Genomic DNA, 55,859 nt, shown 5'->3' on the forward strand with positions numbered 1-55,859 from the left:
CGGCGTTGACGTTCAGCACGTCACCGGGCGTGTCGGCACTGCTCGCCAGCACGCCGAACACGGTCATCCCGGTGAGCGCCACGAACAGCACCAGGCCGTAGATCTTCGCCCCGGCCGGTTTGGCCGCCGCGGCCAGGCCCAGCAGCCCGATCACGATGTGCAGCACGTTCTGGACCGCGCTCACGCTGAAGATCCAGACCATGTTGACGCCATCGGGGCCGACCTGCCCGGGTTGCTCGGCGATGGTGAAGCCGAGCACCCCGAGCAGGAGGTAGACCAGGCCGACCACCAGGGCCAGCACCCTTGCCACGTTCATCGCCTCACACCACCGGGTTCAGGCCGCGGCCGACCGCGGAGGCCAGGAAGCACCAGCCCCGCGAGACCGACAGGCAGGGCAGGTGCCGCTCCCGCAGGCGCTTGAGCGCCCGGGTCGACGCGCTCATCGCGGTCTGGTCGACCACCGCGCAGGCGGCTTCGTCGTCGGAACTCTCCACGGCCTGCACACCGTGGCGATCACCCCATTCGGACAGTTCCCGCAGAGCCGCGGAATCGCCGAGGTAAACCACTTTGAGTGTCTGCATTTTCCTCACTCCCCGAAAAGCTTGTGCTCTCCAAGGGGTAACCGCTGCGCCTGCGTCGAAACCCCGGTCGCGCCCCGGGTCACACCTGGTCGCGGGGGATGACCCGGTGCCAGTTCTCGGAGAACACGCGGTGGCCGTTCTCGTAGCCGTCCAGTTCGGCGTGCACGATGAACTCGGTCGGCGTGCAGGTCAGCACGGTGTGGGTCTCCGTGCGCGCCTCCCAGTCCCCGCGGGCGAAGGTCATCGTCCACGCCGTTTCCCCGCGTGCGGAGGAGAAGTCGTCGGCGCGCGAGCTGTAGCGCTCGTAGGCGCGCCTGCCGACCCGCAGGTCGATGTCCTCGAAGTAGTCGACCCCGCTGTCCTTGACGATCTCCAGCGCCGATTCGTAGTCGACCAGGTCACGGCTGACCGTCCACCGCTGCTCGCCGGGCTGCAGCTGGGTCACGGTCATCGGCGCGGTGCCTTCCGGCTCGTCGAACGGGCGCAGCGTCACCTCGTCCGGCTCGCCCAGCGGGCGGATCGGCAGCCGGACCGTGCTTTCCCCGGTGTAGATCTTGAGCCGGGTGCGGGACGGCGGCGGCCAGGCCAGCGGCCAGTACGAAGTGGACAGCGACAACCGGATGCGGTGCCCCGGCGGGAACGCCTGCGCCACCCCGTTCAGCTCGATCGACACGCGGTACCGGCGGCCCGGCTCCAGCGGTTCGGGGTGCTCGTGCCCGTCCCGGTGGGTCAGGTTGAGCAGGCCGTAGGTGACCCGGGTGGCGCGCCCGTCCGGGTAGACGTCCGACAGCCGGACGGCGATCATCGCCACCGGCTCGCTCGACTCGACCTCCAGTTCGACCGTCGGCGCGCCGAGGATCTCGCAGCGCTCGGTCAGCGGGTCGGTCTCGAACACCAGCGAGCCGCCGTCCTCCTCGCGCTGGTCGTACGGCAGGTCCGGCGGCGCGTTGTAGGAGGCCCACTTGCCGGAGAACTGGCCGACCGACAGCGGTGATTCGATCTCCAGCGCCTGCTCGGGGACCACTTCGCCGGGGCGGGCGATCCGGTGCGCGTCGAGCGAGTGCACCGACGGCGTGACGTGCGGCGAGGGCCAGCTGGGTTCGCCGACCCACCGGCCGGGCCTGCTCTCGTAGGCGGTGGACGGGGGCACGCTGTCCTGCATCCACACGCGGAGCATCGGCTCGTCCATCACGTCGTTGTCCTTGCCCGCCAGCCAGTGGTCCCACCAGCGGACCACCTCCTGCAGGTAGCCGATGGCCGGCCCGGGCTGCCCGAGGTGCGGGTACTTGTGCGACCAGGGGCCGATCAGGCCCTTGCGCGGCACATCCAGGTTGCGCATCAGCCGCAAGACGCCGTTGGAGTACCCGTCGGCCCAGCCGCTCGAGGCCAGCACCGGGACCTGGATGTCGCTGTAGTTCTCGCAGACCGACGCGTGGCGCCAGTATTCGTCGCGCCGCTGGTGGGAGAGCCACTTCTCGATCCACAGGCCACTGCCGGACAGCCGCTCCAGCCACATGTCGCGCCACCGGTCGCCGACCAGCGCGGGGTCGGGCGGCAGCGTGGAGTAGGCGAACATGGTGGAGGCCTCGCCCAGGTTGTCCGAGAGCAGGCAGCCGCCCATGTAGTGCATGTCGTCGCCGTAGCGGTCATCGGTGAACGAGGAGATGACGATCGCCTTGAGGCTCGGCGGTTTGCGCGCCGCCACCTGCAACGCGGCGAAGCCGCCCCAGGAGATGCCCATCATGCCGGTGTCGCCGGTGCACCACGGCTGCTCGGCGATCCAGGCCAGCGCGTCCTCGGCGTCCCGTTGTTCCTGTTCGAGGTATTCGTCTTCCAGCACCCCGTCGGACTCGCCGGAGCCGCGGATGTCCACCCGCACGCACGCGTAGCCGTGCCCGGCCAGGTACGGGTGGTGGATGGCGTCGCGTCCGGCGGTCAGGTCCCGTTTGCGGTACGGGATGTACTCCATGATCCCGGGCACCGGCCGCTGGCCGGAATCGGCCGGGCGCCAGATGCGGGCGGCCAGGCGGGTTCCGTCCGGCAGCGGGATCCAGACGTTCTCCTCTTCGATGATCTGCTGCGGTAGTTGTGTCACCGTGCGCATTGCTCGACGGTAACGCCGGGCCCGCCCCGGCGCAGTGGACGGGTTTGATCCGGCCCGCCGGGGTAATCAGGGGCCATGGAGAAATCCCTGCTGCCGACCCCATTATCGCTCTGGATGGACTCGACCGCCGGGCCGGACCGCGGGGGCGGCGCGCTGCCCGGTGAGGTCGACGTGGTGGTGGTCGGTGCCGGGATCGCCGGGCTGACCACCGCCTACGCCCTCGCGCGCGACGGGCGGACGGTGCTGGTGCTGGAGGCGGGGCCGGTCGGTGGCGGGGTGTCCGGGCACACCACGGCGAAGCTCACCGCGCAGCACGCGGAGAAGTACGCCTCCCTGCGTGAGCGCAAGGGGCCGGAAGCGGCCGCGCAGTACGGCCAGGACCAGAGCGCCGCGGTCGACTGGATCGCCAGGACCTCGGAGGAACTGGGGATCGACTGCGCGTTCGTGCGCACCGACAGCTACGTCTACACCACCGGCGAAGAGCGCTTGAGCGACCTGCGTGCCGAAGCGGCCGCGGCCGCCGACGCGGGATTGCCCGCGGAATTCGTCGACGGGGTCGACCTGGACGTGCCGGCGGTGGGCGCGGTGCGCTTCGCCCGCCAGGCGCGTTTCCACCCGAGGCGGTGGCTGCTCGGCCTCGCTTCGGCCATCGAGAAGCTCGGCGGGCAGGTCGCGGAGAACGCCAGGGTGATGCGGGTCGACGAACGCCCGGTGCCGGTCGTCCACACCGAACGCGGCAAGGTCCGGGCCGGGGAAGTGGTGATCGCCACCCACTACCCCCTGCTGGACCGCGGTGTCTACTTCGCCAAGCTCGATCCGGTGCGCGACCTCGTGGTGGCCGGGCCGGTGGCCGAGAGCCACGACGGCATGTTCCTCGACGGTGACACGCACCACTCCGTGCGGTACCACGACAACGGCGGTGAACTGCTGGCCATCGTCGGCGGTGAGCACTACCGCACCGGCGAGGAGGTCGACGTCGAGGCGCGGTACGCCCGGCTGGCGGAATGGGCCGCCCGGCACGTCGGGGTGACCAGGGTGACGCACCGCTGGTCCGCCCACGATCTGTCCACTCTGGACTCGGTGCCCTACGTCGGCCGGTACCACCCCCTGTCCCGGCACCTGTGGGTGGCGACCGGCTTCGGGCAGTGGGGGATGAGCGGCGGTACGGCCGCCGGGCTCCTGCTGGCCGATCTGATCGGCGGCCGGGAGAACCCCGGCGCCTGGCTCTACGACCCGGAGCGCTTCGACCTGCGTTCCGGGATTTCCCTGGCACGCAACAACTTCACCGTGGCCAAACACTACGTCGGCGACCACGTGCGCGCGGTGGGCGCGGACGCCGAGTTCGCCACACTCGGCCTCGGTGAAGCCCGGGTGGCCACTTCCGGCGCGTCCGTGATCGCCGCCTACCGCGACGAGCAGGGCGTGCTTCACCGCCGCCGCGCGCACTGCACGCACCTCGGCTGCGTGGTCGCGTTCAACAACGCGGAGAAGACCTGGGACTGCCCGTGTCACGCTTCGCGGTTCGGCATCGACGGCACGGTCATCCAGGGTCCGGCGACCCGGCCGCTGCCGGAAGCGTGAGCCGCGGGTAGAACTGCTACTGGGGCTGGCCGGACTGCTCGCGCTGAGCGCGGCCCTGCTGCCCAAGCTGGTGACGAACCGGCCGCTGTCCATGCCGTTGGTGCTGCTGGTGCTCGGGGTGGTGATCGGGCTGCTCCCGCTGCCCTCGCCCTACGGGCAGGTGTGGGGCGATCCCACGCCGCACCTGGGCGCTGCAGGTGATCACCGAGCTCGGGGATGGTCATCGCGCTGGTCGGGACCGGGCTGAACACCGATCGCAAGCTCGGCTGGCACGCGTGGAACTCCACCTGGCGGCTGCTGCTGTTCGCGATGCCGCTGTTCATCGGGGTGGTCTTCCTGCTCGGCCACTGGCTGCTGGCGCTGCCCGCCGCGGCCGCACTGGTGCTCGCCGCCGCGCTCGCGCCGACGGATCCGGTGCTGGCCTCCGACGTGAGCGTGCCCGAACCGCACGCGGACAAGGAACTCACCTCGGGCAACGAGGTGCGGTTCACCCTGACCACCGAGGCGGGCCTGAACGACGGCCTGGCCATGCCGTTCATCATGCTCGGGTGGCTGCTCGGCAGGCTGATCTTCGACACCCGATCCGACGAGGTCCGGTTGTCGGAGTACTCGGACGGCCTGGTGGTGCTGGTGCTGGCCTTCCTGCCGTTCGTGGCGGCGGAACTGGTGCAGGGCAACGGATTTCTGGCTGTCTTCGCGGCCGCGGTGACCCTCCGGGCACGTGAGCGCTCGCACGGCTACCACGCCGTGCTGCACGGCTTCGGCGACCAGCTGGAACGGCTGTTCGTCGCGGTCGCGCTGCTCGCACTCGGCGTGGCGATCGGGGACGGGCTGCTGGCGGGCCTGCGGCCGGTCGAAGTGCTGCTGGCCGTGGTGGCGGTCTTCGTGGTGCGCCCGCTGACCAGCCTGGTCTCGCTGATCGGCGCGCCACCGGGCAAACGCGGTTCGCTGGCCATCTCGTTCTTCGGCGTGCGGGGGATCGGCACCCTGTTCTACGTCGTCTACGCCCTCGCCCACGGTGATTTCCCGGTGCCCGACGTGATCTGGCGGGTGGCCGCGGTGGCCGTGGCGGTGTCCGTGCTGGTGCACGGCATCACCGCGGAACCGGCGATGCGCCGGCTGGAACGCCTTGGCGCACAAGGCAGGCGCCGCCGGATCGCCTGAGGAGGGCCAGTATGCTCGGCGACCATGCCGGTAGCGATCGTCACGGGGAGCTCTCGGGGGATCGGCCGCGCCATCGCCGAACGGCTGGCCGCGGACGGCGCCAGGGTGGTGGTCAACTACCGCACCGGCGCTGACGCCGCGGCCGAGGTGGTCCGGACCATCGAGGAGCGCGGCGGGCGGGCCACGGCGGTCCAGGCGGACGTCACGGATCTGGTGCAGCTGCGCCGGTTGTTCGACGCCGCCGGCGAAGTGGACATCTTCGTCAGCAACGTGGGCGTCGCCCGGTTCGGGCCGCTGGCCGAGGTGACCGACGAGCAGTACGACTTCCTCTTCGACATCAACACGCGCTCGACCTTTTACGCGCTGCGGGAAGCGGCCCGCCGGGTGCGGGACCACGGGCGGATCGTGGTGATCTCCAGCGCGGTGGTGGTGACCAACCGGCCGGGCACCGCGCTCTACGCGGCCACGAAAGCGGCGGGGGACCAGCTGGTGAAGGTCGTCGCGAAGGAACTCGGCGGGCGCGGAGTCACCGTGAACAGCGTGCTGCCGGGCGCGGTCCGCACCGACGCGCTCGCCGCGGACGGGCCGCCCGGGGTGATCGAGAGGTCCATCGCGCAGACGCCGCTGAACCGCATCGCGGAACCGTCCGACATCGCCGACATCGTCGGTTTCCTCGCCTCGCACGACGGACGGTGGGTCACCGGCCAGACCCTGCACGCGGGCGGCGGTCAGTTCTAGGCCGCGCAACCACTCCGGTCGGCGCGGATCACCAGCACCTCTTCGAAGTCCTGGCCCGGCTCGATCAGCCCGGTCCGCTCCAGGTAGCGCTTCTGTTCCTGGAGGACGGGGTTGAACGGCACCAGCCGGCGCGCCACCACACCCGCCCGCAGCCGCTGCCGCCGGAGTTCGGTCAGCGTGGCCTCCGGGTCGCACAGCGAAGAGTGCAGCATGAGCAGCGTTCCCTGCCGGGCCAGCAGATCGCGGGCCCTGGCGCACAACGGATCCAGGTACCGGCGGCCGTCCGGGCCAGGAACGTACGGCGGATTCGCCAGCACCACGTCGAACCGGCCCAGCCGACCACGGCCGGCGGGATCACCGCGGAACGCCCGCACCGGCAGCCTGCGCAGGGAACCGTTGAGCCGCGCGCTGAGCACGGCCCGGCGGCAGCGTTCGATGGCGACCACCTCGGCGGCGCCCTCGCGGGCCGCGACCGCCGGGCCCGAGCCGGTGCCCAGGTCGAGGACCCGGGCACCGGGCCGGACGCGGGCGTCCGCCAGTGCCTTGGTGAGCAGGGTGGTATCGGTACGGGCACCGGGGAATCGCAGAGTGGGCACGGCTCCCTGTACCACCGGAGCCGGAGATCGAAACCCTTATGGGCTCAGGGATCGGCGAGCAACTTGCCGCGAAGTCTTTCCAGCGTCTGGGAAAGCAGCCGCGACACGTGCATCTGCGAGATGCCCAGCCGGTCGGCGATCTGGGTCTGCGTCATGTTCCCGAAGAACCGCAGCTTCAGGATCGTGCGCTCGCGCTCGGGCAGTTCCGCCAGCAGCGGCCGCAGGGCCGCGTGGTTCTCCACCGCTTCCAGATCGGTGTCCTCCTCGCCGAGCGTCTCGGCCAGTGGCAGCCGCTCGCTGTCCGAGCTGACCGGCTTGTCCACCGACACCGCCTGGTAGGCGTTGCCCGCCACCAGTCCTTCGCGGACCTCGTCGGCGTTCATGCCGAGCTTTTCGGCGATCTCCGACGGCGTCGGCGCCCGGCCCAGCGTCTGCGCCAGTTCCCCGGTGGCGTGGCTGATCGCCAGGTGCAGTTCCTTGAGCCGGCGCGGCACGCGGACCGACCAGCTGGAGTCGCGGAAGTACCGCCGGACCTCGCCCATGACCGTGGGCACCGCGAAGGAGAGGAACTCGGAGCCGCGCCCGACCTCGAAGCGGTCCACCGCGTTGATCAGGCCGAGGCGGGCGACCTGGAGCAGGTCGTCGAAATTCTCGCCGCGCCCCGAGAAGCGGCGGGCGATGTGCTCGGCCACCGGCAGGTATTCGGTGACCAGGCGGTCCCGTAGTTCGTCGCGGCGGCGATCGCCCGGCGGCAGCCCGGCGAGTTCGGCGAACAGCGGGGCGCAGTGGGCGTACTGCTCGCCCCTGGCTTTCGGAGCCGACTCCTGGCTCACTGGCCCCCCGTCCTCGTGGCCATCACCAGGTCGATGGTCACCACGCGGCCTCCCTGCTCGGTCACCTGGTACGAGGCGGAGTCGGTCACCGTCTTCACCACGTGCCAGCCGAAGCCGTCGGTCTCGGGCACGGCCTGGTCCGCGGTCGGCGCGGACACCGATACCGCCAGCTCGGCGGCGGAGAGCCGGTAACGGCAGCTGACGCTGGAGCCGACCTCGGCGTGGTGGACCAGCCAGGAGGCGACCTCGTCCACGGCGATCTTGAAATCGGCGATGGCGTCGAGGTCGAAATCCTCCTTCGTGGCCACCGCCTCGGCGAGCATCCGCAGCAGGGGGAGGTGCTCCAACCGGGCGGGAACGCTGAGTTCGACGTGCTCGGTGAGCAGGGCGTCGATCTGCCCGCTCAGTTCAGTATCGGCCATCGGCGTGCTCCCGGGGGTGAACTGGTGTTGCCATGACCGGGGGAGTACCCGCCCGCAGGCCCGGCACACACCGATTTCCCGGCTCGTGTAACGGGCTCGCGAGCGGGTATCCCACCCGGATGAAACTGGGTGTCCTGGACATCGGCTCCAACTGCGCCCAACTGCAGATCGTCGACGGCGCGCCGGGCGCGCCGCCGCTCCCGGCGATGGCGATCAAGGAGCCGACGCGGCTGGCGGAGGAGATCGAAGACAACGGCGAGCTCAGCGAACGCGGGGTCGCCAGAGTCATCCGCGCGGTCGGCCAGGCGCTGGTCGCGGCGCGGCAGAACCACGTGGAGGAGCTGTTCGTCTACGCCACTTCGGCCATCCGGGACGCGGGCAACCGGGACGAGGTGCTCGACTCGGTCGAGGCGGAGACCGGGATCCGGCCGCAGTTCCTCACCGGCGAAGACGAGGCGCAGCTGACCTATGCCGCCGCCCACCGCTGGTACGGCTGGTCGGCCGGGCGGATCCTGCTGCTCGACATCGGCGGTGGCTCGCTGGAGATCGCGCTGGGCCGAGACGCCAAGCCCGACCTCGCGCTGTCGCTCCCGCTCGGGGCCGGCCGCCTGACCAGGGACTTCCTGCCCGACGACCCGCCGAGCGGCCGGCAGCTGCGCGACCTGCGGCGCCACATCCACGCCACGCTCCGCGAAATCTCCGACCGCCTGCGCTGGGAAGGGCCCGCGGCCAGGGCCGTGGTCACCTCGAAGACGTTCAAGCAGCTGGCACGGGTGTGCGGGGCGGCACCGCAGCGCAAGGGGCCGTTCGTGCACCGCGAGCTGAGCGCCGCCGACCTCCGGGCCCTGGTACCCGAGCTGGCCGCGCTGCCTGCGGCGAAACGAGCCAAGCTGCGCGGGATCTCGGCGTCGAGGGCGGGGCAGATCGTGGCCGGGGCGGTGGTGGCCGAACAGGTGATGAAGGCCTTCGACCTGACCTCGGTGGAGCTGTGCCCGTGGGCCCTGCGTGAGGGCATCATCCTGCGGTACCTGGCCGGGCTGCCCGACCAGGTGCCCGACCTGCACCTGCAGCCCATCAGCGGCACCATCCGCCCGGACGACGCGGTGCCGCTGCGCCCGGTGGCGGACTGCGACCTGCCGATCGGCTGACGCCGCCCTGCGGGTTCGCCGCGCTCGCCCTACGGTCACCCGGAGAGGGCGAGCGGAAGGAGGCAGCCGTGTTCACCGATCGCCGGGACGCGGGACGGCAACTCGCCGGGCAGCTGGCCGGACGGTGGCACGCACCGCTGGTGCTGGGCCTGGCCCGCGGCGGGATGCCGGTGGCGGCCGTGATCGCCGCCGAGCTCGAGGCCTCGCTGGACGTGGCCGTGGCCCGCAAGATCGGGGCGCCAGGCCAACCCGAATGGGGGATCGGCGCGGTGACCGCCGCCGGACCGCCGATCTTCGACCGGGTGAGCGTGTCCCGGCTGGGGCTGTCCGAGGACCAGCTGGCGTCCCTGTGCGAGGAGGAACGCGCCGAAGCGGCCCGCCGCGTCGAGCTCTACGCGGACGGCCGCGCGCCCGAACCCCGTGCCGGTCGCGAGGTCATCGTGGTGGACGACGGCCTGGCCACCGGTGTGACGGCCATCGCCGCCCTGCGTGCCCTCCGTGCCGAGTCACCGCGCTCGCTGACCTTCGCCGCGCCGGTGGGGGCTCCCGAAGCGGTCGAACGGGTGCGCCGCGAGGCCGACGACCTGGTCTGCCTCGTCGTGCCGTCGCGCTTCACCGCCGTCGGCCGCTGGTACGGCGATTTCGCCCAGACGAGCGACACCGAGGTCATCGGGCTGCTGGGCAACGCGCGCCAGTTCAGTTGAGCGTGACGATCGCGGTGTTCAGCGCCGTGGCGAACCTGCAGCCAGGCGGCGACCGGGGAGCGGCGGCGGAACAGCAGGATCCACGGCGACCGCGACGACGAAAACTGGTCACCGACATCGGTGTGCCCGCGCGGTTCAGCCCGGAGTTGCGGCGCGTGCGCTGGCTCGGCGGGGCGACCGGACCGGCGATCGACGCGGAGTTCGAAGGGCACAACGAGAACCCGGTGCTGGGCACTTGGCGCACGATCGCCACCGTCGTCGAGTTCGACGAACCGCGAGTCTTCGCCTGGGCGGTCGCCGATCCGGACGGCCGGTTCGGCGAGGTCACCGGCCGTCCGATGGCCACCTGGCGCTTCGGCGTCGAGCCGGGGCCCGCCGGACCTGCGCGCCGGGATGGAGCAGACCCTGCGCGGCCTCAAGTCGCTCGCCGAGGACCCGGCGAGCTGAGCCCCGGCAGCAGCTTGTCCAGGGTCACCGGCAGCTCCCGCACCCGCACCCCGGTCGCCCGGTGGACCGCGTTGACCACGGCCGCCGCCGTGCCGACGATGCCGATCTCGCCGATGCCCTTGGCGCCCATGGCGTTGACGTGCGGGTCGTGCTCGTCGAGCCATTCCGCGGTGATCTCGCCGACGTCGGCGTTGGCGGTGATGTGGTACTCGGCGAGGTCGTGGTTGACCACGTGGCCGAAGCGCGGGTCGAGCACGCTCTGCTCGTGCAGCGCCATCGACAGGCCCATGGTCATCCCGCCGACCAGCTGCGACCGGGCGGTCCGCGGGTTGATCACCCGGCCCACCGCGAACACCCCGTGCAGGCGCGGCACGCGCACCTCGCCGGTGTCGGCGTGCACCCTGGCTTCGGCGAACTGCGCGCCGAACGCGGACATCGCGAACCGTTCCTCGTCGGGGTTCTTGCTCACCGACCCCTCGGCTTCGTCGCCGTCGGCGGGCTCGGTGCCGAACTTCTCGCGGAAGGCCAGCGCGGCGTCGACCACGGCCGAACCCCAGGTGATCATGCCCGAGGATCCGCCCGCCACCGAGGCGTTCGGGTAGTCGGTGTCGCCGAGGCGCACCTCGACCTCGCCGACCGGCACGCCGAGCGCGTCGGCGGCGATCTGCGGCAGCGTGGTCCACGTGCCGGTGCCGAGGTCCGCCGCGCCGATGTCGACGGTGTAGCGCCCGCCGTGGAAGCGGATCGCGGCGGTCGACTCCGGCATCCGGTTCACCGGGTACACCGAGGCGGCGACGCCGTAGCCGACCAGCCAGTCGCCCTCACGCCGCGGGCCGCGCTCCGCCCAGCCGAACCGCTCGGCGCCGGTGCGCAGGCACTCGGCCAGGTTGCGGCTGGAGAACGGCTTTCCGGACTCGGGATCGGTGTCCGGGTCGTTGCGCAGGCGCAGCTCGATCGGGTCCATGCCGAGCGCGTCGGCCAGTTCGTCCATCGCGACCTCGGGCCCGAACATGCCGGGGCACTCACCGGGGGCACGCATCCACGAGGGCACCGGAACGTCCAATGCGGACAGCCGGTGCGCCACCCGCCGGTTCGGCGCCGCGTACATCGTCCGCGACGGCTTCCCGCTCTCCTCGGCGTACTCCTTGATCCTCGAGGTCTGCTCGGCGACGTCGAAGGCGATGGCCGAGAGCCGCCCGTCGCGATCGGCCGCCAGCCGGGCGCGCTGGATGGTCGGCGTGCGGTACCCGGTCAGCGAGAACATCTGCTGCCGCGTCAGCGCGAGCTTCACCGGACGGCCGGGCAGTGCCCTGGCGGCCATCGTGGCCAGGATGACGTTGGCGTGCGGCATGCCCTTCGAGCCGAACCCGCCGCCGACGAACGGGCAGACCACCCGGATCTGCCCGGTGTCCAGCCCGAAGACCTCGGCCACCTTGGCACGGGTCGGGTGCACGCCCTGCGTGGACTCCCACAGCGTCAGCGTGCCGTCCTCCTGCCAGAGCGCGGTCGTGGCGTGCGGCTCCATCGGGTTGTTGTGGTACATCGCGGTCCGGTAGGTCTGGTCGACCACGACGTCGGCTTCGGCGAAGGCGGTCTCGACGTCACCGGTGGTCTCGGCGTCGTAGTCGCCGTCGGCGGTGAGTTCGGTTTCGTGCTCCTGCTCGACGTAGGTGACTTCGACGAGGTCCGCGGCCTGGCGGGCGATTTCGGCGGTTTCGGCCAGCACCGCGCCGATCAGCTGCCCGCGGAAGGCGACCTCGGCCGACTGCAGCACGGCGAGTTCGGCGTCCTCTGTGGACGCGAGGCGCTCGGCGTTCGCTTCGGTGAGCACCGCGAGCACCCCGGGCAGCTTCTCCGCTTCGGCGGTGTCCAGCCACGTCACCCGGCCTCGCGCGATGTCGGCCTGCACCGGGTGGCAGTAGGCGGGCTGGTCGACCTCGGCCTCGTAGGCGTAGGTGGCCGTGCCGGTCACCTTGGCCCGGCCGTCGCGGCGGGGGAGGGACTGGCCGATCGCGCGGGCGGTCACCGGGGCTCCCCGGCGAGGTCGCGCAGGGTGGCCACCAGGGTGCGGGTCAGCAGCGGGATCTTGAACCCGTTGCCGCCGTCGATCCCGTCGACCGCGACGGCGTCGGCCAGTTCGGCTTCGGCTGCTTCCCGGTAGGTGTCCTCGTTCGCGGGCGCGTCGCGCAACACCGCTTCGGCCCGGTGCGCCCGCCACGGTTTGTGCGCCACCCCGCCGAACGCGATCCGCGAATCCCGGACGACCCCGTCCTCGACCCGGAGGGCGGCGGCGACCGAGACCAGCGCGAACGCGTACGACGCGCGATCGCGGACCTTGCGGTAGGTGGAATTCGCCGCGATTGGCGCCTCGGGCAGGTCGATCGCGGTGATCAGCTCACCGTGGCCGAGCACGGTGTCGAGCTCGGGGTGCTCGCCAGGGAGGCGGTGCAGTTCGCCGAACGGGATGCCGCGCTCCCCGGCCGTGCCGAGCACCTGGACCTCGGCGTCGAGCGCGGTCAGCGCGACCGCGAGGTCGGACGGGTGCGTGGCGATGCAGTGCGGTGAGGCACCGAGCACGGCGTGGTGGCGGGTGTAGCCGCCGAACGCCGAACAGCCGCTGCCCGGCCGGCGCTTGTTGCACGGCGTGGTGAGGTCCTGGAAGTACACGCACCTGGTGCGCTGCAACGGGTTCCCGCCGGTGGTGGCCATGTTGCGCAGCTGCCCGGAAGCCCCGGCGAGCACGGCCTCGGCGAGCACCGGGTACCGCTCGCGGACGCGGTGGTCGGCGGACAGGTCGCTGTTGCGCACCGCGGCGCCGATCCGCAGGCCGCCGTGCCGCCCGGTGATCTCCGCCGGGGTCAGCGCCGTCACGTCGACCACCAGCCCCGGCGTGGTGATGCCGAGCTTCAGGTGGTCGACCAGGTTCGTGCCACCACCGAGGAAGACCGCCGACGGATCGGCGGCCACGGTCCGCACGGCGGTGGCGGCGTCGGCGGGTGCGCGGTAGTCGAACGGTTTCATCCCCGGCCCGCCTGTTCGATCGCGGCGACGATGCCGGGGTAGGCCCCGCAGCGGCACAGGTTCCCGCTCATCCGCTCGGCGATCTCGTCGTGGTCGAGTCCGGGCCGCTCGGTGACGTCGGTGATGTTCTCGGTCGCGTGGCTCGGCCACCCCCGCGCCACCTCGTCGAGGACCCCGACCGCCGAGCAGATCTGCCCGGGCGTGCAGTACCCGCACTGGAACGCGTCGTTCTCGATGAACGCGCGCTGCATCGGGTGCAGTTCACCGTCCTCGGCCAGCCCGTCCGCCGTGGTGATCTCGTCCTCGCCGGTGGCGACGGCCAGCGTCAGGCAGCTCAGCACCCGCCTGCCGCCGACGAGCACCGTGCAGGCCCCGCACTGGCCGTGGTCGCACCCTTTCTTGGGGCTCGGGTTGCTGAGCCGGTCGCGCAGGGCGTCGAGCAGCGTGGTCCGGGTGTCGACGGGCAGCCGGTGTTCCTGCCCGTCGACCCGGAGCGTGACCTCCGCCTCCATCAGGCGGTGGCGCCCTCGTCGTGCACCTTGTGCTTGCCCTCGGCGAACTCCTCGACGATCTTCGCGCAGAAGGCGGGCAGGTCGTCGGGGTTGCGGCTGGAGACCAGGCCGTTGTCGTTGACCACTTCCTGGTCCACCACGTTCGCCCCGGCGTTGCGCAGGTCCGTGCGGATGCTCGGGTACGAGGTCAGCGTGCGGCCCTTGGCCACGCCCGCTTCGATCAGCGTGATCGGCCCGTGGCAGATGACGCCGACCGGTTTGCCCGCGGCGAAGAAGTCGCGCACGAAGCCGACCGCGGATTCGTCCATCCGCAGCTTGTCCGGGTTGATCGTGCCACCGGGCAGGATCAGCGCGTCGAACTCGGCGGCCGAGGTCTCCGACACCACGCGGTCGACGGGGAACTTGTCGGCCGGGTCGAGGTCGGAGTTCATCGCCTGGATCTCGCCGGGGGACAGGGAAACCAGGGTCACCGTGGCGCCTTCGGCTTCGACCGCCTTGCGCGGTTCGACCAGTTCGACCTGCTCGACCCCGTCGGCGGCGAGCATGGCGACAGCGCGTCCGGTCAGTGTGGAGCCCATGTTCGGCAGTCCTTTCGCGTGGGGATCTTCCGGCGGATACCACGGTGCCGGTTCGGCAAACGTGCCCGGCGACCGCGAAGCCCGTCGCCGCATTTGTCGGAAAATCCGGTTTCGCCTCGTGGGCGAACGGGTACCTACCGGCAACTCTCCCGTGAGGATCGAGACCATGGACACGACGCGCGGCGACAACCTGGGTGGCGGGCTGGTGTCCCTGGCCGCCCGCGCCGAAGAACTCACCCGCTGCCTCTACTACCGGACGGTGGACCCGCACGGCGCGCCCGTGGCAGGCGATCCCGGCGAGCTGAGCCTGCTCCTGGGCCACCTGCGGTCGCTGACCGACAACGTCGCCCGCACCCTGCCCGGCCTCGGCGGCTGGCTGGAAGACCGGGCGCTCACCGGCGAACTCGGCCCGCCGCAGGGGTTCGAGGCACTCACCCAGGCGCTGGTGGAGGTCAGCTCCGCGCTGTCGTGCGCCAGGGAGTCGGCCGCGCGGCTGGGACGGCAACTCGACATCGCCGAGAACGTCTGCCGCACGCTCGACACCGCCTGAACCCGGGCTCGACCCCGCTCAGGATGGTCGCCGGTGCCGCGCCAGCGGCCCCCATTCGGGTGAGTTCTGCTCGCTGACCAGTTGTTCGGCCTCTCGCAGCACTTCTTCGCCGATCCAGGCCACCGGCCGGTCGCAGACCACCAGCGGCTCGTTGTCCGGGCCGCGGGCCTGCTCCTGCCCGCTCAGCACCCACGGCACCACGCCGGGGCCACGCAGTTCACGCAGGTGCTCGTAGTCGTGGAGGCGGCGGGCCAGCCACAACCGCAGCGGCCGGTCACCCCACCAGGGCTCCACGCGCAGCGGGTTGGCCGACAACCCGGGCAGCTTCACCCCGGTCAGGCCGTCCCGGCTGGACTGCGCGGCACGGTCGCCCAGGTCGGTGTCCGGGCCGTGCGACCACCGGACGAACAATTCGCCCTCGGCGCGGTTGAACACCTCCGCCAATTCGTCCAAGGAGGAAACGGTCGGCATGTCTTTCACGGGGAGCGGATTACCCAGGAAGGATGGTCTCAACCACGTTTCGCGGGGTCCGGGAACCGGACACGACCGGGCGACGACCAGAATGGCGGAACCACATCGTCTCGGAAGGTGTCAGCTTGATGTCGCGCAGTAACCGCACCAGCAATCCCGTCACGGCCAAACGCGGCCTCTCGCCGAACGTCCTGGTCACCCTGGTGATCGTGGTGGTCGCGGTACTCGTGGTCGGCGGGGTGCTCCTGTTCAGCGGCGGGGACGACAACGCCGACGGTGGCACCGACCAGCCGCGTGTGGCGGCCGAGGTGCTGCGCAAGCCGGACAGCCACACGCTGACCGAGGCGCCCGACGGCAAGGTCACCCTGGTCGAGTTCCTCGACTACCAGTGCCCGGCCTGCGCGTCGTACTACAAGAACATCACCAGCAAGATCGAGCAGGACTACGCCGGGCGGATCACCTTCGTCACCCGGAACTTCCCGCTGGAGATGCACCCGCTGGCGCTGCCCGCCGCCCAGGCCGCCGAGGCCGCCTCGCTGCAGGGCAAGTACCGCGAGATGTACCACGCGCTGTACGACAACTTCCAGCAGTGGGCGATCACCGCGGACGGCCAGAACGTCAACTCCGACGAGGCCGCCGCGAAGACCGTCTTCCAGGGTTACGCCACCCAGTTCGGCCTGGACGTGGCGAAGTACCAGGCCGACCTGACCAGCCCGCAGGTGCAGGCCCGCATCGACCAGGGCCGCGCCGACGGGCAGCAGGCCGGGGTCACCAGCACGCCGACGCTGTTCGTCAACGGCCTCAAGTTCACCCCGAAGGGCGAGACCTTCGGCGCGGTCGACCAGGAACTGCGCGAGCTGATCGACAAGGAACTCGGCTGATGGAGACGCGGCGCGGGCTCGCCTGGCTCTACACCGTCGGCGGCGGCATCGGGCTGATCGCGGCCGCCGCGCTGATGCTGGAGAAGCTGGCCAAGCTCAAGAACCCGGACTATGTGCCGACGTGCTCGCTCAACCCGGTGGTCTCGTGCGGTTCGGTGATGGACAGCACGCAGGCCGCCGCGTTCGGCTTCCCGAACCCGTTGCTGGGCATCGCCGCCTTCGCCGTGGTCACCACGGCCGGGGTGGTCATGCTGGCCGGGTTCGTCCCGCCGCGCTGGTTCCGCATCGGCATGCAGGTCGGCGCGACCTTCGGCGTGCTCTTCGTGCACTGGCTCGTTTTCGCCAGCCTGTACCAGATCCACGCGCTGTGCCCGTACTGCATGGTGGTGTGGGCGGTGGTGATCCCGATCTTCTGGTACACCACGCTCGACAACCTGCGCAGCCCGAAGCTGTCGCGCTGGCACAGCGCGGTCCTCGCGGCGTGGTACGTGCTGATCGCCGCGCTCATCCTCCAGGCGTTCTGGGACTACTGGACCTCCTGAGCCGCGAGCACGGTGAGCATGCGGTCGAACAGGCCGCCGAGCAGCTCGACCTCCTCGCCGGACAACGGATCGAAGAAGAACCGCCGCACCGTGGCCACGTGCTCCGGTGCGGCGGCTTCGATGGCCTCGCGGCCGGTGGCGGTCAGCCGGATCATCGAGCCGCGGGCGTCGTCGGGGCAGTCTTCGCGGACGACCAGCCCGCGTTTTTCCATCCGGCTCACCTGGTGCGAGAGCCGGCTGCGTTCCCAGCCTGCCCGCCGGCCGAGTTCGCGGGCCCGCAGCAGGCCCTCCGGTGCCTCGGACAGCGGCGCCAGCAGCGTGTAGTCCGCTGTGGACAGTCCGGAATCCCGCACCAGCTGGCGTTCCTGCGCGGCGTGCAGTTCCCGCTGCACCGCCAGGTAGGCCTGCCAGACCTGCTGCTCGCGCTCGCTCAGCCACCGCGGTTCGCTCATCGGGCCACGGTAACACGGTTTTGTTGACGCATCATCATCTCCGGCGTAGCTTGGCGGGCATGGACTTGGGCATCTACAGCTTCGCCGACCGCCACCCGGACCCGCGCACCGGCGAGCAGGTGCCGGTCTCCCGCGCGCTGAAGAACACCGTCGAGCGCATCAAGCTGGCCGACGAGCTGGGCCTCGGTTTCTACGGGGTGGGGGAGCACCACCTGGAGAACTACGCCAGCTCGAACCCGGGCACCGTGCTCGCGGCCGCGGCGAGCGTGACCGAGCAGATCACCTTGAGCAGCGCGGTCACCGTGCTCAGCACCGAGGACCCGGTGCGGGTGTACCAGCAGTTCACCACGCTGGACCAGCTGAGCGAGGGGCGCGCGGAGCTGCTCGCCGGGCGTGGCTCGTTCACCGAGTCCTTCCCGCTCTTCGGCGCCGACCTCGGCGACTACGAGGACCTGTTCGAGGAGAAGCTCGCACTGCTGCTGCGGCTCGACCGCGAAGACCCGATCACCTGGTCCGGCCGGTTCCGGCCGCCGCTGGAGGGCGCGCGCGTGCTGCCGCGGCCGTATGACCGGCGACTGCGGATCAGCGTCGGCACCGGCGGCAACCCCGAGTCCTCGATCCGGGCGGGCCTGCTCGGCCTGCCGGTGGTCTACGCGATCATCGGCGGCCGTCCGGAGCGCTTCGCGCCGCTGGTCGACCTCTACCGCCAGGCGGGGGAGTCCGGTGGGCACACGAAGGACGAGCTGAACGTCACGATGAGCGCGATCGGGCTGATCGCCCGCGACTCGCAGGACGCCAAGGAGACCTTCTACCCGTACTGGCTCGAGACGATGAAGTACGGCGCGCGGGCTCGCGGCTGGCAGGTGCCCACCCGCGGTGAGTACGACGAGTTCGCGCGCGGGGCGCAGTCGATCTTCGCCGGCAGTCCGGACGAGGTGGCCGAGCGGCTGATCTCGGTCGGCGGGCTGGCCGGCGCCGACCGGTACGCCCTGCAGATGGACTGGGCCGGGGTGCCGCACGACCGGGTGATGACCGCGATCGAGTTGCTCGGTACCGAGGTGCTGCCCCAGGTGCGAAAAGAACTCGGCTGACGCTGCCGGTGTCGCTCCGTAACCGTCCACTGCGGACGAGTCACGTCGCTGCGTCCCGCGTTACGCACAACCGGTGATCCACCCGGGTTGTCCGCCGCCGATCTCTGGTGTTTCCGGCTCCGGCGTGGTTTGGTCGATGCCTACCTGGCCGGACCACGGAGTTGTGATGGGTGCGCACAAGAAAACATCGTTGTGGGCCGGCATGTCCCAGCTGTCCTTCGGCGGCTGGGGCGACTACCAGCAGTGGGCGGATCACGACTTCCAGCCCAAGCCGCTCGACGAGCCGGAGCCGGAGCCGTCACAGCCGGTGACGGCCGAAGCCCCGCCGACCAGACCGGTCCCGCAGGCTCCACCGCCGCAACCATCGCCGCCCCTACCGGAACCGGAGCCCGAACTGGTGGACGAACTGCCCGGCGAGGGCCACGACCAGGACTTCATCCGCGCGCGCCCGTACGTGCGCACCGGCGGCCGCACCGGCACCCGGCACGACCTGCGGGTCGAGGTGATGGTGTCGACCAAGCGCGGGGTCCAGTTCGACCGCACCCGGTTGTCCAGGGACCACCAGCTCATCTGCGACCTGTGCCGCCACCCGCTCTCGGTCGCGGAACTGGCCACCCACCTGCGCAGCCCGCTCGGCGCCGCCCGGGTGCTCATCGGTGACGCGCTCGACCTCGGCCTGCTGGAGATGCGGGCGGCCCCGCAGCTGACCGCCAACGGCCGTCCGCCGGTCGACCTGATGTACCGCGTGCTGGAGGGCCTGCACCGGCTCACCTGAGAAATCGCATGCGATTTTGCTGGATCGCATGCGATCGTGGGCGCATGCACCTGCGCGACGATCCGGCCTGGCGGCCGGACACCCGGTTCCTTTCCCACCACGAGCGCCTGACGGCCGCCGAGTGGCTCGACCGGCTGCGGTCGGCACCCGGCGTGGACGCCCGGCCCGACGTCTATGGCGAGGGGCCCGGCCTGCGTGAGCTGGAGGCGGAGGTGGCGGGCCTGCTCGGCAAGCCGGCCGGCCGGTTCGTGCTCAAGGGCGTGATGGCGCAGCAGGCGATGCTGCGCGTGTGGACCGAGCGCAGCGGCAGCCCGGTCGTCGCGCTGCACAGCCGCAGTCACGTCGAACTGGACGAGGACGGCGGGTACCAGCGGCTGCACGGCCTGGTTCCGGTGCGCCTGGGCACCTGGAGCCCGTTCACCGCCGCCGACCTGGACGCGGTGGCCGAGCGCGTGGGCGTGGTGGTGGTCGAACTGCCGATCCGGCGTGCCGGGCACAAGCTGCCGTCCTGGGACGAGCTGAGCGCCATTTCCGCGTGGTGCCGCGAGCGCGGGGTGCCGCTGCACTTCGACGGCGCCCGGCTGTGGGAGAGCACGCCGTACTACGGGCGGTCGCTGGCGGAGATCGCGGCGCTGGCGGACTCGGTGTACGTGTCGTTGTACAAGACGATCGGCGGGCTCGGCGGCTGCGTGCTCGCCGGTGAGGCCGAGCCGATCGCCAGGACGCGCCCGTGGACCACCCGGCACGGCGGCGACCTCTACACGGTCTTCCCGTACGTGCTGGCCGCACGTGCCGGGCTGCGCACGCACCTGCCGCGCATGGCCGGATACCGCGAACGCGCGCTCGGACTCGCGACCGCGCTGGCGCGGGTCCCCGGTGTGCGCATCACCCCGGAACCACCGCACACCAACGCTTTCCAGGTCTACCTGCCGGGCACGCCGCAGCGGCTCGCCGCCGCGAACCGGGCGCTGCTGGAGCGGGAAAACGTGTGGTTGTTCGCCAACTTCACCGAAACTCCGGTGCCCGGGCTGGCGATGGCCGAGGTCGGCGTGGGCAGCTCGACCGCCGCGTTCACCGACGTGGAGGCGGCGGATCTGGTCGGCGGGCTGGTCGAGGAGGCGCGGTGAACCGGGCCGATCTCGAAGAGTTGCTGCGCACCCGGATCCTGGCCGCGGAGATCGCGCCGGGGGAGCGGATCAACGAAAGCGCGCTCGCCGACGACCTCGGCGTCAGCCGGACACCGGTGCGGGAAGCGTTGCTGCGCCTGGAAGGCGGCGGACTGGTCCGGTTCGAACGGGGCCGCGGTTTCCTCGCGGCCGACCTGAGCGGGGACGAGGTCCGCGAAACCTATCCGATCATCGCGCACCTCGAAGAGTGGGCGGTGCGCGGCACGGGATCCACTTTGCGCGGGCTGGCACCGAAATTGACGGAGATCAATTCCGCTTTCGCCGCGGCCGCCGATCCCGCGGCGGCGCACGGGTTCGACGCCGAGTTCCACCGCGTGCTGGTTTCCCGGTGCGGCAACACCCGGCTCCTCGAATTGATCAACGGGCTGTGGCGGACCATCCGCCGCTACGAGCACGTCTACTTCGCCGAGGCCGCCGACCACCGCGCTTCGGTGGCGCAGCACGCGGAAATCGTCGCCGCGGTCGCCGCCGGTGACGTGGCCCGAACCGCGCGTGCGGTCGCCGAGAACACCACGGAGTCGATGCACCTCCTGCTCGCGCGGCTCTGACCACTCCCGATTGAAAGCGCTTCCCCTGATCGGCCTATTCGAAACTTTCGAATAGGCCGATCGGCGTTTGTCGCGGTTTACGAGCAGGTTGTCCGGCTGCTTGACGCGGATGGACGAGGCGGTTAGTTTTTGATCGCGATAATTTCCGATAGTTTCAGGAAGCGATCGGCAGAGTTCGTCGAGGAGGACGGCGTGACCGCACGAACCGGCCCGAGCCGCCGCCAGCGGTTCACGCGGGACCGGTTCCTGGTGTTCGCCGCGCTGCCCGGCATCACCCTGCTCGTGCTGTTCCACTACGTGCCGCTGCTCGGCAACGTGATCGCGTTCAAGGACTACCAGCCCTACCTCGGCATCCTCGAGAGCCCGTGGGTCGGCCTGACCAACTTCGACGTGGTCTTCGGCGGCGACCCGGCCTTCCTCAACGCGCTCACCAATACCCTGGTGATCACGCTGCTGCAGGTGATCGTGGTCTTCCCGGTGCCGATCGCGCTGGCGCTGCTGCTGGACAGCCTGATCTCCGAACGGCTCAAGCGGGTGGTGCAGAGCGTGCTCTACCTGCCGCACTTCCTGTCCTGGGTGATCGTGGTGGCGATCTTCCAGCAGATGCTCGGCGATTCCGGGCTGCTCAACGGTTTCCTGCGGGAGAACGACTTCACCACGGTGAACGTGATCGGCTCGCCGGAGCTGTTCAAGGCGCTGATCACCAGCCAGGTGCTGTGGAAGGACGCGGGCTGGGCCACCATCCTGTTCCTGGCCGCGCTGTCGCGGATCGACACGACGCTGTACGAGGCGTCGGCGATGGACGGCGCGAGCCGCGCCCGCCAGCTCTGGCACGTCACCCTGCCCGGCCTGCGCGGCATCATCGTGCTGCTGCTCATCCTGCGCCTCGGCGACGCGCTGACCGTCGGCTTCGAGCAGATCATCCTGCAGCAGGCCGCGGTGGGCGCCGACGCCAGCGAAGTGCTGGACACCTACGTCTACAACAACGGGATCCTGGCGGGCAGCTGGGGCGTCAGCGCGGCGGTCGGCCTGGTCAAGGGGCTGGTCGGGGTGGCGCTGGTGCTCAGCGCGAACAAGCTGGCGCACCGGTTCGGCGAGCAGGGGGTCTATCAGCGATGAGCGCGCTCGAGGGACCCTCCGTCTTCGGCAAGGCGGTCAAGGCCGTGGTGCTGACGCTGTGCTGCGCCGTGGTGGTGGTGCCGTTCGCGGGCATCGTGTCGACCAGCCTGGCCACCCGGGAGGACGTGACCAACGCCGGTGGGTTCGTGCTGATCCCGCGCTCGATCAGCTTCGACGCCTACCACGCGATCCTGTCCGGCGGCGTGGTCACCAGGGCGACGCTGGTCAGCCTGTTCGTCACCGTGGTGGGCACGCTGCTGAGCCTGACCGCGACCACGCTGCTCGCCTACGGGCTGAGCCGGCGCGGGACCCTGCTGCACCGGCCGTTCCTGCTGGTGGTGCTGATGCCGCTGCTGTTCACCCCCGGCATCATCCCGAGCTACCTGATGGTGAAGAGCCTGGGGCTGCTGGACAGCTACTGGTCGCTGATCCTTCCGGTGCTGGTGAACGTGTTCAACGTGATCGTGCTGCGCGCGTTCTTCATGGAGCTGCCCGGCGAGATCATCGACAGCGCCCGCGTGGACGGCGCCGGTGACGGGCTGATCCTCTGGCGGATCGTGCTGCCGATGAGCAAGGCGGTGCTCGCGGTCATCGCGCTGTTCTACGCGGTGGCGTACTGGAACTCGTTCTTCAGCGCGCTGCTCTACCTCAACGACACCGCCAAGTGGCCGCTGCAACTGGTGCTGCGGACCTATGTGGTCAACCAGTCCCAGCTCGGGGTGGACCAGCTCGGTTCGGGGGCGGACCTGCCGCCCGCCGAAGCCGTGCAGATGGCCATCCTGGTGCTCTCGATCATCCCCGTCCTGCTGGTCTATCCGTTCGTGCAGCGCCATTTCACCAAGGGGGTGCTGATCGGCGCGGTGAAGGGCTGAACCCACCGAAGGAGAATCCGATGAACGCGATGAACCGCCGCCGGTTCCTCACCGGCACCCTCGCCACCGTGGCCGTGCCCGGGGTGCTCGGCGCCTGCAGCAGCGGGGGTGGTGGCCCGGCGACGCAGCAGACCGTGGCCGACACGCAGTTGCCCGCCTACGTGCCCTACACCGGTGTCACGCCGGACCTGCCCGGCAACGAGCAGGGGCTGTTGAACGGTTTCCTCCGGTACCCCGATCCGCCGGTGCGGGCGTTCTCCGCGCCGCCCGGTGACGGCTCGCCGGTGTCGGCCTTCGTGCTGACGAGTTCACCGGTGCCCCCGACGGTGGACCAGAACCCTTACTGGCAGGAACTGAACAAGCGCCTCAACGCCGACCTGCGGCTGACCATCGTGCCGAACTCGGACATGCCGACGAAGTTCGCCACCCTGGTCGCGGGCGACGACTTGCCCGACTTCGTGGTACCGGCGCTGTACACCCCGAACGGCCTGCCCGCCGGGGTGGCGAACCTGCCGGCGTGGCTGGCGGGCAAGTGCCAGGACCTGACCCCGTACCTCGGCGGGGACGCGGTGAAGCAGTACCCGTTCCTGGCGAACCTGCCGACCGCGGCGTGGAAGGACTGCCGGTACAACGGCGGCATCTACGGCCTGCCGGTGGCGCGCGGCATCGCGGGCAGCCTGATGTTCCGCCGCGACGACCTCTTCGCGCAGTTCGGGGCGAATCCCCAGCCGGCGACCTTCGAGGAATTCCGGTCGGTGTGCCAGCAGGTCTCGGACGCGCGGGCGGGGCGGTGGGCCCTCGCGGGCGCGCCGCTGGACTTCATCTCGCAGATGCTCGGCCTGCCGTTCCGGTGGAAGGACGAGGGCGGGAAGCTGAAGAGCAAGTTCGAATACGAGGAGTACAAGCAGGCGCTCGCGGATTCGGCGCGGATGGTCGCGGACGGCGTGGTGCACCCGGACAGCACGACGAACAACGCCCCGTTCAAGAAGTGGTTCAACGCGGGCAGCGCGCTGCTCCACACGGACCGGTACACGGCATGGCCGCAGTACTACGCGGAGAACGTGGCGGGCCCGGGGTTCAAGATCGGGGGCATGCGCCCGCCCTTGTACAACGGCGGTGGGTTCGCCGGCACCTGGCAGGCGCAGGCGACGAACAACTTCACCGTGCTGAAGAAGGCCGACGAGGGCCGGATCCGGCAGCTGCTGAAGATCGCGGACTGGCTGGCCGCCCCGTTCGGCACGGAGGAGTACCTGTTCCGGAAGTACGGCACCGCCGGTGTCCACTACACGATGCAGGATGGTGGGCCGCGGCCTTCGCAAGCGGGCGTTTCGCAGACGGTACTCGGCATTCGGTACATAGTGGACTCGCCGGACGTGATCTTTGTGCCGGGCAACGCGGAGGCCACGAAAGCTTGTTACGACTACCAGGCTTCGGTGGTGTCTTCGTCGGTGGCGGATCCCACGTTGAGTTTGTTCTCGGATACCTGGTCGCGTAAGCAGGGGCAGCTGGGGACGATGATCAATGATGCGCAGAACGATATTTTGTCGGGGCGGAAGCCGGTGTCCGCTTGGGATGAGGTCGTGAAGCAGTGGCGGTCGGCTGGCGGGGATCAGGTCCGGACGGAGTTCGAGGCGGCTTTGGCTGGGCAGTGATGGTTGGTGTTTCCACCCCGGTTTTTTAGTGTGACTACGGCGGGGATAACGATGTCAAGGCGGGAAAGATGCCTTGACATCGTTATCCCCGCCGTGTTTTTGGCTTTGGACCGGGGATGGGGAGGGATGGGTGGGAGTGCTGGGCACGTCGAGCATCCGGGTATTGTTCAACGATCTATTTTTGCGGGGTTCTCTCTGTGGGGTGTTTTTGGGCGCCCGGCCGCCGGTTGGGTGCCCGGGAGGGGGGCGGATGTCCGGGTATGGGGTGTCACGAATGTGGCTTTGGGGGCGGAATCCGCTCCGAAAGCCACATTCGTGACATGAGGGAGAGCGTGGGCTACCAGGTGTGGGAGGTGGCCCGGGTGGTCAGGCGGGAGCGGGACCACGAGCCGTTGCCGATGAGGAGGCGGTAGCGCAGGTGCAGGGTGTCGCCGGGGGCTAAGTGGAGGGGGTCGTAGAAGGCGAGTGACGGGTTCACCACGGCATAGGGGGAGTTGCGTACGAACCAGTGGACTTCCGGGTGGTCGGGCGCCGGGGTGAAGAGGAGGGTGGAGGTGTGGTCCACCTCGTCGTGGGTGCCGATGTAGGCCAGCCACGAGGCCTTGCGGCCCATGAGTTCCGGGCCTGACTGGTCATCCGAGGCCAGTACCTCGCCGTGTTCGAAGGAGCGGGGGCCTCGCCAGAAGAAGCCGCAGTAGCCCGCGAGTTCTCGGCCGTGCACGGTGGGGCTGCCGAACTCCAGGGGCGTGTCGCGGACGTTGCGCAGGTCCGAGGTGAAGTCCAGGGTCCACGCATCGGGCTCGGCGGTGAACACCATGGTGCGGCGCTCCTCGATCCACTTCTGCCCGCCGGAGGTGAGCCAGTCGATCTCCTCGACCACCCCGTCCGGCGCCAGTTCCACGAAATTGCGGTGCACCTGCGAGCCGACGTTCGGCAGTACCTCGTACCCGCGATCACGGACGTAGGTCACCCCGCCCCAGAAGTTCTGGTCGTCCAGGTGGGACGCCGTCATCGCCAGGCCCTTGTGCCACCGGTGGTCGTGCGGCCGGTTTCCGGTGACCACGTCGCCGTCGAGTGTCCTCAGCGGGTGGAAGCTCGGGCTCGGGCATTCGAACGCGTCGATGTCCGGCCGGTAGGTGTACCGCAGGAGTTCGACATCGCCCTCCGACACGGTGAACACACCGTCGCCCTCGGCCAGTTTCACAGTTTCACGCCCCCGTTCATGCGGTGGTAGAACACATCGCCGGGCTGGAGTTGGGCACGGGTGACCGGCGCGCCGGTGAACGCCGACCGGTACAGCGCCGTGATCAGTTCGAGCGCCTCGCGGCCTTCGGCGCCCGAGAGCGGCGGACGTTCGCCGCGTTCCATCGCGTCCAGGACGAACGGCAGCTGCGCCGAATGCGAGCTGCCGACATCCTCCAGGACCTCCGACCACGACGAGATCAGCGCCTCGTCGGTCACGTGTGGCGCGGGTGTGTACCGCCAGTCGGTGTTGTGGTGTCCGTACAGGTGCGTCACTTCGACCGTCGCGTCGGTCAGGTCCACCCGGAGGTAGCTCTCCTCGCGCGGCGACAGCACGCTGTTCACGATCGACGCCATGGCCCCGCCGGCGAAGCGCACGATCGCCATCGACACGTCCTCGGTCTCCATCGTGCGGTCGAGCCTGCCCGCCATCGCGCGGACCTCGGTCCACTCGCCGAGCAGCGCGAGCAGCAGGTCGATCTGGTGGATGCCGTGCCCCATCGTCGGCCCGCCGCCCTCGGTGGACCACTTGCCGCGCCAGGGAACGTCGAAATAGGACTGGTCGCGGAACCAGGTGGTGTGGCAGACCGCGACCAGCGGCCTGCCGAGCGCGCCGCTGCCGATGAGCCGGCGAGCGTGTCGCGCGCCCGAGCCGAAGCGGTGCTGGAAAACCACGCTCGCGTACGGTCCGCCCTCGCCCTCGGCGGCGGAAATCCGGTCGTATTCGGCCAGCGACAACGCGGGCGGCTTCTCCAGCAGCACCCACGAACCCGCTTCGAGGCAGGCGACCGCGATGTCCGCGTGCGTGGCCGGTGGCGTGCACACCTGCACCAGATCCGGCTTTTCCGTGCGCAGCATGGACTTCAGCGACTGGTAGGCGACCGCGATGCCGGTCTTCTTCTGGAACACCGCCAGGCGCGCGGGATCGGTGTCCACCGCGGTGACCAGCTTCGCCCGCTCGCCGACAGCGCGGATGGCCGGTACGTGCGCTGCTTCGGCGATGCCGCCGGTGCCGACCACGGCCACCCGGAACGTCCGCATCGAGCCCTCTTTCCGATAGTTTCGAAGCGGTGCGCTGACAATTCGACCCTAGGGTGGCGCATGCAGGTCGTCAAGCCGCGTGTGAGCGCGGCATACCGCTGTCGAAACATTTTCGAAAGTCATTGTTGTCCCGTTGTCCGCGGCCGCATCATGAAAGCGACCACTGGAGGTGGACGTGCGAAGGAAAGCGATACTTCTCGGCGTTCTCACGATGCTCGCCGCCCTGCTGGCGCCGGTCGCGCAGGCCGCTTCGCTGACCGAGGTGACCGGTTTCGGCGCCAATCCGAGCGGCCTGAGAATGCACCTGTACGTGCCGGGCAAAGTGACGCAGAAACCGGCGGTGCTCCTCGCCGCGCATTACTGCACCGGCTCCGGGCCTGCCTTCCATTCGGGCACGGAATTCGCCCGCTTGGCCGATCAGCACGGGTTCATCGTTATCTACCCGTCGGCCACGCGCAGCGGCAACTGCTTCGACGTGTCGTCCCCGCAGGCGCTCAAGCACGGCGGGGGCAGCGATCCGGTGGGCATCGTGTCGATGGTGAAGTACGTGCAGCAGCACCACAACGGGGACCCGAACCGCGTCTACGCCACCGGTTCGTCCTCCGGCGCGATGCTGACCAACGTGCTGCTCGGCGCCTACCCCGACGTGTTCAAGGGCGGGGCCGCCTTCGCGGGGGTGCCGTTCGGCTGCTTCGCCACCACCGACGGTTCCGGCTGGAACAGCACCTGCGCCAACGGCAACCTGCTGAAGAGCCCGCAACAGTGGGGAGACCTGGTGCGCGCGGCGTACCCGGGCTACAACGGACCACGGCCGCGCATGCAGTTGTGGCACGGCACGGCCGACACCACGCTGCGGTACCCGAACTTCGGCGAAGAGATCGACCAGTGGACCAACGTGCACGGGCTGTCCACCACGCCGACGAGCACCGATCACCCGAAGCCGGAGTGGACGCGCACCCGCTACGGCACGCAGGTCGAAGGGATCAGCATGGCGGGCACCGGGCACAACGCGCTGGGCGCGGGCATGGCCGCGTCCGCGCTGCAGTTCCTCGGCCTGGTGCCGTAGCGATCAGGCCGCCGGTGGTGCGGTGCTCTGCCGCACCACCAGGCTGGTCGCCAGTTCCACGCGCCGGTGTTCGGCTTCCTCGCCGCGGGCCAAAGCCAGCACCAGCCGGGTCCCCGCGACAGCCATTTCCTGCAGCGGCTGGCGGATGGTGGTCAGCGGCGGGCCGACCCAGCCCGCCACCGGCAGGTCGTCGAAGCCGATCACGCTGATGTCATCGGGGATCCGCAGCCCGGCCGCGCGCGCCGCCTCGTAGACGCCGAACGCCTGGAGGTCGCTGCCGGCGAACACGGCGGTCGGCCGGTCGGGCACCTTGAGCAGTTCGGTGAGCTGCGCGCGCCCGGCTTCGACGTGGAAGTCGCCGTAGCGCACCAAAGCCGGGTCGACCGGCAGGCCGGCGGTCTCCAGCGCGGCCCGGTAGCCGTCCACCCGCGCGCGGCTGCACAGCACGCGTTCCGGGCCGCCGATCACCGCGATCCGCCGGTGGCCGAGTTCGAGCAGGTGCCGGGTGGCGATCAGGCCGCCGTTCCAGTTCGTGGCGCCGATCGAGTAGGTGCGCTCGCCCGGCTCGCCGACCGGGTCGACCACCACCACCGGGATGTTGCGCGATTCCAGCTTCGCCAGCTGGTCGGCGCTGAGGTCGGAGAACACCGACACCACGCCGATCGGCCGCCGGGCCAAGACCTTCTCCAGCCAGCCGCGGCCGGGCGTCAGCCTGCCCTGGGACTCCGAAAGCACCACGGCGAGGTCGTGCTCGCTGGCCACCTGCTCGACCCCGCGCATGATCTCCAGCGCCCAAATGCTCTCGAGCTCGTGGAACATCAGCTCCAGCAGGTTGGACCGGCGGGCCCGCTCGTCGCTGCGCCGCTGGTAGCCGTAGCGGCGGATCAGCTCCTCGACCCGTTCCCTGGTCGACGCGGCCACGTCGGTGCGCCCGTTGACCACCTTCGAAACTGTCGGGATGGAAACCCCGGCCTCGACCGCGATCTGCGCGATGGTGACCTTGCCCTGGACGGGCTCGTTCGCCGGCTTCCGCTCGGATTCCACTGGCATGGCGGGCAGTCTACGCGCTTTTCCGGATATCGATAGTTTCGGCTGTTAATCCGAAATAATCTGGACAGGTGGTCGGTGACCTTCTAACATCGGACCTGCCGCCACCGTTCGCATCCCAGAAGAGGAGCAACGGCTGTGAGTGTGCACTCCCGATTCCGCCGATGGGGCACGGTACTGGCGGTCAGCGCCGGGCTGGTGGCCTGGCAGGCCGCCCCGGCCTCGGCGGCGCCCCCGTTGAAGGACATCACCGGCAAGTACGTCGGCAGCGCGGTGCCTGCCTCGGCACTGGCGAACGAAGCCGACTTCCGCACCACGCTCACCCGCGAGTTCGACAGCGTGACGCCGGAGAACGAGATGAAGTGGGCGAGCCTCGAACCCAACCGGGGCCAGTACAACTGGTCCGGCGCGGACGCGATCGTGAACTACGCCCAGCAGAACGGGAAGACCGTCCGCGGGCACACCCTGGTGTGGCACAACCAGTACCCCGGCTGGTTGAACAACCTGTCCGCCGCCGACCTGCGGACCTCGGTGCAGAACCACATCACCACGGTGATGACCCGGTACAAGGGCAAGATCCGCGCCTGGGACGTGGTGAACGAGGTGTTCAACGAGGACGGCACCCGCCGTGACTCGATCTTCCAGCAGAAGCTCGGCGCGAACTACATCGCCGACGCCTTCCGCTGGGCCAAGCAGGTCGATCCGGGCGCCAAGCTGTACATCAACGACTACAACGTCGAATGGCAGGGCGCGAAGAGCAACGCGATGTACGACCTGGTGAAATCGCTGCGCCAGCAGGGAGTCCCGGTGGAGGGCGCCGGCTTCCAGACGCACCTGTCCACCCAGTACGGCTTCCCCGGCGGGTTCCAGGCGAACCTGCAGCGCTTCGCCGACCTCGGCGTGGACGTGGCGATCACCGAGGCCGACGTCCGGGTCCAGCTGCCCGCGGACTCGGCGAAACTGGCCAAGCAGGCGGACTACTTCGACCAGGCCTGGGACGGCTGCCAGGCGGTGACGCGCTGCGTGGAGTTCACCACCTGGGGCTTCACCGACCGGCACTCGTGGGTCCCCGGCACGTTCCCCGGTGAAGGCGCCGCCTGCCTCTTCGACAGCAACCTCAACCCGAAACCCGCCTACACCCGGATCAACCCGTAGCCCCGCCCCACGGACACGAATGTGGCTTTGGGAGCCGAATCGCCCCCCAAAGCCACATTCACCTCACGTGATCTCGGGGGACAGGACGCGGTCGAAGCCGACGAAGCGGCGCGGGCCGGTGAGCACCGGGGCCAGGGTGGTGCGGATGTCGGTGCTCGACGCGCCGATCCGCAGTTCCACCTCACCCGGGTCCACCTGCCGGTGCCCGGCGCGGCCGGTGTAGCAGGTGAGGTCCGCGTGCAGCCCGATCCGCACGGTCCGTGCCTCGCCCGGTGCCAGGTCCACTCGCGCCGCCGCGATCAGGCGCTGCACCGGCAGCACGCATTCGGCCACCGGGTCGTGCAGGTAGACCTGCACCACCTCGCTGCTCGCGCGGTCGGAATCGTTGCGCAGCGGCACCGAAAGCTCGAACACGCCGTCGGTGGTCCATCCCCCGTCCCCGGTGACCTCGCCCCAGGTGAGCGGGGCGTAGGAAAGGCCGTGCCCGAACGGGAACAACGCGGTCGGGTCGACCGTGCTGACCTCGCTGCGGGTGGCCAGCGGGGCGGCCAGGTAGGTGGCGGGCTGGTTCACCCCGGCCGCCGGGAAGCTGACCGGCAGCCGCCCGGACGGGTTCACCCGCCCGCTGAGCACGTTCGCCAGCGCCACGCCGCCCTCCTCGCCGGGGAAGAAGCCGCAGACGATGGCCGCGAGCCGGTCGGCCTGGCGGGAAAGCTCGTACGGACGGCCGCTCAGCAGCACCAGCACCACCGGCGTGCCGGTGTCCAGCACGGCTTCGAGCAGTTCCTCCTGACGGCCCGGCAGCCGCAGGTCCGTCGCGTCGCAGCCTTCACCGGAGGTGCCGCCGCCGAACAACCCGGCCCGATCGCCCAGCACGACCACGGCGAGCTCGGCGTCGGCGGCCACCTGGACGGCGTCGGCGATTCCGGCGTCCTCGCCGCCTTCCACCGGGCAGCCCAGCGCGTGGGTCACGTCGTGATCGGCGCCGAGCGCGTCCAGCACGGTGCGCACTTCGATGCCCAGCGGCACGTCGGGGTGGTGCACGCCGACGTGCATCGGGAACGAGTAGCAGCCGAACATCGCGCCGGGGTCATCCGCCCGCGGGCCGATCACCGCGAGCCGCTTGCCGGGCGCCAGCGGGAGCACGTCTTCGTTGCGCAGCAACACGATCGACCGCTCAGCGAGCTCACGTGCCACCGTGCGCGACTCGTCGTCGTCGAGGTCGGCGTGCCCGTCGGAGAGCACCTCCGGGTCCGGCGACCAGGACGGGTCGAGCAGTCCGAGTTCGCACTTCTGCCGCAGCACCCGCTCGAGTGCGCGGTCCACCAGCGCGAGGTCGGCCTCACCGGATTCCAGTGCCATCAGCAGGGGCGCGCCGAAGCAGTCGACCGTCGGCAGTTCGACGTCGATCCCGGCGGTCAGCGCCTGCGCGGCGGCCTCGGCCCTGGTGCCGGCCACCCCGTGCAGCGTGCGCAGGAACGAGACCGAGAAGTAGTCGGCGACCACGGTGCCGTCGAAGCCGTAGACCTCGCGCAGCCGGGTGGTCAGCAGTTCCGGGTCGGCCGCGGCGGGCACGCCGTCGTTGTCGGTGTAGGCGTTCATCACCGAACGCGCGCCCGCTCGCAACGCCATTTCGAACGGCGGCAGCAGCACGTCGGCCAGTTCCCGCGCGCCGATCGACACCGGCGCCAGGTTGCGTCCCGCCTTCGACGCCGAATACCCGGCGAAGTGCTTCAGCGTGGCCACCACGCCCGCCGATTCGAGCCCGCGCACGTAGGCCGAGCCGATCGTGCCGACCAGGTGCGGGTCCTCGGCGATGGTCTCCTCGATCCGCCCCCACCGCAGATCGCGGGCCACGTCCAGGACCGGTGCCATGCCCTGGTGCACGCCGAGGCGCCGCATCGACCGTCCGATGTGGACGCCCATCCGCTCGACCAGCGCCGGGTCGAAGCTCGCGCCCCAGCACAGCGGCGACGGGTACACCGTGGCCCGCCAGGCGGCCAGTCCGGTCAGGCACTCCTCGTGCACCTGCGCCGGGATGCCGAACCGGCTGGCGGCCATCACCTCGCGCTGGGTGCGGGCCAGCCCGCGCGCGCCGATCAGCGGCTCCACCGGCCGGGTGCCGAACACGCGGGTCAGCTGGCCGATGCCGGAGCCGACGAGCCGATCCCAGTCACCCGGTTCGATGGCGAAATCGTGCTGGTGCGGCGCCATCTCCCCGGCCGCGTCGATACCCACCCAGACCCCGAAGAGCTGGGCGAGCTTCTCGCGCGTGTTCATCCGGGCCATCAGATCGGCGACCCGGTCGGCGGGTGCCGCGGCGGGATCACGCCAAAGTTCGATGCTCGCGGGATCGAGGGTCACGACTGCTCCACCTGTCGGGTCGACTGGCGCACGACGAGCCGGGTGTCCAGCGTGACGTGCGTGGGTTCGGGTTGCTCACCGTTGATCAGCGGGATGAGGAGCTGGATGGCGCGCCGGCCCATCTCGCGGATGGGCTGCTCGACCGTGGTCAGCGGCGGCACGCACAGCACCGACTCCGGGATGTTGTCGAAGCCGACCACGGACAGGTCCTCCGGCACGCGCAGGCCCAGCTCGTTCGCCGTCTGGACGGTGGCGATGGCCGACAGGTCGTTCGCGGCGAAGACCGCGGTCGGCCGGTCGGGGGAGTCCAGCAGCAGGCGCGCCGAAGCCGCGGAGACCTCCGGGTCGTAGGCGCCCACCTGCACCAGGTTTTCGTCCACCGGCACGCCGGCCGCGGCGAGCGCCCGCCGGTACCCGGTCTCGCGCAGGTGCGCGGACTGCAGGTCGGGACGGCCCTTGAGCAGGGCGATCCGGCGGTGCCCGAGGCCGAGCAGGTGCTCCACGGCCAGTTGCGCGCCGCTCAGGTTGTCCGAATCGATGGTCGGCAGCTCGGCGGAACCGGTGTGCGGATCGACCGCGACCACCGGCGTGCCCTCACGGGGTTCGAGCGAGGCGGCCGGGGTGACCAGCAGTGCGCCGTCGACCAGGGTGCCGCTCAACCGCGACAGGTACCGCCGCTCCCAGCCCGCCTGGTCGTCGGTGCGCCCGCCCGCCGAATAGACGACGAGTTCGAAGCCGGAACCGCGGATCGCGTCGGCCGCACCCTTGAGCAATTCGGTGCTGAACGGTTCGAGATCGGCCACCAGGATGCCGATGACGTTGGTCCGGTGGTTGCGCAGGCTCTGGGCGACGAGGCTGGCCTCGTACCCCAGTTCCTCGATCACCGAGCGCACGCGCGCGGAGGTGGTGGCGGCGACGCCGTAACGCTGGTTGAGCACTTTGGAAACGGTTGCCACGGAGACGCCGGCGCGTTCGGCGACGTCCCTGATGGTCACACGGGAGCTTGGCTGCACCGGCTCATGCTAGCTCTGTAAAACGTTATCGACAACGATTGACACGGGCTCGACCAGGGCGCAAACTCTCTAGCCAACCTGGGCTTGCCAAGCCCGGTCCAGCTCGGCCGAAGTCGTCAGGAGTGGACCATCATGCGCCGAATCCGGAACGTTTGCGCTTTTCTCCTCACCGCGGTCACCGCGGTTTCGCTCACCGCCTGTAGTGGCGGCGGGGACAGTGCGAGCGAGAACGCGGACGGACCCGTCACCTTCACCTGGTGGCACAACAGCACCACCGACACGCGGAAAGCGGTGTGGGAGCAGATCGCCGCCGATTACCAGGCCGCGAACCCCGGGGTGAGCTTCAAGATCGAACCGGTGCAGAACGAGCAGTTCCAGACCAAGATCCCGCTCGCGCTGCAGTCGGACAGCCCGCCGGACATCTACCAGCAGTGGGGCGGTGGCCAGGGCGCCGGGCAGTTGCCCTCGGGCAAGGTCGCCGACATCACCGAGCAGACCAAGCCGTGGATCGGCACGCTCGGCCCGGTCGCCGAAGACTGGAAGTCCGACGGCAAGCAGTACGGCGTGCCCTACGCCGCGCACACGGTCGGCTTCTGGTACCGCAAGGACATCTTCGCCAACGCGGGGATCACCGCTCCACCGGCCACCATGGACGAACTGAACGCCGCGGTGACCAAGCTCAAGGCCGCCGGGGTGGCACCGATCGCGGTCGGTGGCAAGGACCGCTGGCCGGACGCCTTCTACTGGGGCTACCTCGCCGCGCGGCACTGCTCGCCGGAGCAGTTGAAAAAGGCCGTGGAGACCGTGCGGATGGAGGACCCGTGCTGGGTCCGGGCCGGTCAGGACCTCAAGGCCTTCCTCGACACCCAGCCGTTCCAGACCGGTTTCGTCGGCACGCCCGCCCAGCAGGGCGCGGGCAGTTCGGCGGGCATGGTGGCCAACGGCCAGGCCGCGATGGAACTGCAGGGCGACTGGACCCCGGACACGATGGCCTCGCTCACCTCGGACAAGGACCTGAACTCGAAACTCGGCTGGTTCCCGTTCCCCACGGTCACCGGTGGTGCCGGCGCGCCGGGCGCGGTGCTCGCCGGCGGTGACGGCTTCTCGTGCACCAACCGCACGGCCGCGGCCTGCGCTAAGTTCCTCGAGTACCTGGTCAGCACCCCGGTGCAGGAGAAACTCGCCGCCGTGGGCGCCGGCCTGCCGGTGAACCCGGCCGCGGCCCCGGCGCTGACCAGCGAGTCGCTCAAGACGGTGTTCGACCACACCCAGCGGGCCCCGTTCCGGCAGACCTACTTCGACATCGCGCTGCCGACCGCGGTGGGCCAGGCCCTCAACGACGCGATCGCGAACTTCTTCGCCGGGCAGGGCACGCCGGAGACGATCGTGGAGGCCGTGAACCAGGCGGCGGCGGGCAACAAGTGAGTGCTGTTCCTTCCGGGCTCCGCCGCAAGCTCGAACTGAGCCTGTTCCTGGGCCCGGCCCTGCTGCTGTTCATCGGCTTCGTGCTGGTGCCCATGGGGCTGGCGGTGTACTACAGCCTGTACAACTGGACGGGGTTCGGTTCGCTCGGTGACTTCACCGGCTTCAAGAACTACCTCGACGCGCTGTCCGGCTCGGTGTTCCAGAACGCGGTATGGCACAACGTGGTCATCGCCGTGCTGTCGCTGGTCGTGCAGCTTCCCCTGAGCATCGCGCTGGCGCTGCTGCTCAACCGGAAGCTGCGCGGCCGGGCGTTCCTGCGGGTGATCGTCTTCGCGCCGTACGTGCTCTCGGAGGCGATCACCGCGGTGATCTGGCTGCTCATCCTGCAGCCCGGCGGGTTCGCCGACCAGGTGCTCGGCGCCGCCGGGCTGGGCGGGCTGGTGCGGCAGTGGCTGGCCGACCCGGACCTGGTGCTGTTCACCCTGTTCGTGGTGATCACCTGGAAGTACATCGGGTTCGGCATCATCCTGCTGCTGGCCGGGCTGCAGGGCATCCCGGCGGAGGTGCGGGAGGCCGCCGCGCTGGATGGCGCGTCGGCCTGGCAGACCACGCGGCACGTGGTCCTGCCGCTGCTCGGGCCGACCATGCGGATCTGGATCTTCCTGTCGGTGATCGGCTCGCTGCAGTTGTTCGACCTGGTGTGGATCATGACGCTGGGCGGGCCTGCCAACGCCTCCACCACGATGGCGACCTACCTGATCGACCACGGGTTCAAGCGGTACGAGTTCGGGTTCGGCAGCGCGGTCGCGGTGATCCTGTTCATCATCTGCTTCACCTTCGCCCTGCTGTACCAGCGATTCGCGCTGCGGCGCGACACCCGAGGGGCGGTGGGCTGATGAAACGGCAATCGATCGCGTACCTGGTGGCGATCGGGATCATCGGGATCACCGTGGTCCCGCTGATCTTCGTAATCCTGGGCGGGTTCCGCACCACGCAGCAGATCAACAGCGACCCGGCGGGCCTGCCCAGCCCGTGGGTGCTCGACAACTACCGGGCCATCCTGACCTCGCCGGAGTTCTGGACCTTCCTCGGCAACAGCCTCCTGATCGCGGTGGTCGCCACCACGCTGGCGGTGGCGCTGGGCTCGATGGCGGCGTTCGCGTTGTCGCGGTACAACTTCCGCGGGAGGGAGGCGTGGTACACGCTGTTCACCGTCGGGCTGCTGTTCCCGATCGGTGTCGCCACGCTGCCGCTGTACTTGTTGTTGCGGCAACTGGGAATGCTGGAAAACCCGCTGGGCGTGGCGTTGCCGGAGGCGGCTTTCTCGCTGCCGGTGACCATCGTGATCCTGCGGCCGTTCATGCGGGCGATCCCCTCGGAGATCGAGGACGCCGCGGTGCTCGACGGCGCCACGCGGATCGGGTTCTTCTGGCGGATCATGCTGCCGTTGTCGGCCCCCGCGCTGACCACGGTGGCGGTGCTGGCGTTCGTCACGAGCTGGAACGCCTACCTGCTGCCGCTGCTGGTGTTCAACGACTCCGGCAACTTCACCCTGCCGCTGGGGGTGGCCACCTTCCAGTCGCAGTACTCGCAGGACACCGCGCGGGTACTGGCGTTCACCGCGCTGTCGATGGTCCCCGCACTGGGCTTCTTCATGCTCGCGGAACGCCGCATCGTCGGCGGGCTCACAGGTTCGGTGAAGGGGTAGCGAGTGTGGACTTCGGCTGCCTGAACGTAGAACTCGGCTGCCTGAACGTGGGGTTCGGCTGCACGAACGTGGGACTCGCCCGGTGCCGCCGCTCCCGGGCGAGTCCCACCTCCAGGCAGCCGAACTCCACACTCAGGTAGCTGAACTCCGCACTCCTGCAGCCGAATTCCACACTCGGCGGGGGCGGGGTTAGTGGGTGCCGGAGAAGGTGTCCAGGAGGAGGCGGCAGCGGACGGGTTCGCCGGTGAAGCCCGCGGCCAGGCCGCGCAGCAGGTGATCGGCCGAGCGCACCACGGTCCACGAGCGAGCCAGGTCGAGGTCGAGGTCGGCGGCGACCGCCAGCCGGCGGAAGTGCCGCAGGACCGCGGTGCGCCCGCTGATCTCGTCGAGCCGCGTCCACAGCAGCGGCGCCACCTGGAACTCGAGCGGACCGGCCACCGCGCGCGGGCTGATCACCAGCCACGGTTCCCGGCTCGCCCCGAGTACCTTGCCGTAGGCCAGTTCCCGGTTGACCAGGTACGGATCGGGCAGTTCGCTCAGCTCACCCGCCAGGTGCCGGACGCGGTCGGCCAGTGAGCGGGGGAACGGCTGCCCGGCGGCGAGCCAGCGTTCGATGAGCGTGTCGCGGATGTTCGCGGCCACCGTGGAAATCCGGCGCAGGCCGTCCGGGGGCGGCACGGCCATCCGGCGCAACAGCCCACCCAGCAAGGGGATCGCGTGCTCCAGTTCGGCCGAGCGCGCGGACCAGGTGTTGTCGGCGCGTTCGAGCAGGAGTGCGTGCGACGCCGGTTCGCTGTCGAGCAGGCGGACCGCGTCCTGTCCGTCCCAGATGGACAGGGTGCTGGCTTCGCTCTCGATGTCCTCGTCCGGCCAGGAAACCTTGAGCGCCAAGGCTTCGCCGTCGCGGCGCACCGGCAGCACCATGGCGTGGTAGCCGTGCTCGGGTTCGCCGTCCGGCGTGAGCGACCACCGCGCGCACAGGCGCTCGAAGGTGCCCGGCAGTTCTTCCACCCAGTGGAGCCCGTCCGCGCCCGCGTGTCGCCAGGCTCCGAAGGCCAGCAACCGGGCGGGGACGGTGATCATCAGGTCTCGGCGTCGAGCACGGCGTCGAGCAGGCCGGGGAACCGGGCGTCGAGGTCCTCTCTTCGCAGCGAGAGCAGGTTCTCGCGGCCGTAGGGCCGCTGCCAGATCACCCCGCTGTCGCGCAGCACCCGCCAGTGCCGGGTCAGCGTCGACTTCGACATGCCGTCGATGATCTTGCCGCAGCTGCGCTCCGAGCCGTCGGCGAGCACGCGCACGATCTGCAGCCGGATCGGGTTGCCCAAGGTGGCCAGTACCTGATCAAGCCGGATCTGCTCGCGTTCGGGGTGCTGGGAGAACACGCCGCCATCCTACCCCTTGATACGACTGTTGACGTACAGACGTACAGTACGCGTTTATGCGTACTATCGATGCTGGGGAACGCGCCGGGCTCGGCTGGAGCCTGACGCTGCTCGCACTGGCGCAACTGATCTTTTCGCTGGACCTGAACATCGTCTTCGTGGCGCTGCCGGAAATCGGCGCGGACCTCGGCTTCCCGGGGCAGACGCAGCAGTGGGTGGTCAGCGCCTACGTGGTTTTCGCCGGGGGCTTCCTGCTTCTCGGCGGCCGTGCGGCGGATCTGCTCGGCCGCCGCCGGGTCTTCGTCACCGCGCTGGTGCTGTACGCGGTGTCCTCGCTGGCCGGTGGGCTGGCCACCAGTCCAGAGCTGATCGTGCTCGCCAGGGCGGTGCAGGGGATCGGCGGCGCGTTGCTGCTGCCGTCGACGTTGTCGCTGATCACCACGCTGTTCGAGGAGGGACCGCGGCGCAACCGCGCGCTGGCCGTGTGGGGTGGCGCGGGAGCCAGCGGGCTGACCGTCGGCGCCCTGCTCGGCGGCGTGCTCACCGAGGCGTTCGGCTGGCCCGCGGTGTTCCTGGTCAACGTGCCGCTGGCGGGCGCGGTGGCGCTCGCCGCGCTGGCGGTCATCCCGCGCGACGCACCGGCTTCGCGAGCCGGGCGCCGGTTCGACCTGCCCGGGGCGATCTCGGCGACGGCCGGTGCCACGCTGCTGGTGTTCGCGCTGGTGCAGGGTCCGGAGGTCGGCTGGGCGTCACCGGTGATCGTGGTGGCCGGGGTGGTCGCGGTGCTGCTGCTGGCGCTGTTCTTCCGGCTCGAAGCCGGCGGGCGTGATCCGCTGCTGCCGTTGCAGTTGCTGAAGAACCGCAGCCTGGTGGTCGCGGTGGCGGTGACGTTCCTGTTCATGGCGACCTTCGGCACGCTGCCGTACTTCCTGACCGTGTTGCTGCAGACCGTGCACGGCCTGAGCGCGCTGCAGACCGGGCTGCTGTTCCTGGTGCCGTCGGCCGCGATCGCCACCGGCACGCAGCTCGGCGAGCGGATGACGAACCGGCTCGGCGTGCGGACCACACTGCTCGCCGCGTTCGCCGTCGGTGCGGCCGGCACCGCGGTACTGGCGTGGGGTGCGGACGAGGGCTCCTCGGTGGCCGCCACCGTTCCCGGGCTGGTCGTGTCCGGGGTCGCGCAGGGCGTGGTCTGGACCGCGATGTGGATCGCCGCGGCCACCGGCGTACCGGCGGGGGAGCAGGGTGTGGCCTCGGGCCTGGCGTCGACGACGCTGAACCTCGGTAACGCGGTGGGCCTGGCCGTGCTGATCGCTGTCTCGCACGCGGGCGCGTATTCCTTGGCGGACGGTGGCGCACTGGCGATCCTGCTCGCCGCGGCGGCCCTGCTGCTCGGCCTCGCCGTCACCCTCACCCTGCCGCGCACCTACCGTTGATTGCTATGAGTGGGGCATTACTTGCAATGAACGCAAGTAATGCCCCACTCATAGCGTTCGCCGGGCCGGTCAGGCGGCTGAGCAGGTGGCGCCGTTCAGGGCGAAGGCGGCCGGGGCGGGGTTGCTCCCGGTCCATCCGCCGGTGAACCCGATCCGCACCACGCCGCCCGCGGCGAGCACCTTGTTGTAGCCCGCGTTGGTCACCACGACCGACGAGCCGGTCTGCACCGGTACGCCGTGCCACATGTTCGTGATGGTCTGCCCGCCGGTGAAGCTCCAGCCGAGCTGCCACCCGTCGATGGCACTGGTGCCGGTATTGGTCAGCGTGACCTCCGCCTGGTACCCGCCCGACCACTGGCCGGTCACCTGGTAGCCCACCGAGCACGCGCCGGCGCCCGCCGGGGCCGTGGTCACCGCGACCGTGCCGGAGCGTGCCGAGCGGTTCCCGGCGGCATCACGGGCGTACACCGCGAAGGTGTACGCCGTGCTGGGTGAAAGTCCCGTGACCGCGGCGGAATTGGTGCTCGCCGAGACCACGGAAGCCTCGGTGGTACCGCTGATCCGCACCACGTCGTACCCGGTGACCGCGGTGTTGTCGGTGGACGCCGCCCAGCTCAGGTTGACGCCGCCGGCGGTCACCCCGGCCGCCGTGGGCGTGCCCGGCGTGCTGGGTGCCTGGATGTCAACGTTGTCACCACCGAAAACGGTGGCCTCCTTCGACGTCTGCTTGATGCCGTTGGCCCCGTTGAAGATCCGCTGTCCCCACGAGGTCAGCGCCGAGGGGTTGAAGCCGGTGACCATGTCCAGGTATTCGACACCGCCGCCGTTGCCGCTCCAGGACCAGCCCAGGTAACCGAGCCGCTGCGCCTGGGTGGTGGCGAAGATGGTGTCCTCGTCGGGATTGCCGTCGGAGTGGTCGTGCCCGAACTCGCCGACCAGGATCGGCAGCCCGGCCGCGGTGAACCGGCCGAGGTAGTCGGTGATCTCCGCCGCGGTGTCGAACACGCCGTACATGTGCACCGAGAACATGGTGTTCTTCAGCGAGTCCGCGGCGAACACCGAGGCCGCGTTGTCGCGCATGGTGAAGGACCAGTCCTGGCCCCAGTTCGGCGCGTCGACCATCAGCGTGTGGGTGAGCCCGCCTGCGCGCAGTTTCTGGATGGCCGACTTCGTCGCGTCGGTCCAGCCCGCGTGCCCGGTGTTGCCCCACGGTTCGTTGCCGATGTTGACCAGGACGTACTTTTCCTGGCCGATCAACGAGTTCTTCACTTCCAGCCAGTAGTTCGCCGCGGCGTCCAGCGAAACGGCCGCGGCCTGCTCGCCGTAACCGGTGGTGTCGTGGACTTCGAGGACGCAGATCAGCCGGTTCTGCTTGCACAGCGAGACCACGTTGGCCACGTCGGCGGCGTCGTTCTTGGTCCACTGGTGGCCCGAGGACAGCACCACGCGGACGGTGTTAGCGCCCAACGCCTTGATGTTGGCGAACGAGCTGGTCTCGCCGCGGTACCACGTGTGCGCGTGGTTCACCCCGCGCATCACGAACTCGGCGCCGTTGGCCTCGTACAAGCGCCCGTTCTGCACGGAAAACCCGGTCGCGGGCGCCGCGCCGGCGGCCGGTACCACCACCGCCGCCGCCATCGCGGCCAGCAACGCACTGATCAATGCCAGTTTCTTCTTCACGTCACACCTTCCTGAACCAGTAGGTGGGGGGCAAACAACAACAACTGCAACTCCCCCGCGAGGTCGCGCCGTTCACTGGACCGAGGTGCGCCAGGTCGCTCCAGCGGCCTGGGGTACCTCGGTCCAGTGAACGGCTCAACAGCGACCTCGCCGCCTCGCCGGAGGCGAGGCCAAAGACACAGGCCCGCCACCGGCGGATGGCGGGCCTGGCCTCGCGGCCGCGAACGGCGATGTGAGCGGCCGCGTCCTCGGTTGTCCGGCTAGGGCGTCACGCCGAGCCGAACAACTGCACGTGGGTCGAGAACGCCGTGGCGATCTCGGCCTGCGCCCAGAACCGGTGGTAGGTCAGCGTCGGCGCCGGTCCGCCGTCCAGGTAGGCCTGGACCTTGGGCCATTGCGGGTCGTCGGTGTAGAACGACCGGATGGACAGGAAGTCCGCGCCGGCGCCGATCTGGTCGCCGTTGGGCATGTCCCCGGTCCAGCCCGGCGGGACGTAGACGCCTTCGCCGCTGGCCGAGTTGTACTCGTCGTCGAACCGGTTGTAGTCCGTGCGGGTCTCCGGTACGGCGATGCCGATTTCGTCGGTGTGGGCCAGCATGGCGTCGAGCAGGCCCTCGCCGACGGTCCTGGCCTGGGTGTTGCCCGATTTGGCCGCGTAGTTGAGCAGGATCTTCGCGTACGCGGCGGCCACGCCGACGTCCTGGCTGTGGTTGAGCACCTTGACGTGGAGTCCGCTGTTGCCGCCGGGGGTGGACGGGTTCCAGGTGTCGGGGTTGCCGGTCCACTCCATGTCGGACGGGATGGCGAACTGGCCGCCGGTGCCGATGGTGGTGTTCGCGATGGCCCACGGGACCCACTTGTCGAGGATCTTCTTGGCGCGCGCGTCCCCGGTCTGCTGGTAGAGCGCGGCCACTCGTTCGAGGCCCCAGGCCTGGAAGCCGAACCACCGGTTGCTCGGCGGGTCGTGCCAGACCGGCTGGTAGTCGTAGTACATGCCGTAGAAGGTCGGCAGCCCCGCCGGTGGGGTGGCGTACTGGCCTTCCCAGCTGTTCGTCGCGCCGCCGGCGATGCCGCCTTCGGACGACTGCAGCCACTGCAGGAACTCGAGTTGGCGGTCCAGGCTCTTGGCCCAGTCCTGCGCGCCGGTCGCCGACACCGGCTTCAGCGCCGGGTCGTTGGCCAGCGCGTGCGCGGCGAGGGGATTCTGGTAGCCCTGGTGGGCCGCCCCGTCCCCGATGCGCCAGGCCCAGCCCGCGGAGGTGTCGGTCGCGCCACCCCAGGCGTAGTACCAGGACATCAGGTAGTGCTCGCTGTCCTTGCCGTTGCCCGCCGGGCAGGTGGTCGGGCCGACGCAGTTGCCGACCTTCTTGAAGTACTTGTCGAACATGGCGTACCGGAGGTAGTCGCCCATCTTCGACGCCTTCTTCACCGTGGCGGCGACCTGCGAGCCCTTGCCCTGCGCGGTGGCCCACTGGTTGGCCAGGTAGGCCACCTGGACCGCGCGCGCGTCGGCGTCGGGCGCGTTGGTGTACTTCCACTGCTTGGCGTAGCTCGAGTCCTTGGTGAACAGGTCGAGGTAGCCGTTCGGGCCACCGTGCGCGAAGGTGTCGCACGAGGGCTGCGGGATGGTCTCCCACACCGATTCGCTGGAGCCGCGCTGGTAGGTGTTCATGTACGCCGGGGCGGTGGTGCCGTCCCCGCAGCGGCCGAAGCCGTAGGTGTTGTCGACGTCGATCAGCCAGTGCATGCCGTAGATGTCGTCGCTGCCGTAGGCCGCTTTCAGCTCGGCCGCGATCGGGTCGGCGCCGACCGGGACGGAGGTCTCCAGTTGTGACGGGTACTTGTCCATCCGCGGGTGTTCCGGCGCGTAGGTCGCCGGTTTCGCCGGGTTGTACTTGTCGTTCGTCGGCTGGTCGGCCTTCGCCGGGATGATGTACTTCTCCATCGAGGCCCAGGCCGCGTTGAACGGGGCCCAGTCACCCTGGAGCTGACCGTAGGCCGCTTCCAGCCACAGGTAGTAGCTGAACGCCTCGGACGTGGTCTGGTGGCCGTGGTCCGGTGCCTCCACGAGGAGGGTCTCCACCGAGTGGTAGGGCACCAGCAGCCCGCCGAAGTTGCGGAAGTAGCCGCTGTCCGCGTCCTTGATCTTGTTGTACTGCTCGAGGAACGCGGCCTGGTAGTCCGAAGCGGACGGATCCAGCTCGGTCACCTCGATCGGCGCGGCGGTCAGGCCCGGCGCGGTGAGCGAGAAGCTCGCCGTGGCGGGTGCGCCTCCGTTGGCCGCCGAGCTGATCGTCACCGGCTGGCCGGTGTTCCAGTTGGCCGTGGTGAACGACAGCGTCGCCGGGCTCGCGGTCAGGTCCGCGCTGCCCGCCGTCCTGGCCACGGTCACCGTGACCGGGCCGCTGGGCTGCACCGCGAGCTTGACGTCGACGGTGGTCGACTCGCCCTGCTTGACGTTGACCGTCGAGGGGGTGGTGACCACCGCGGGTGCGGCGAGCACCTTGACCGCGACCGGGCTGGACAGCGAGGTCGCGCCCTTGTTGTCGAACGCCTTCGCGGTCACCGAGTACTCACCGGGCGCGGCACCGGCCCAGTCGTACTGGAACGGCGCCGAGGTGTCGGTGCCGAGCAACTGCGTCCCGGCGTAGAACTCCACCTTCTGCACCGTGCCGTCGGTGTCGCTGGCCGAGGCTTCGAGCGGGATCTGGGCCGGGACGGCGTAGGAGGTGTTCGGGGCGGGCTTGGTCAGCTGCACGCCCGGTGCCTTGTTGACCCCGGTGCACGCCGTGCCGTTGATCGCGAAGTCGGCCGGTACCCGGTTCTGCGCGCTCTTGCCGGCGTTGAAGCCGACCTGCGTGGTGACGCCCGCGCCGAGCGAGGCGTTCCAGTTGGCGCCGCGCACGCTCACCGCGGCCCCGGTCTGCGTGTGGGTCCCGTTCCACAGCTGGGTGATCTGCTGGCCGTCGGCGAAGGTCCAGGTGAGATTCCAGTCGGCGATCGGGTCGGTGCCCTCGTTGCGCACGTCGACCGTGGCGCCGAACCCGGTGTTCCACTCACTGCCGACCTTGTAGGTGACCGTGCAGGCGATGTCGGCGGCCCCGGCCGCGGGCGTCAGGCCCACGGTGACCGCCGTGCCGAGCAACACCACCCCGGCCAGTGCCGGCAGCGGGCGGGCCCGCATCCGCCGGGCGGATAGTCGTGATCTCAACTTTTCCTCCTATTTCAGCCGGAAACCGAAGTTGGAGACCGGACCGGGACGGCGGATGACAGCCGTCCCGGGCCGGGGCCGGGGCGGCGGGCCGCCGCAGTTGCGGACGGCGGCCCGCCTGTCCGGTCAGCGCCCGCCGGGGGCCGCGCCCCACACGGCGGTGCCTGCCGGGTCGGTGAGCACGATGTTCGCCGTGTTCACCGGTTGTGCCCCGCTGCCGGACGGCAGCCCGGCGTAGGACCAGTCGTCGGCCGGGTCCCAGGCGCCCGCGCTGGTGACCCGTACCTGGATCTCCTTGCGGTGCGCGCTCTGCCCGGCCGGGGCGATGGCCGCGGGGCACGGGATTTCGACGTAGTACACGTCGCCCGCGTGCTGGATCGGCGCGGAGGCCGTGCCGCACTGGTTGTAGTGGGTGGTGACCGACAGCTGCGCCGGCGTGGTGGCGCCGTCGAGGGTGAAGTAGTAGCGGACCTTGCCCCCGGTCAGCGCCCTGGCCGGCCAGGCCGAGGTGTTGACCACGTACAGCTTCACCTCGGTGAAGGTCGCGCTCTGCTGGGTGGCCGCGCCCTGCACGTACAGTTCGGGGCCGTCCGGCGTCTCCGCCACCGGGAAGTTCGCCAGCGGGCTGCCGCCGAACTCGTCGTACAGCTTGGCCAGCGCGCCGGTGTAGGCGGCGTTGTAGTCGAGCGCGACCTCGTTGGCCACGTAGTCACCGCGATCGTCCACATAGGAGTCGTTGGGCTGTCCGGGACCGCCGACCAGCGCGCCGTGCAGCACGTGCCGGTTCTGCGCGGGCTGCTGGAGGTTGTCGGTCCAGCTGCCGTGCGCGGTCCGGTGGTGCGGGTTGCGCGGTGGGTTCGCGCCGAAGCCGATCAGGTAGCTCGACTGCCGCGGGTTGTCGCCGAGGGTGTAGTCGATCTGCCGGACGCCGAAGTCGTGGTAGCGCGCCCGGCGCGCCGGGTCGGTCACGTTTTCGCTGTGCACCAGCGCGGCGAACGCGGTGTTGGCGGCGTAGCGCAGCGATCCCCAGGTGTCGAGATGAGCCTGGCCGCCGGGGGAGTAGCGCACGCGCTGGCCGTTGTGGCCGGTGGTCCAGTAGTCGAGCCACCGGTTGGCATCGGTGAAGTAGCGCTCGCCCCCGGTCAGTTCGGCGAGCAGCACGTAGGCGCCGTAGGACTTGTCGTCCCAGGCGATCGTCCACTTGTAGGACCGTTCGCTGCTCTGCGGTTCGGTGGCGAGGTGGTCGTATTCGGCTTCGGCCTTGGCGAGGTAGGCGGCGTCGCCGGTCGCGCGGTACAGCCAGGCCGCCGCCCACACCAGTTCGTCCTGGTAGCCGCTCCACGACCGGTAGAAGTTCGCCGCGTCGGTGATGCAGTCGCTGTACTTGCCGCGGTGGGTGTCGGCGAACTGGTAGAGCTGTTTGGCGTGCTGCACCAACGTGTTCGCGTAGGCGGGGTCGTCGGCGGCGAAGACCATCGAGGAGGCGGCCAGCGCCGCGGCGGACTCACCGGCGAGGTCCGAACCGGGGCAGCTCGCGTCGATCTTGTACGACGGGCGCGCCATCGGCATCACCTCGGCCGGTCCCCACCAGGCGTGGTCGGGATTACCGCTACCGACCTGTCCATAGAGGACGTTCGGCTGCGGGTGTGCCTTGAGCAGCCAGTCGGTGCCCCACTTGAGGTTCGACTTCAGGTGCGGCGCCTGCCCCGAGCGCGCGTACGCCTCGGGTTCCTCGACCGCGCCCCAGGCCAGCATCGTCATGGCGGCGGCGAACGGGAGGCCGAACTTCACGTGGTCGCCCGCGTCGTAGAAGCCGCCGGTCAGGTCCAGGCCGGCGTCCTGGCCGTCCGCCAATGCGGAATCCCCGCGCCAGTTCACCCGATTGCCGGAGCCGAGCGCGCCGGAACGCTGCGCGTCGTAGAAGAAAATCGATTTCTGCAGCGCTTCGCCGTAGTTGAAGGACGCGGCTCCCGGGAAAACGGGGGTGGCGGAGGCGGGGGTGGCGAACACGGTGGTGATCAAGGCGGTGGCCGCGAACAGCAGGGAAAAGCGGCGGTGGGGCACTGCGGCCTCCTCGTTGAGGTTGTCCCGATCCGTTGATCCACATTTGGGAGCGCTCCCAGAAGTGTAGGCCCGGCGCCTGCCTTTGGGAAGAGTGGTGTGACCACTGGTGCACGAAGCGTTGTCCCCCAGGGAATACCGGGCTACGGTGAATCGGCTCCGGCAATGCCGGAAGCGCTCCCGTCAACGGTGTTGGAGGCAGGATGAACCGGGTGGGTGCCGCCGTGCTGGTCGCTCTCGGGGTGTGGAGCTCGGTGGCCGCGTGCTCCGGTGCGGACAACGCGGAACCCAAGCCTGATCGTGGCGCGGCCGCGCTGACCACCCGGCTGGAAACGGTGGACCAGGTGGCAGGCTGGGTGGCGGAGAAGGCGGGCGAATGCGCCGGTGTCACCGCGGAAAAGCCCGCCGATCTGCGCGCGTTCGTCGGTTCGGATATCGCCGCTCTCTATGAGCCGTTCGTCAGCGAATGGGCCACCTGCGCGGTGTCGCCCGAATACCCGAAGGTCGCGCTGCTGGTGTTCGGCGGTGATCGGCAACAGCAGTTCCAGCGGTCCTGGCGGCAGGCGATGACCGAGGGCGGCATCGATGACGGGCCCACTTTCGCCTTCGGCAACGGATTCGCGGTTTCGGCCGGTTTTCTCGGCGTGAGCGCCCTGGACCTGTTCTATTTCCGCTGCGACTACGCCGACGCCGCGGTGCCGCAGGTGCCCGCCGACGTGGACGGCTGTGTGTTCGCCGATCCGGAGCACGGGCATCACTGAGGCCGCCGCCTCAGTGATGCCGCCGGAGCACTACGGGCTCTGGCAGGTCAGCGACGGCACCGCCGGACTGCTGCCGGTGGAGTTCACCGACAGGCCGAACTTGGTGGTGCCGTTGGCGGCCACCGGCGCGTTCCACTCCACGTTGCGCACCGTGACCTGGTCACCGGACTGGGTGTGGCTGCCGTTCCACACGCTGTTGATGCTCTGCCCGGCCGGCAGCGTCCAGGAGGTCCGCCACCCGGACAGTGCAGCGGTTCCGTGGTTCATCACGGTGACCTCGGCCTGGTGGCCACCGTTCCAGGTGCCGGTCACGGCGTACTGCGCCATGCAGTTCGCCGGGCCCGGCGGCGGGTCGGCCGGATTGCCGCCCGAACCCTCCTTGACGCCGGTGACCTCCCCGTTCCCGCCGTCGAAGGTGACGTCGGAACAGCCGTAGAAGGTTTCCGTGCTGTCCGAGCGCTTCCACACCGAGTAGATGACGTGGCGCCCGGTCTTGCCCGACGGCAGTGCGGCGGACCAGTTGTAGGACGCTCCCACACTGCCCACCGAACCGGTGACCTGCGGGTGGTCCGCGGTGGCGAAGGGCTGTTCCTCGAGGTCGTCCCAGCGCAGCGGGGCGTTCGGGTTCCAGCCGTCCTTGGTGACGTAGAGGTAGAACCAGCCGGGGTGTGCGGCCCAGGCGTTGTAGGAGAAGGTGAAATTCGCCCCGGAGGTCAGGTGCGTGAGCGGCCAGTCGCCGACCCCGTCGTACCCGGAAAAGCTGGGATTGCCGCCCGAGCACAGCTTCCCGTCCGGGATGAAGCCGCGGGTGCGGCCTGCCCCGTCCGACCGGAGCACGGAGAACCAGTTGTAGAGCGAATTCGCCCCGCTCTGGTTCACCGCCGCCGAGCAGGCGGGATTCTGCGGCACGATGTTGCCCTGCGGGGAGAGCCCGTCCTGCCAGCAGAGGAAGGTGCGGCTGCCCGCTTTCATCAACGCGCCGTGCGCCGACGCGGGACTCGCGCCGAGCACCATCGTGAGCAATCCGGCCACCAGAGCGGTGACGGCGGCGAGTGCGGTACCCGCCCTTTTCTTTGTCACTCTTTCGCTTCCTTTCTTCCTGCCTCTCCGCGCGCGCCGACGCGGCGGAGAAATCCGTGTGGAAGCGCTCCCAGCGGAGGAAAACCATAGCGCGGCGGAGCCGCCCGGGGGAATAGCCGCAGCGGCCTCCCGCCCGGTTCGGCCAATGGGCTGCGCCGAAAGGGTGAGTTGTGGCCCGGCGGGCGACACGGACCGTCCCGCCGGTCTGGCCACCTTCCCAAAGCGGCGGTCCCGCGGGTACCTTCTGGGAGCGCTCCTAGTCGCCGTTTCCCGAGGTGGTCGCCTCGGTCCGAGATGGACACTTACGGCGGCCACCCACCCTTTCCCGGACAGGAGACCCAAGACATGCCGAACAGAGCACGACGACGTGCGCTGACCGCCACCGGCGCCCTGCTGGCGGCCGGGCTGCTGGTGCTGCCACCGGCGGCCGCGGCCGCCGAATACGAGCGGGTGGTCAACGGCGACTTCGCCAGTGGCGAGGTCAACCCGTGGTGGAACGGCGCGGGCACCACCGGATCGGTGGTCGGCGGCGAGTTCTGCACCAACGTCACCGGCGGCACGGTCAACGGCTACGACGCGCTCGCCGGGCAGAACGGCGTGGCGTACGAAGCGGGGCAGTCCTACACGCTGAAGTTCGACGCGCGGGCGGTCACCGAGCAGCCGATCTCCGCGGTGGCAGGCGAGGCGGTGGACCCGTACCGGCAGATCGCCAGGACCGAAGTGGTCGTCACACCGGAGCCGCAGAGCTTCACCTACACCTTCGAGTCCACATTGGACTTCCCGGCGGCCGGGAACGGCCAGCTGGCCTTCTGGTTCGGCGGCCAGTCCTTCGACAACACGATCTGCGTGGACAACGTCTCGCTGATCGGCGGGGTGCTGCCGCCGCCGGGGCTCGAGCCGGCCGCGCCGGTGCGGGTCAACCAGGTCGGCTACCTGCCGGACCTGCCCAAGCAGGCGAGCGTGGCGAACGAAGCCACCACGCCGCTGCCGTGGACGCTGAAGAACGCGGCGGGCACCGCGGTGGCGAGCGGCCAGAGCACGCCGAAGGGGCTGGACGCCGGTTCCGGGGAGAACGTGCACCTGGTCGACTTCTCCGCCTACGAAACCGTCGGTACCGGTTACACGCTGACCGTCGGCGAGGACACCAGCCACCCCTTCGACATCTCACCCGACGTGCTGACCGACCTGCGGTACGACTCGCTGGCGTTCTTCTACCACCAGCGCAGCGGCACGCCGATCGAGGCGGAGTACGTGGGCGCGGAGTACGCGCGGCCGGCCGGGCACCTGAACGTCGCGCCGAACAAGGGTGACAACGACGTGCCGTGCCTGACCGGGGTCGGCTGCGACTACACGCTGGACGTGCCCGGCGGCTGGTACGACGCGGGTGACCACGGCAAATACGTGGTCAACGGCGGCATTTCGGCGTGGCAGGTGCTCAACGAGTACGAGCGTGCCCTGCGCGTCGGCGACGCCACGGCGCTGGGTGACGGCAAGCTGTCGATCCCCGAGAGCGGCAACGGCGTGCCGGACATCCTCGACGAGGCCCGGTGGGAGGTCGAGTTCCTGCTCAAGATGCAGGTGCCGGACGGCCGGCCGCTGGCGGGCATGGCGCACCACAAGATCCACGACGCGCAGTGGACCGGGTTGCCGCTGCTCCCGCACGAGGACCCGCAGGTGCGCCGCCTTTCCGCGCCCAGCACCGCGGCGACGTTGAACCTGGCCGCGGTCGCGGCACAGGCTTCCCGGCTGTGGAAGGACATCGACCCGGCGTTCTCCGCGCAGACGCTGGCCGCGGCCGAAAAGGCGTACCTGGCGGCCGAGGCCAACCCGGCGAAGCTCGCCGACCCGAACGACGGCGTCGGCGGTGGCGCCTACAGCGACAGCACCGTGACCGACGAGTTCTACTGGGCGGCGGCGGAACTGTTCGTCACCACCGGCAAGAGCGACTACCGGGCCGACGTGACCGGTTCGTCGCTGTACAAGGGCGCCAGCATCAACACGCGCGGTTTCGACTGGGGCTCGACGGGTGCCCTGGGCGACATCACGCTCGCACTGGTGCCGACGACCCTGCCCGCGGGCGACATCGCCGCGATCCGGCAGGCGATCACCACGACCGCGGACGGGCACCTGGCGCAGATGGCCACGCAGGGACACCCCGCGCCGTACCGGACGCAGGACGGTACGTACGAATGGGGTTCCAACGGCCTGATCGCGAACAACGGCGTGGTGCTGGCGCTGGCGTACGACTTCACGAAGCAGGAGAAGTACCGTGAGGGCGCGTTCGGCGTGATGAACTACCTGCTCGGGCGGAACCCGGTGAACTACTCGTACGTGTCCGGGTGGGGTGAGCAGCCGGTGCGGAACGTGCACCACCGGCACTGGGCGAACCAGCTCGACCCCACGCTGCCGATCGCGCCGGCGGGTGCCCTGTCGGGCGGGCCGAACAGTTCGCTGCAGGACCCGATCGCCGCGGGCCTGCTGAAGGGCTGCCCGGCGCAGCGCTGCTTCATCGACCACATCGAGGCGTACTCGGTGAACGAGGTGACGGTGAACTGGAACTCGGCGCTCGCGTGGCTGGCGAACTGGACGGCGGAGAAGTCCACTGTGGAGCCCGCCGCTTCGTGTTCGGTCGCCTACACCGCGAACGGGTGGAACTCGGGGCTGTCGGCCTCGGTGGTGCTGAAGAACACCAGCGCGGCCGCGTGGAACGGGTGGACGCTCAAGTTCGCGTTCGGCGGGGAGCAGAAGCTGCAGCACGGGTGGTCGGCCACTTGGTCGCAGTCCGGGCGGGACGTCACGGCCACGAACCTGCCGTGGAACGGGACGGTCGCCCCGGGTGCCTCGGTGACCGTGGGCTTCAACGCCTCCAGCCCGGGCCCAGCCACCACCCCGGCCACCTTCAGCGTCAACGGCTCAACCTGTAAGTAGCCGGTGCCACGAATGTGGCTTTGGGGGCGGATTCCGCCCCCAAAGCCACATTCGTGTCCCCATCCCCGCCCCCAGTGTGGAACTCGGCTCCCTGAACGTGGTGTTCAGCTCCCTGAACGTGGTACTCGGCTTCCTGAACGTGGTACTCGGCTTCCTGAACGTGGGACTCGCCGATGCGCGCTGCGCCCGGCGAGTCCCACACTCGTGCACCCGAGTCCCACACTCGTGCAGCTGAGTTCCACGTTCAGGTAGCCGAACCCCGCACTGGGGCAGCCGAATCCCGCGTTCGGGTGGGACCCCGGACGTCACGAATGTGGCTTTCGGGACGCGGAACGTCTCGAAAGCCACATTCGTGACAGTGGCACCCCCCTGGCTCAGCTGTTCAGGCGTTCTCCGGTTTCCGGGTGGAACAGGTGCAGTTCGCCCAGGTCACGGATGGCCACCCGCAGCGTCTTCCCCATCGAAGGTGCCAGCCGCCCGTCGATGCGCAGGACCAGCGACTGGTCTTCCGGGGTGGTCCCGTGCACCAGTGCGTCGGCGCCGAGTTCCTCCACCAGGTCCACGGTGAGCTTGATCGCCTCCTCCGCGGAGCCGGTGACCCGCAGCGCTTCCGGCCGCACGCCGATGGTGATCTCCTCGAGGCCCGCCCACTTGGCGTCCCGCAGCTGGTCGCGGCGCAGGGGGATCTCGTAGGCCCCGATCCGCACGCCCCAGCCGTTCACCGGCACGGTCAGCAGGTTCATCGCCGGTGAGCCGATGAAGCCCGCCACGAAGGAGTTCCGCGGGTGGTCATACAGCTCCCGCGGCGTGGCGCACTGCTGCAGCAGCCCGTCCTTGAGCACCGCCACCCGGTGCCCCATGGTCATCGCCTCGACCTGGTCGTGCGTGACGTACACGGTGGTCGTGCCCAGCCGCCGCTGCAGCGCGGCGATGTTCGCCCGCGTCTCCACCCGCAGCTTCGCGTCCAGATTGGACAGTGGTTCGTCCATCAGGAACACCGAGGGCTCGCGCACGATCGCCCGTCCCATCGCCACGCGCTGCCGCTGCCCGCCCGAGAGCGCCTTCGGCTTGCGGTCGAGGTACGGCTCCAGCTCCAGCAGCCGCGCCGCGGTGAGCACCCGTTCCCGGATCTCGGCCTTCGGCGTGCGGCGCAGCTTCAGCGCGAAGCCCATGTTCTCGCCCACCGACATGTGCGGGTACAGCGCGTAGTTCTGGAACACCATGGCGATGTCCCGGTCCCGCGACGGCATCGCGGTGACATCCTTGTCACCGATCCGCACGGCACCCTCGTCGATCTCCTCGAGGCCGGCGAGCATGCGCAGCGCGGTCGACTTGCCCGAACCGGACGGCCCGACCAGCACGAGGAACTCCCCGTCGGCCACGTCGAGGTCGAGCTGGTCCACCGCGCGGACCGGGGGCTTGCCCGCGTACACGCGGCTCGCCCCGGTGTAGGAAACGGCCGCCATCAGGAGAGCCCGTCCCCGCGCAGGCTGTTCTCCTGGATGATCCGCGAGTACCGTTGCGCGCTCAGCTTCGGCGTGCGCCGCTGCGTCTGGTAGTCCACGTGCACCAGGCCGAACCGCTTCGCGTACCCCTCGGCCCACTCGAAGTTGTCCAGCAGCGACCAGTAGAAGTACCCGCGCAGGTCCACCCCGCGGTCGATGGCGGCGTGCGCGGCGGCCAGGTGCGACTCCAGGAACGCCACCCGGTCGTGGTCGTCGACCCGGCCGTCGGCGATGTTGTCCGGGTACGCCGCGCCGTTCTCCGTGACGTACAGCGGCAACTGCGGGTACTTGCGGTGCAGGTCGACCAGCAGCGCGGTCAGCTCGCCGGGGTTGGTCTCCCAGCCGGAGTCGGTCAGCGGCAGCCCGCGCGCCGGGAAGCTGGCGTACTCCACGCCGACCCATTCCGACGGGAGCCCGGAGGCCTCGTCCGAATGCCCGGAAACGTGGTGGTCGCGGTAGTAGTTCACGCCGAGCATGTCGATCGGGGCGGCGATGGTGGTCAGGTCGCCGTCCTTGACCACCTCGCCGATGCCGTAGGGCGCCAGGTCGTCGAGCACGTCGAGCGGGTAGCGCGCCTGCAGGATCGGCTCCAGGAAGATGCGGTTCTGCACCCCGTCGACCCGGCGCGCGGCCTCCACGTCGACCATGTCGTCCGGGTTCGCCGGGTGCACCGGGAACAGGTTGAGCGTGATGCCCGCCGTGGCCCGGGTGCGCGCGCGGATCACGCCGACGGCGAGCCCGTGGCCCAGCATCAGGTGGTGCGCGGCGGCCACGGCGGCGTCCGGCTCGGTGCGCCCCGGTGCGTGCCTGCCACTGGCGTACCCGGCGAAGGCGGTGCACCACGGCTCGTTCAGCGTGGTCCAGGTGTCCACCCGGTCACCGAGCGCGCCCACCACGGTCTCGGTGTACTCGGCGAAGCGGAAGGCGGTGTCGCGGTTCGCCCAGCCGCCGCGGTCTTCGAGCGACTGCGGCAGGTCCCAGTGGTACAGCGTCGGCCACGGCGTGATGCCGTGCTCGAGCAGGGTGTCCACCAGGCGGCGGTAGAAGTCCAGCCCGGCCGGGTTCGGCGCGCCCGGCTCGGCGCCGATGCGCGGCCAGGCGATGGAGAACCGGTAGGCGCCGAGACCGAGGTCGGCCATCAACCGGACGTCCTCGGCCATCAGCCGGTAGTGGTCGGCCGCCGGGTCGCCGGTGTCGCCGTTGCGCACCGCGCCGGGACGCGCGCAGAAGGTGTCCCAGATGGACGGTACCCGCCCGTCCGCGGTGGTGGAGCCCTCCACCTGGAACGAGGCCGTCGCCGCGCCCCAGAGGAACTTCTCCGGGAACCGCAGCCCTGCTTCGGTGGCGAGTTCCTGCGGGATAGTCGACATTTTCACCCTTTCACAGCGCCTTGCATGATGCCGGCCACGATCTGGCGGCCCAGCAGGAGGAAGACGATCAAGATGGGGATGGTCGCCAGCGTCGTACCGGCGAGCACCAGTGAGTAGTTGGTGTAGTAGCCGCTCTGCAGCTGTTCCAGTGCCAGCTGGACGGTGGGGTTGCCCGCGTCCAGCACGATCAGCGGCCAGAGGAAGTCGTTCCACGAGGTCATGAAGGTGAACATGGCCAGCACCGCGGCCGCCGGGCGGACCGCGGGCAGGCACACGTGCCAGAAGGTGCGGATCATGCTGCACCCGTCCACCCGCGCCGCCTCGATCAGCTCGTGGGGCACGGCGTCCACTGTGTACTGGCGCATCCAGAACACGCCGAACGCGGTGACCAGGTTCGGCACGATCACCGCCTGCAGCCCACCGGCCCAGCCCAGTTCGGACATCGCGATGAACAGCGGGATCACCCCGAGCTGGGTGGGCACCGCGAGCGTCACCACGATGAACACGAACAGCGGGTCGCGGCCGCGGAAGCGCAGCTTGGCGAAGGCGAACCCGGCCAGCGAGGAGAACAGCACCGTGGACAGGGTCACCGAGGTGGCCACCAGGACGCTGTTGCCCATCGCCTTCCAGAACGCCACCGAGTCGAACACCTGCGCGGCGTTGGCGAAGAAGTTCCCGCCGGGCACCAGCGGGGGCATCCGCTCGGTGAGCATCCCGTTGTCCCGGCTGGCCACCAGGAACGACCAGTAGAACGGGAACATCGAGCCGAGCACGAACACCGCGAGGGTGGCGTAGACGAAGAAGTTCGGCCTGCCGAGCTTGGCCACCTTCGGGCGGGCGGGCGGTGCCGGGGGAGCCGGTACCGCGGTGGTCAGGGTCATCGACGCCCTCCTTCGGTGCTGGCCAGCCGCCGGGTGATCAGGAAGTTCACCAGTGCGATCACCACGATCAGCAGGAACAGCATCCAGGCGATCGCCGAGGCGTAGCCGAGGTCGAAGTTCTCGAAGCCCTGCTGGTACATGTAGAGCGTCACGGTCTGGAACTGGTTGCTGGAACCGCCGTTGTTCGAGCCCTGCCCGACGTCGAACAGCTTCGGCTCGGTGAAGATCTGCAGCCCGCCGATGGTCGAGGTGATCACCACGAAGATCAGGGTCGGGCGCAGCAGCGGCAGGGTGATGCTGACGAACCGGCGCACCGGCCCGGCCCCGTCGACCACCGCGGCTTCGTTGATCTCCTTGGGGATGGCCTGCATCGCCGCGAGCACGATCAGCGCGTTGTAGCCGGTCCAGCGCCAGTTCACCATCGTGGCGATGGCCACGTGGCTGGACAGCGTGCCGGCCTGCCAGTCCACCCGGTCCAGGCCGAACGCCTCGAGGATCGAGTTCAGCAGGCCGTACTGGTTGCCGAACAGGTTGGCGAAGATGATGCCGATGGCCACCAGGCTGGCCGCGTAGGGCAGCAGGATGCCGACCCGCCAGCCCGTCGGGCCGCGCAGCCGGGTGTTGAGCAGCGCGGCGAGCAGCACCGCGATCACGACCTGCGGCCCGCTGGAGAGCACGAAGATCGACAGCGTGTTGCCGACGGCGTTCCAGAACTGGCCGTCGCCGAAGAGCTCGACGTAGTTCTCGAAGCCGACGAACGGGGGATCGTCGTCGCCGATCTCCCAGTCGTAGAGCGAAACGTAGGCGGTGTAGAGCAGCGGGAAGAGCCCGACCAGGCCGAACACCACGAAGAAGGGGGCGATGTAGGCGTACGGCGAGTACTTGACGTCCCATTTGGACAGCCGGTGCCGGAAGGTGGGCCGCGGCGGGACGG

Annotated in this window: 51 protein-coding genes (2 of these 51 running past the window's edge); 23 read left to right on the top strand and 28 right to left on the bottom strand. The window is 69.9% G+C overall.

What is annotated here, in order from left to right; genetic code table 11:
• The 3 genes from L3Q67_RS29480 to L3Q67_RS29490 form a co-directional block, all read right to left on the bottom strand.
• Positions 1-316, bottom strand: the 5' portion of a protein-coding gene (locus L3Q67_RS29480) for a DUF4383 domain-containing protein (RefSeq protein ID WP_499184689.1). Its footprint begins 89 nt before the window's first position; only the first 316 of its 405 coding nucleotides appear in the window; the start codon lies at positions 314-316; its stop codon lies beyond the left edge, outside the window.
• Between the two features lie 4 nt (positions 317-320).
• On the bottom strand, positions 321-581 hold the full coding sequence (locus tag L3Q67_RS29485) for a hypothetical protein (protein ID WP_209667781.1): 261 nt from the start codon (positions 579-581) through the stop codon (positions 321-323).
• A gap of 79 nt (positions 582-660) precedes the next feature.
• Positions 661-2,685 (bottom strand): CocE/NonD family hydrolase, encoded by a 2,025-nt coding sequence (locus L3Q67_RS29490; RefSeq protein WP_499184690.1) that lies wholly within the window; start codon positions 2,683-2,685, stop codon positions 661-663.
• Between the two features lie 75 nt (positions 2,686-2,760).
• On the opposite strand from L3Q67_RS29490, the gene L3Q67_RS29495 reads away from it, so the two are divergent.
• From L3Q67_RS29495 to L3Q67_RS29505, 3 genes are all read left to right on the top strand, one after another.
• Complete coding sequence (locus L3Q67_RS29495) at positions 2,761-4,266, top strand: FAD-dependent oxidoreductase (RefSeq protein WP_499184691.1); 1,506 nt, start codon at positions 2,761-2,763, stop codon at positions 4,264-4,266.
• A 216-nt stretch (positions 4,267-4,482) separates the two neighbouring features.
• Positions 4,483-5,430 (top strand): cation:proton antiporter, encoded by a 948-nt coding sequence (locus L3Q67_RS29500; protein ID WP_499184692.1) that lies wholly within the window; start codon positions 4,483-4,485, stop codon positions 5,428-5,430.
• Between the two features lie 24 nt (positions 5,431-5,454).
• Positions 5,455-6,168: a Rossmann-fold NAD(P)-binding domain-containing protein gene (locus L3Q67_RS29505; RefSeq protein WP_499184693.1), complete on the top strand. Its 714-nt coding sequence runs from the start codon at positions 5,455-5,457 to the stop codon at positions 6,166-6,168.
• Here the strand turns inward: L3Q67_RS29505 and L3Q67_RS29510 are convergent.
• Genes L3Q67_RS29510 through L3Q67_RS29520 form a run of 3 tightly spaced genes read right to left on the bottom strand, consistent with a single transcriptional unit; the run spans position 6,165 to position 8,019 of the window.
• The gene (locus L3Q67_RS29510; protein WP_499184694.1) at positions 6,165-6,764 is read right to left on the bottom strand and encodes a class I SAM-dependent methyltransferase; all 600 of its coding nucleotides are present in this window, start codon (positions 6,762-6,764) and stop codon (positions 6,165-6,167) included. The two genes, L3Q67_RS29505 and L3Q67_RS29510, sit on opposite strands and share 4 nt — an antisense overlap.
• Before the next feature lie 44 nt (positions 6,765-6,808).
• A complete protein-coding gene (locus L3Q67_RS29515) occupies positions 6,809-7,597 on the bottom strand; it encodes a SigB/SigF/SigG family RNA polymerase sigma factor (protein ID WP_499184695.1) in 789 nt (262 codons plus the stop codon).
• Entirely contained in the window at positions 7,594-8,019 is a 426-nt protein-coding gene (locus L3Q67_RS29520; RefSeq protein ID WP_499184696.1) for an ATP-binding protein, read from the bottom strand. Before L3Q67_RS29520 ends, L3Q67_RS29515 begins: the two co-directional genes overlap by 4 nt.
• 119 nt (positions 8,020-8,138) lie before the next feature.
• Between L3Q67_RS29520 and L3Q67_RS29525 the strand changes: the two genes are divergently transcribed.
• Positions 8,139-9,167 (top strand): Ppx/GppA family phosphatase, encoded by a 1,029-nt coding sequence (locus L3Q67_RS29525; protein ID WP_499184697.1) that lies wholly within the window; start codon positions 8,139-8,141, stop codon positions 9,165-9,167.
• Positions 9,168-9,235: 68 nt separating this feature from the next.
• Positions 9,236-9,871 (top strand): phosphoribosyltransferase, encoded by a 636-nt coding sequence (locus L3Q67_RS29530; protein ID WP_499184698.1) that lies wholly within the window; start codon positions 9,236-9,238, stop codon positions 9,869-9,871.
• Here L3Q67_RS29530 and L3Q67_RS29535 read toward each other — a convergent pair.
• The 5 genes from L3Q67_RS29535 to L3Q67_RS29555 form a co-directional block, all read right to left on the bottom strand.
• Positions 9,864-10,217 carry a hypothetical protein gene (locus L3Q67_RS29535; RefSeq protein ID WP_499184699.1) on the bottom strand — a complete coding sequence of 118 codons (354 nt, stop codon included), beginning with the start codon at positions 10,215-10,217 and terminating at the stop codon, positions 9,864-9,866. The genes L3Q67_RS29530 and L3Q67_RS29535 overlap by 8 nt on opposite strands.
• A 69-nt stretch (positions 10,218-10,286) precedes the next feature.
• Entirely contained in the window at positions 10,287-12,344 is a 2,058-nt protein-coding gene (locus L3Q67_RS29540) for a xanthine dehydrogenase family protein molybdopterin-binding subunit (protein WP_499184700.1), read from the bottom strand.
• Entirely contained in the window at positions 12,341-13,339 is a 999-nt protein-coding gene (locus tag L3Q67_RS29545) for an FAD binding domain-containing protein (RefSeq protein WP_499184701.1), read from the bottom strand. Before L3Q67_RS29545 ends, L3Q67_RS29540 begins: the two co-directional genes overlap by 4 nt.
• Complete coding sequence (locus L3Q67_RS29550; RefSeq protein ID WP_499184702.1) at positions 13,336-13,851, bottom strand: CoxS/CutS family dehydrogenase iron-sulfur subunit; 516 nt, start codon at positions 13,849-13,851, stop codon at positions 13,336-13,338. Before L3Q67_RS29550 ends, L3Q67_RS29545 begins: the two co-directional genes overlap by 4 nt.
• On the bottom strand, positions 13,851-14,429 hold the full coding sequence (locus tag L3Q67_RS29555; protein ID WP_499184703.1) for a type 1 glutamine amidotransferase domain-containing protein: 579 nt from the start codon (positions 14,427-14,429) through the stop codon (positions 13,851-13,853). The genes L3Q67_RS29550 and L3Q67_RS29555 overlap by 1 nt, the downstream gene beginning before the upstream one ends.
• A gap of 166 nt (positions 14,430-14,595) precedes the next feature.
• On the opposite strand from L3Q67_RS29555, the gene L3Q67_RS29560 reads away from it, so the two are divergent.
• Positions 14,596-14,979, top strand: coding sequence for a hypothetical protein (locus L3Q67_RS29560; RefSeq protein ID WP_499184704.1), 384 nt, complete (start codon positions 14,596-14,598; stop codon positions 14,977-14,979).
• Between the two features lie 18 nt (positions 14,980-14,997).
• Here the strand turns inward: L3Q67_RS29560 and L3Q67_RS29565 are convergent, their stop codons facing one another.
• A complete protein-coding gene (locus L3Q67_RS29565) occupies positions 14,998-15,432 on the bottom strand; it encodes a DUF6098 family protein (RefSeq protein WP_499184705.1) in 435 nt (144 codons plus the stop codon).
• A gap of 146 nt (positions 15,433-15,578) precedes the next feature.
• Here L3Q67_RS29565 and L3Q67_RS29570 point away from each other — a divergent pair, with 146 nt between their 5' ends.
• A complete protein-coding gene (locus L3Q67_RS29570) occupies positions 15,579-16,331 on the top strand; it encodes a DsbA family protein (RefSeq protein WP_499184706.1) in 753 nt (250 codons plus the stop codon).
• On the top strand, positions 16,331-16,873 hold the full coding sequence (locus L3Q67_RS29575; protein ID WP_499184707.1) for a vitamin K epoxide reductase family protein: 543 nt from the start codon (positions 16,331-16,333) through the stop codon (positions 16,871-16,873). Before L3Q67_RS29570 ends, L3Q67_RS29575 begins: the two co-directional genes overlap by 1 nt.
• On the opposite strand, the gene L3Q67_RS29580 is transcribed toward L3Q67_RS29575, so the two are convergent.
• A complete protein-coding gene (locus tag L3Q67_RS29580; protein WP_499184708.1) occupies positions 16,858-17,325 on the bottom strand; it encodes a MarR family winged helix-turn-helix transcriptional regulator in 468 nt (155 codons plus the stop codon). The genes L3Q67_RS29575 and L3Q67_RS29580 overlap by 16 nt on opposite strands.
• Before the next feature lie 59 nt (positions 17,326-17,384).
• On the opposite strand from L3Q67_RS29580, the gene L3Q67_RS29585 reads away from it, so the two are divergent.
• From L3Q67_RS29585 to L3Q67_RS29615, 7 genes are all read left to right on the top strand, one after another.
• Complete coding sequence (locus L3Q67_RS29585; protein ID WP_499184709.1) at positions 17,385-18,416, top strand: LLM class oxidoreductase; 1,032 nt, start codon at positions 17,385-17,387, stop codon at positions 18,414-18,416.
• 166 nt (positions 18,417-18,582) lie between these two features.
• Entirely contained in the window at positions 18,583-19,191 is a 609-nt protein-coding gene (locus L3Q67_RS29590; RefSeq protein ID WP_499184710.1) for a helix-turn-helix domain-containing protein, read from the top strand.
• A gap of 44 nt (positions 19,192-19,235) precedes the next feature.
• Complete coding sequence (locus L3Q67_RS29595) at positions 19,236-20,318, top strand: threonine aldolase family protein (RefSeq protein WP_499184711.1); 1,083 nt, start codon at positions 19,236-19,238, stop codon at positions 20,316-20,318.
• Positions 20,315-20,926: a GntR family transcriptional regulator gene (locus tag L3Q67_RS29600; protein WP_499184712.1), complete on the top strand. Its 612-nt coding sequence runs from the start codon at positions 20,315-20,317 to the stop codon at positions 20,924-20,926. Before L3Q67_RS29595 ends, L3Q67_RS29600 begins: the two co-directional genes overlap by 4 nt.
• A gap of 192 nt (positions 20,927-21,118) precedes the next feature.
• Positions 21,119-22,045 (top strand): ABC transporter permease, encoded by a 927-nt coding sequence (locus L3Q67_RS29605; protein WP_209667756.1) that lies wholly within the window; start codon positions 21,119-21,121, stop codon positions 22,043-22,045.
• Positions 22,042-22,917 carry a carbohydrate ABC transporter permease gene (locus L3Q67_RS29610; RefSeq protein ID WP_499184713.1) on the top strand — a complete coding sequence of 292 codons (876 nt, stop codon included), beginning with the start codon at positions 22,042-22,044 and terminating at the stop codon, positions 22,915-22,917. Before L3Q67_RS29605 ends, L3Q67_RS29610 begins: the two co-directional genes overlap by 4 nt.
• Positions 22,918-22,937: 20 nt before the next feature.
• On the top strand, positions 22,938-24,569 hold the full coding sequence (locus L3Q67_RS29615) for a type 2 periplasmic-binding domain-containing protein (RefSeq protein ID WP_499184714.1): 1,632 nt from the start codon (positions 22,938-22,940) through the stop codon (positions 24,567-24,569).
• A 337-nt stretch (positions 24,570-24,906) separates the two neighbouring features.
• Here the strand turns inward: L3Q67_RS29615 and L3Q67_RS29620 are convergent, their stop codons facing one another.
• Both L3Q67_RS29620 and L3Q67_RS29625 read right to left on the bottom strand, forming a co-directional pair.
• A complete protein-coding gene (locus tag L3Q67_RS29620) occupies positions 24,907-25,773 on the bottom strand; it encodes a DUF6807 domain-containing protein (protein WP_499184715.1) in 867 nt (288 codons plus the stop codon).
• Entirely contained in the window at positions 25,770-26,852 is a 1,083-nt protein-coding gene (locus L3Q67_RS29625; RefSeq protein WP_499184716.1) for a Gfo/Idh/MocA family protein, read from the bottom strand. Before L3Q67_RS29625 ends, L3Q67_RS29620 begins: the two co-directional genes overlap by 4 nt.
• Before the next feature lie 175 nt (positions 26,853-27,027).
• Here L3Q67_RS29625 and L3Q67_RS29630 point away from each other — a divergent pair, with 175 nt between their 5' ends.
• Positions 27,028-27,918: an extracellular catalytic domain type 1 short-chain-length polyhydroxyalkanoate depolymerase gene (locus L3Q67_RS29630; protein ID WP_499184717.1), complete on the top strand. Its 891-nt coding sequence runs from the start codon at positions 27,028-27,030 to the stop codon at positions 27,916-27,918.
• 3 nt (positions 27,919-27,921) lie between these two features.
• Here the strand turns inward: L3Q67_RS29630 and L3Q67_RS29635 are convergent, their stop codons facing one another.
• The gene (locus L3Q67_RS29635; protein WP_209667751.1) at positions 27,922-28,968 is read right to left on the bottom strand and encodes a LacI family DNA-binding transcriptional regulator; all 1,047 of its coding nucleotides are present in this window, start codon (positions 28,966-28,968) and stop codon (positions 27,922-27,924) included.
• Between the two features lie 135 nt (positions 28,969-29,103).
• Between L3Q67_RS29635 and L3Q67_RS29640 the strand changes: the two genes are divergently transcribed.
• A complete protein-coding gene (locus tag L3Q67_RS29640) occupies positions 29,104-30,120 on the top strand; it encodes a glycoside hydrolase family 10 protein (protein ID WP_499184718.1) in 1,017 nt (338 codons plus the stop codon).
• Between the two features lie 63 nt (positions 30,121-30,183).
• Here L3Q67_RS29640 and L3Q67_RS29645 read toward each other — a convergent pair whose 3' ends face one another.
• Together L3Q67_RS29645 and L3Q67_RS29650 are read right to left on the bottom strand one after the other, a co-directional pair.
• Positions 30,184-32,409, bottom strand: a complete 2,226-nt coding sequence (locus L3Q67_RS29645; protein ID WP_499191674.1) for a beta-glucosidase family protein — start codon at positions 32,407-32,409, stop codon at positions 30,184-30,186.
• A gap of 71 nt (positions 32,410-32,480) precedes the next feature.
• Positions 32,481-33,422 (bottom strand): LacI family DNA-binding transcriptional regulator, encoded by a 942-nt coding sequence (locus L3Q67_RS29650; RefSeq protein WP_499184719.1) that lies wholly within the window; start codon positions 33,420-33,422, stop codon positions 32,481-32,483.
• Positions 33,423-33,629: 207 nt separating this feature from the next.
• Between L3Q67_RS29650 and L3Q67_RS29655 the strand changes: the two genes are divergently transcribed.
• The 3 genes from L3Q67_RS29655 to L3Q67_RS29665 are packed head-to-tail and all read left to right on the top strand — an operon-like array spanning position 33,630 to position 36,630.
• On the top strand, positions 33,630-34,922 hold the full coding sequence (locus L3Q67_RS29655; protein WP_499184720.1) for an ABC transporter substrate-binding protein: 1,293 nt from the start codon (positions 33,630-33,632) through the stop codon (positions 34,920-34,922).
• Entirely contained in the window at positions 34,919-35,818 is a 900-nt protein-coding gene (locus L3Q67_RS29660; protein WP_499184721.1) for a carbohydrate ABC transporter permease, read from the top strand. Before L3Q67_RS29655 ends, L3Q67_RS29660 begins: the two co-directional genes overlap by 4 nt.
• Positions 35,818-36,630, top strand: a complete 813-nt coding sequence (locus tag L3Q67_RS29665; RefSeq protein ID WP_499184722.1) for a carbohydrate ABC transporter permease — start codon at positions 35,818-35,820, stop codon at positions 36,628-36,630. Before L3Q67_RS29660 ends, L3Q67_RS29665 begins: the two co-directional genes overlap by 1 nt.
• 189 nt (positions 36,631-36,819) lie before the next feature.
• Here L3Q67_RS29665 and L3Q67_RS29670 read toward each other — a convergent pair whose 3' ends face one another.
• Complete coding sequence (locus L3Q67_RS29670; protein ID WP_499184723.1) at positions 36,820-37,713, bottom strand: aminoglycoside phosphotransferase family protein; 894 nt, start codon at positions 37,711-37,713, stop codon at positions 36,820-36,822.
• Positions 37,713-38,012 carry an ArsR/SmtB family transcription factor gene (locus L3Q67_RS29675; protein ID WP_423576000.1) on the bottom strand — a complete coding sequence of 100 codons (300 nt, stop codon included), beginning with the start codon at positions 38,010-38,012 and terminating at the stop codon, positions 37,713-37,715. The genes L3Q67_RS29670 and L3Q67_RS29675 overlap by 1 nt, the downstream gene beginning before the upstream one ends.
• A gap of 56 nt (positions 38,013-38,068) precedes the next feature.
• On the opposite strand from L3Q67_RS29675, the gene L3Q67_RS29680 reads away from it, so the two are divergent.
• Entirely contained in the window at positions 38,069-39,448 is a 1,380-nt protein-coding gene (locus L3Q67_RS29680) for an MFS transporter (protein WP_499184724.1), read from the top strand.
• A gap of 69 nt (positions 39,449-39,517) precedes the next feature.
• Here the strand turns inward: L3Q67_RS29680 and L3Q67_RS29685 are convergent, their stop codons facing one another.
• From L3Q67_RS29685 to L3Q67_RS29695, 3 genes are all read right to left on the bottom strand, one after another.
• Complete coding sequence (locus tag L3Q67_RS29685; RefSeq protein WP_499184725.1) at positions 39,518-41,128, bottom strand: cellulase family glycosylhydrolase; 1,611 nt, start codon at positions 41,126-41,128, stop codon at positions 39,518-39,520.
• A gap of 268 nt (positions 41,129-41,396) precedes the next feature.
• Complete coding sequence (locus L3Q67_RS29690; RefSeq protein WP_499184726.1) at positions 41,397-44,339, bottom strand: glycoside hydrolase family 48 protein; 2,943 nt, start codon at positions 44,337-44,339, stop codon at positions 41,397-41,399.
• Between the two features lie 126 nt (positions 44,340-44,465).
• On the bottom strand, positions 44,466-46,403 hold the full coding sequence (locus tag L3Q67_RS29695; RefSeq protein ID WP_499184727.1) for a glycoside hydrolase family 9 protein: 1,938 nt from the start codon (positions 46,401-46,403) through the stop codon (positions 44,466-44,468).
• 200 nt (positions 46,404-46,603) lie between these two features.
• On the opposite strand from L3Q67_RS29695, the gene L3Q67_RS29700 reads away from it, so the two are divergent.
• Positions 46,604-47,161: a hypothetical protein gene (locus L3Q67_RS29700; protein ID WP_499184728.1), complete on the top strand. Its 558-nt coding sequence runs from the start codon at positions 46,604-46,606 to the stop codon at positions 47,159-47,161.
• Between the two features lie 30 nt (positions 47,162-47,191).
• On the opposite strand, the gene L3Q67_RS29705 is transcribed toward L3Q67_RS29700, so the two are convergent.
• Entirely contained in the window at positions 47,192-48,241 is a 1,050-nt protein-coding gene (locus L3Q67_RS29705) for a lytic polysaccharide monooxygenase auxiliary activity family 9 protein (RefSeq protein WP_499184729.1), read from the bottom strand.
• Positions 48,242-48,586: 345 nt separating this feature from the next.
• On the opposite strand from L3Q67_RS29705, the gene L3Q67_RS29710 reads away from it, so the two are divergent.
• Complete coding sequence (locus L3Q67_RS29710; protein WP_499184730.1) at positions 48,587-51,169, top strand: glycoside hydrolase family 9 protein; 2,583 nt, start codon at positions 48,587-48,589, stop codon at positions 51,167-51,169.
• Positions 51,170-51,543: 374 nt separating this feature from the next.
• Here the strand turns inward: L3Q67_RS29710 and L3Q67_RS29715 are convergent, their stop codons facing one another.
• The 4 genes in view from L3Q67_RS29715 to L3Q67_RS29730 are tightly spaced (at most 2 nt apart) and all read right to left on the bottom strand, a layout consistent with a single transcriptional unit that may run on beyond the window.
• Entirely contained in the window at positions 51,544-52,635 is a 1,092-nt protein-coding gene (locus L3Q67_RS29715) for an ABC transporter ATP-binding protein (protein WP_499184731.1), read from the bottom strand.
• Positions 52,635-54,044: a glycoside hydrolase family 1 protein gene (locus L3Q67_RS29720; protein WP_499184732.1), complete on the bottom strand. Its 1,410-nt coding sequence runs from the start codon at positions 54,042-54,044 to the stop codon at positions 52,635-52,637. Before L3Q67_RS29720 ends, L3Q67_RS29715 begins: the two co-directional genes overlap by 1 nt.
• Before the next feature lie 2 nt (positions 54,045-54,046).
• The gene (locus L3Q67_RS29725) at positions 54,047-54,925 is read right to left on the bottom strand and encodes a carbohydrate ABC transporter permease (RefSeq protein WP_499184733.1); all 879 of its coding nucleotides are present in this window, start codon (positions 54,923-54,925) and stop codon (positions 54,047-54,049) included.
• A protein-coding gene (locus tag L3Q67_RS29730; protein ID WP_499184734.1) for a carbohydrate ABC transporter permease crosses the window boundary here: on the bottom strand, positions 54,922-55,859 show its 3' portion. The gene runs 43 nt beyond the window's last position; 938 of the gene's 981 nt are visible here — the last part of the coding sequence; the start codon falls outside the window, past its right edge; it ends in the stop codon at positions 54,922-54,924. The genes L3Q67_RS29725 and L3Q67_RS29730 overlap by 4 nt, the downstream gene beginning before the upstream one ends.

The organism is Saccharothrix sp. AJ9571 (assembly GCF_021725495.1).
GTDB lineage: Bacteria > Actinomycetota > Actinomycetes > Mycobacteriales > Pseudonocardiaceae > Amycolatopsis > Amycolatopsis magusensis.

Excerpts from the sequence above, each read along its gene's own strand:
- L3Q67_RS29655 (WP_499184720.1), top strand. The coding sequence starts at position 33,630 with ATGCGCCGAATCCGGAACGTTTGCGCTTTTCTCCTCACCGCGGTCACC.
- L3Q67_RS29525 (WP_499184697.1), top strand. The coding sequence starts at position 8,139 with ATGAAACTGGGTGTCCTGGACATCGGCTCCAACTGCGCCCAACTGCAG.
- L3Q67_RS29505 (WP_499184693.1), top strand. The coding sequence starts at position 5,455 with ATGCCGGTAGCGATCGTCACGGGGAGCTCTCGGGGGATCGGCCGCGCC.
- L3Q67_RS29715 (WP_499184731.1), bottom strand. The coding sequence starts at position 52,635 with ATGGCGGCCGTTTCCTACACCGGGGCGAGCCGCGTGTACGCGGGCAAG.
- L3Q67_RS29670 (WP_499184723.1), bottom strand. The coding sequence starts at position 37,713 with ATGATCACCGTCCCCGCCCGGTTGCTGGCCTTCGGAGCCTGGCGACAC.
- L3Q67_RS29725 (WP_499184733.1), bottom strand. The coding sequence starts at position 54,925 with ATGACCCTGACCACCGCGGTACCGGCTCCCCCGGCACCGCCCGCCCGC.
- L3Q67_RS29595 (WP_499184711.1), top strand. The coding sequence starts at position 19,236 with ATGCACCTGCGCGACGATCCGGCCTGGCGGCCGGACACCCGGTTCCTT.
- L3Q67_RS29720 (WP_499184732.1), bottom strand. The coding sequence starts at position 54,044 with ATGTCGACTATCCCGCAGGAACTCGCCACCGAAGCAGGGCTGCGGTTC.
- L3Q67_RS29555 (WP_499184703.1), bottom strand. The coding sequence starts at position 14,429 with ATGGGCTCCACACTGACCGGACGCGCTGTCGCCATGCTCGCCGCCGAC.
- L3Q67_RS29495 (WP_499184691.1), top strand. The coding sequence starts at position 2,761 with ATGGAGAAATCCCTGCTGCCGACCCCATTATCGCTCTGGATGGACTCG.
- L3Q67_RS29615 (WP_499184714.1), top strand. The coding sequence starts at position 22,938 with ATGAACGCGATGAACCGCCGCCGGTTCCTCACCGGCACCCTCGCCACC.
- L3Q67_RS29500 (WP_499184692.1), top strand. The coding sequence starts at position 4,483 with ATGGTCATCGCGCTGGTCGGGACCGGGCTGAACACCGATCGCAAGCTC.
- L3Q67_RS29665 (WP_499184722.1), top strand. The coding sequence starts at position 35,818 with ATGAAACGGCAATCGATCGCGTACCTGGTGGCGATCGGGATCATCGGG.
- L3Q67_RS29610 (WP_499184713.1), top strand. The coding sequence starts at position 22,042 with ATGAGCGCGCTCGAGGGACCCTCCGTCTTCGGCAAGGCGGTCAAGGCC.
- L3Q67_RS29570 (WP_499184706.1), top strand. The coding sequence starts at position 15,579 with ATGTCGCGCAGTAACCGCACCAGCAATCCCGTCACGGCCAAACGCGGC.
- L3Q67_RS29485 (WP_209667781.1), bottom strand. The coding sequence starts at position 581 with ATGCAGACACTCAAAGTGGTTTACCTCGGCGATTCCGCGGCTCTGCGG.
- L3Q67_RS29625 (WP_499184716.1), bottom strand. The coding sequence starts at position 26,852 with ATGCGGACGTTCCGGGTGGCCGTGGTCGGCACCGGCGGCATCGCCGAA.
- L3Q67_RS29580 (WP_499184708.1), bottom strand. The coding sequence starts at position 17,325 with ATGAGCGAACCGCGGTGGCTGAGCGAGCGCGAGCAGCAGGTCTGGCAG.
- L3Q67_RS29645 (WP_499191674.1), bottom strand. The coding sequence starts at position 32,409 with ATGGCCCGGATGAACACGCGCGAGAAGCTCGCCCAGCTCTTCGGGGTC.
- L3Q67_RS29700 (WP_499184728.1), top strand. The coding sequence starts at position 46,604 with ATGAACCGGGTGGGTGCCGCCGTGCTGGTCGCTCTCGGGGTGTGGAGC.
- L3Q67_RS29520 (WP_499184696.1), bottom strand. The coding sequence starts at position 8,019 with ATGGCCGATACTGAACTGAGCGGGCAGATCGACGCCCTGCTCACCGAG.
- L3Q67_RS29585 (WP_499184709.1), top strand. The coding sequence starts at position 17,385 with ATGGACTTGGGCATCTACAGCTTCGCCGACCGCCACCCGGACCCGCGC.
- L3Q67_RS29635 (WP_209667751.1), bottom strand. The coding sequence starts at position 28,968 with ATGCCAGTGGAATCCGAGCGGAAGCCGGCGAACGAGCCCGTCCAGGGC.
- L3Q67_RS29545 (WP_499184701.1), bottom strand. The coding sequence starts at position 13,339 with ATGAAACCGTTCGACTACCGCGCACCCGCCGACGCCGCCACCGCCGTG.
- L3Q67_RS29490 (WP_499184690.1), bottom strand. The coding sequence starts at position 2,685 with ATGCGCACGGTGACACAACTACCGCAGCAGATCATCGAAGAGGAGAAC.
- L3Q67_RS29680 (WP_499184724.1), top strand. The coding sequence starts at position 38,069 with ATGCGTACTATCGATGCTGGGGAACGCGCCGGGCTCGGCTGGAGCCTG.
- L3Q67_RS29575 (WP_499184707.1), top strand. The coding sequence starts at position 16,331 with ATGGAGACGCGGCGCGGGCTCGCCTGGCTCTACACCGTCGGCGGCGGC.
- L3Q67_RS29710 (WP_499184730.1), top strand. The coding sequence starts at position 48,587 with ATGCCGAACAGAGCACGACGACGTGCGCTGACCGCCACCGGCGCCCTG.
- L3Q67_RS29560 (WP_499184704.1), top strand. The coding sequence starts at position 14,596 with ATGGACACGACGCGCGGCGACAACCTGGGTGGCGGGCTGGTGTCCCTG.
- L3Q67_RS29550 (WP_499184702.1), bottom strand. The coding sequence starts at position 13,851 with ATGGAGGCGGAGGTCACGCTCCGGGTCGACGGGCAGGAACACCGGCTG.
- L3Q67_RS29590 (WP_499184710.1), top strand. The coding sequence starts at position 18,583 with ATGGGTGCGCACAAGAAAACATCGTTGTGGGCCGGCATGTCCCAGCTG.